Annotated in this window: 49 protein-coding genes (2 of these 49 cut by a window edge); 30 read left to right on the top strand and 19 right to left on the bottom strand. The window is 59.5% G+C overall.

The annotated features are described in order from the left end of the window. The 11 genes from QSV77_RS22005 to QSV77_RS21955 form a co-directional block, all read left to right on the top strand. Positions 1–285 carry the final stretch of an ABC transporter substrate-binding protein gene (locus tag QSV77_RS22005; protein ID WP_142842433.1) on the top strand. 924 nt of this gene lie to the left of the window's left edge, so 285 of the gene's 1,209 nt are visible here — the last part of the coding sequence; the start codon falls outside the window, past its left edge; its stop codon occupies positions 283–285. A 29-nt stretch (positions 286–314) separates the two neighbouring features. After that, a complete protein-coding gene (locus QSV77_RS22000) occupies positions 315–1,100 on the top strand; it encodes an ABC transporter ATP-binding protein (RefSeq protein ID WP_302735058.1) in 786 nt (261 codons plus the stop codon). Between the two features lies 1 nt (position 1,101). Further along, on the top strand, positions 1,102–1,803 hold the full coding sequence (locus tag QSV77_RS21995) for an ABC transporter ATP-binding protein (RefSeq protein ID WP_302735057.1): 702 nt from the start codon (positions 1,102–1,104) through the stop codon (positions 1,801–1,803). 2 nt (positions 1,804–1,805) lie between these two features. Then, positions 1,806–2,693, top strand: a complete 888-nt coding sequence (locus QSV77_RS21990) for a branched-chain amino acid ABC transporter permease (RefSeq protein WP_269701716.1) — start codon at positions 1,806–1,808, stop codon at positions 2,691–2,693. A 1-nt stretch (position 2,694) separates the two neighbouring features. Next, a complete protein-coding gene (locus QSV77_RS21985; RefSeq protein ID WP_302735056.1) occupies positions 2,695–3,699 on the top strand; it encodes a branched-chain amino acid ABC transporter permease in 1,005 nt (334 codons plus the stop codon). A 74-nt stretch (positions 3,700–3,773) separates the two neighbouring features. Next, a complete protein-coding gene (locus tag QSV77_RS21980) occupies positions 3,774–5,369 on the top strand; it encodes a GMC family oxidoreductase (RefSeq protein ID WP_302735055.1) in 1,596 nt (531 codons plus the stop codon). 13 nt (positions 5,370–5,382) lie between these two features. Next, positions 5,383–6,267, top strand: a complete 885-nt coding sequence (gene mmsB, locus QSV77_RS21975) for a 3-hydroxyisobutyrate dehydrogenase (RefSeq protein ID WP_302735054.1) — start codon at positions 5,383–5,385, stop codon at positions 6,265–6,267. Then, positions 6,264–8,219: an acetoacetate--CoA ligase gene (locus tag QSV77_RS21970; protein WP_302735053.1), complete on the top strand. Its 1,956-nt coding sequence runs from the start codon at positions 6,264–6,266 to the stop codon at positions 8,217–8,219. Before mmsB ends, QSV77_RS21970 begins: the two co-directional genes overlap by 4 nt. Positions 8,220–8,223: 4 nt before the next feature. Then, a complete protein-coding gene (locus QSV77_RS21965) occupies positions 8,224–9,009 on the top strand; it encodes a 3-hydroxybutyrate dehydrogenase (RefSeq protein ID WP_302735052.1) in 786 nt (261 codons plus the stop codon). Positions 9,010–9,623: 614 nt separating this feature from the next. Continuing rightward, positions 9,624–9,965 (top strand): hypothetical protein, encoded by a 342-nt coding sequence (locus tag QSV77_RS21960; RefSeq protein WP_302735051.1) that lies wholly within the window; start codon positions 9,624–9,626, stop codon positions 9,963–9,965. Positions 9,966–10,069: 104 nt separating this feature from the next. Beyond that, positions 10,070–12,406 carry a glucose/quinate/shikimate family membrane-bound PQQ-dependent dehydrogenase gene (locus tag QSV77_RS21955; RefSeq protein ID WP_302735050.1) on the top strand — a complete coding sequence of 779 codons (2,337 nt, stop codon included), beginning with the start codon at positions 10,070–10,072 and terminating at the stop codon, positions 12,404–12,406. A gap of 77 nt (positions 12,407–12,483) precedes the next feature. On the opposite strand, the gene QSV77_RS21950 is transcribed toward QSV77_RS21955, so the two are convergent. After that, the gene (locus tag QSV77_RS21950) at positions 12,484–12,984 is read right to left on the bottom strand and encodes a ferritin-like domain-containing protein (protein ID WP_142842422.1); all 501 of its coding nucleotides are present in this window, start codon (positions 12,982–12,984) and stop codon (positions 12,484–12,486) included. 174 nt (positions 12,985–13,158) lie between these two features. Here QSV77_RS21950 and QSV77_RS21945 point away from each other — a divergent pair, with 174 nt between their 5' ends. Then, positions 13,159–13,644 carry an MgtC/SapB family protein gene (locus tag QSV77_RS21945; RefSeq protein ID WP_149901167.1) on the top strand — a complete coding sequence of 162 codons (486 nt, stop codon included), beginning with the start codon at positions 13,159–13,161 and terminating at the stop codon, positions 13,642–13,644. Between the two features lie 7 nt (positions 13,645–13,651). Here QSV77_RS21945 and QSV77_RS21940 read toward each other — a convergent pair whose 3' ends face one another. The 6 genes from QSV77_RS21940 to QSV77_RS21915 are packed head-to-tail and all read right to left on the bottom strand — an operon-like array spanning position 13,652 to position 17,525. Further along, positions 13,652–14,878 carry an FAD-binding oxidoreductase gene (locus QSV77_RS21940; protein WP_302735049.1) on the bottom strand — a complete coding sequence of 409 codons (1,227 nt, stop codon included), beginning with the start codon at positions 14,876–14,878 and terminating at the stop codon, positions 13,652–13,654. A gap of 19 nt (positions 14,879–14,897) precedes the next feature. Beyond that, on the bottom strand, positions 14,898–15,308 hold the full coding sequence (locus QSV77_RS21935) for a TIGR02588 family protein (protein WP_302735048.1): 411 nt from the start codon (positions 15,306–15,308) through the stop codon (positions 14,898–14,900). Between the two features lie 7 nt (positions 15,309–15,315). Further along, positions 15,316–16,176, bottom strand: coding sequence for a TIGR02587 family membrane protein (locus QSV77_RS21930; protein ID WP_302735047.1), 861 nt, complete (start codon positions 16,174–16,176; stop codon positions 15,316–15,318). Between the two features lie 52 nt (positions 16,177–16,228). Next, entirely contained in the window at positions 16,229–16,669 is a 441-nt protein-coding gene (locus QSV77_RS21925) for a PPC domain-containing DNA-binding protein (RefSeq protein WP_302735046.1), read from the bottom strand. A gap of 55 nt (positions 16,670–16,724) precedes the next feature. Then, positions 16,725–17,285 (bottom strand): type 1 glutamine amidotransferase domain-containing protein, encoded by a 561-nt coding sequence (locus QSV77_RS21920; RefSeq protein WP_302735045.1) that lies wholly within the window; start codon positions 17,283–17,285, stop codon positions 16,725–16,727. A gap of 18 nt (positions 17,286–17,303) precedes the next feature. Beyond that, the gene (locus QSV77_RS21915; protein ID WP_142842415.1) at positions 17,304–17,525 is read right to left on the bottom strand and encodes a hypothetical protein; all 222 of its coding nucleotides are present in this window, start codon (positions 17,523–17,525) and stop codon (positions 17,304–17,306) included. Positions 17,526–17,815: 290 nt separating this feature from the next. Between QSV77_RS21915 and QSV77_RS21910 the strand changes: the two genes are divergently transcribed. The 3 genes from QSV77_RS21910 to QSV77_RS21900 are packed head-to-tail and all read left to right on the top strand — an operon-like array spanning position 17,816 to position 21,577. After that, entirely contained in the window at positions 17,816–18,646 is an 831-nt protein-coding gene (locus tag QSV77_RS21910) for an N-formylglutamate amidohydrolase (protein WP_302735044.1), read from the top strand. After that, positions 18,643–20,520: a flavohemoglobin expression-modulating QEGLA motif protein gene (locus tag QSV77_RS21905; protein WP_302735043.1), complete on the top strand. Its 1,878-nt coding sequence runs from the start codon at positions 18,643–18,645 to the stop codon at positions 20,518–20,520. Before QSV77_RS21910 ends, QSV77_RS21905 begins: the two co-directional genes overlap by 4 nt. A gap of 10 nt (positions 20,521–20,530) precedes the next feature. Then, the gene (locus QSV77_RS21900) at positions 20,531–21,577 is read left to right on the top strand and encodes a glutathione synthase (protein ID WP_269701745.1); all 1,047 of its coding nucleotides are present in this window, start codon (positions 20,531–20,533) and stop codon (positions 21,575–21,577) included. A 1-nt stretch (position 21,578) separates the two neighbouring features. Here QSV77_RS21900 and QSV77_RS21895 read toward each other — a convergent pair whose 3' ends face one another. Both QSV77_RS21895 and QSV77_RS21890 read right to left on the bottom strand, forming a co-directional pair. Then, positions 21,579–22,601, bottom strand: a complete 1,023-nt coding sequence (locus QSV77_RS21895) for an NAD-dependent epimerase (RefSeq protein WP_302735042.1) — start codon at positions 22,599–22,601, stop codon at positions 21,579–21,581. 86 nt (positions 22,602–22,687) lie between these two features. Further along, a complete protein-coding gene (locus tag QSV77_RS21890) occupies positions 22,688–24,019 on the bottom strand; it encodes a UDP-glucose/GDP-mannose dehydrogenase family protein (protein WP_080828280.1) in 1,332 nt (443 codons plus the stop codon). A 382-nt stretch (positions 24,020–24,401) separates the two neighbouring features. Between QSV77_RS21890 and QSV77_RS21885 the strand changes: the two genes are divergently transcribed. Both QSV77_RS21885 and QSV77_RS21880 read left to right on the top strand, forming a co-directional pair. Then, complete coding sequence (locus QSV77_RS21885; RefSeq protein ID WP_142842410.1) at positions 24,402–25,289, top strand: DMT family transporter; 888 nt, start codon at positions 24,402–24,404, stop codon at positions 25,287–25,289. A 105-nt stretch (positions 25,290–25,394) separates the two neighbouring features. Continuing rightward, the gene (locus tag QSV77_RS21880; protein ID WP_302735041.1) at positions 25,395–26,375 is read left to right on the top strand and encodes a glutathione S-transferase family protein; all 981 of its coding nucleotides are present in this window, start codon (positions 25,395–25,397) and stop codon (positions 26,373–26,375) included. A gap of 12 nt (positions 26,376–26,387) precedes the next feature. Here the strand turns inward: QSV77_RS21880 and QSV77_RS21875 are convergent, their stop codons facing one another. Next, positions 26,388–27,290 (bottom strand): LysR substrate-binding domain-containing protein, encoded by a 903-nt coding sequence (locus tag QSV77_RS21875; protein WP_142842408.1) that lies wholly within the window; start codon positions 27,288–27,290, stop codon positions 26,388–26,390. A gap of 202 nt (positions 27,291–27,492) precedes the next feature. On the opposite strand from QSV77_RS21875, the gene QSV77_RS21870 reads away from it, so the two are divergent. After that, a complete protein-coding gene (locus QSV77_RS21870; protein WP_142842407.1) occupies positions 27,493–29,022 on the top strand; it encodes an aldehyde dehydrogenase family protein in 1,530 nt (509 codons plus the stop codon). A 102-nt stretch (positions 29,023–29,124) separates the two neighbouring features. Here the strand turns inward: QSV77_RS21870 and putA are convergent, their stop codons facing one another. Next, positions 29,125–32,799 (bottom strand): trifunctional transcriptional regulator/proline dehydrogenase/L-glutamate gamma-semialdehyde dehydrogenase, encoded by a 3,675-nt coding sequence (gene putA / locus QSV77_RS21865; protein WP_302735040.1) that lies wholly within the window; start codon positions 32,797–32,799, stop codon positions 29,125–29,127. A 175-nt stretch (positions 32,800–32,974) separates the two neighbouring features. On the opposite strand from putA, the gene QSV77_RS21860 reads away from it, so the two are divergent. Further along, positions 32,975–33,445 (top strand): Lrp/AsnC ligand binding domain-containing protein, encoded by a 471-nt coding sequence (locus QSV77_RS21860; RefSeq protein ID WP_142842404.1) that lies wholly within the window; start codon positions 32,975–32,977, stop codon positions 33,443–33,445. A gap of 248 nt (positions 33,446–33,693) precedes the next feature. Here QSV77_RS21860 and QSV77_RS21855 read toward each other — a convergent pair whose 3' ends face one another. After that, on the bottom strand, positions 33,694–34,260 hold the full coding sequence (locus QSV77_RS21855; RefSeq protein WP_142842403.1) for a sigma-70 family RNA polymerase sigma factor: 567 nt from the start codon (positions 34,258–34,260) through the stop codon (positions 33,694–33,696). Next, positions 34,260–34,466, bottom strand: coding sequence for a NepR family anti-sigma factor (locus QSV77_RS21850; protein WP_142842402.1), 207 nt, complete (start codon positions 34,464–34,466; stop codon positions 34,260–34,262). Before QSV77_RS21850 ends, QSV77_RS21855 begins: the two co-directional genes overlap by 1 nt. 138 nt (positions 34,467–34,604) lie before the next feature. Between QSV77_RS21850 and QSV77_RS21845 the strand changes: the two genes are divergently transcribed. Together QSV77_RS21845 and QSV77_RS21840 are read left to right on the top strand one after the other, a co-directional pair. Continuing rightward, positions 34,605–35,399 (top strand): response regulator, encoded by a 795-nt coding sequence (locus tag QSV77_RS21845; protein WP_142842401.1) that lies wholly within the window; start codon positions 34,605–34,607, stop codon positions 35,397–35,399. A 101-nt stretch (positions 35,400–35,500) separates the two neighbouring features. Beyond that, entirely contained in the window at positions 35,501–36,484 is a 984-nt protein-coding gene (locus QSV77_RS21840; RefSeq protein ID WP_142842400.1) for a sensor histidine kinase, read from the top strand. 260 nt (positions 36,485–36,744) lie between these two features. On the opposite strand, the gene QSV77_RS21835 is transcribed toward QSV77_RS21840, so the two are convergent. Then, positions 36,745–38,463, bottom strand: coding sequence for a sensor histidine kinase (locus tag QSV77_RS21835; RefSeq protein ID WP_302735039.1), 1,719 nt, complete (start codon positions 38,461–38,463; stop codon positions 36,745–36,747). Between the two features lie 238 nt (positions 38,464–38,701). Here QSV77_RS21835 and QSV77_RS21830 point away from each other — a divergent pair, with 238 nt between their 5' ends. After that, positions 38,702–39,274, top strand: coding sequence for a PRC-barrel domain-containing protein (locus tag QSV77_RS21830; protein WP_302735038.1), 573 nt, complete (start codon positions 38,702–38,704; stop codon positions 39,272–39,274). Positions 39,275–39,377: 103 nt separating this feature from the next. On the opposite strand, the gene galE is transcribed toward QSV77_RS21830, so the two are convergent. From galE to QSV77_RS21815, 3 genes are all read right to left on the bottom strand, one after another. Continuing rightward, a complete protein-coding gene (galE, locus tag QSV77_RS21825; RefSeq protein ID WP_302735037.1) occupies positions 39,378–40,361 on the bottom strand; it encodes a UDP-glucose 4-epimerase GalE in 984 nt (327 codons plus the stop codon). A gap of 193 nt (positions 40,362–40,554) precedes the next feature. Beyond that, positions 40,555–40,989 carry a hypothetical protein gene (locus QSV77_RS21820; RefSeq protein ID WP_003498528.1) on the bottom strand — a complete coding sequence of 145 codons (435 nt, stop codon included), beginning with the start codon at positions 40,987–40,989 and terminating at the stop codon, positions 40,555–40,557. A 9-nt stretch (positions 40,990–40,998) separates the two neighbouring features. After that, positions 40,999–41,343, bottom strand: coding sequence for a YqjD family protein (locus QSV77_RS21815; RefSeq protein ID WP_142842396.1), 345 nt, complete (start codon positions 41,341–41,343; stop codon positions 40,999–41,001). A gap of 301 nt (positions 41,344–41,644) precedes the next feature. On the opposite strand from QSV77_RS21815, the gene nspC reads away from it, so the two are divergent. Beyond that, positions 41,645–42,742 carry a carboxynorspermidine decarboxylase gene (gene nspC, locus QSV77_RS21810; protein ID WP_302735036.1) on the top strand — a complete coding sequence of 366 codons (1,098 nt, stop codon included), beginning with the start codon at positions 41,645–41,647 and terminating at the stop codon, positions 42,740–42,742. A 59-nt stretch (positions 42,743–42,801) separates the two neighbouring features. After that, positions 42,802–44,040 (top strand): saccharopine dehydrogenase family protein, encoded by a 1,239-nt coding sequence (locus QSV77_RS21805; RefSeq protein ID WP_302735035.1) that lies wholly within the window; start codon positions 42,802–42,804, stop codon positions 44,038–44,040. Positions 44,041–44,318: 278 nt separating this feature from the next. Here QSV77_RS21805 and QSV77_RS21800 read toward each other — a convergent pair whose 3' ends face one another. Continuing rightward, positions 44,319–46,166 carry a DEAD/DEAH box helicase gene (locus QSV77_RS21800; protein ID WP_142842394.1) on the bottom strand — a complete coding sequence of 616 codons (1,848 nt, stop codon included), beginning with the start codon at positions 46,164–46,166 and terminating at the stop codon, positions 44,319–44,321. 390 nt (positions 46,167–46,556) lie between these two features. Here QSV77_RS21800 and QSV77_RS21795 point away from each other — a divergent pair, with 390 nt between their 5' ends. The 6 genes from QSV77_RS21795 to clpB all read left to right on the top strand — a co-directional run bounded on the left by QSV77_RS21795 (position 46,557) and on the right by clpB (position 56,467). Next, positions 46,557–47,834 carry an aspartate kinase gene (locus tag QSV77_RS21795; protein ID WP_046802096.1) on the top strand — a complete coding sequence of 426 codons (1,278 nt, stop codon included), beginning with the start codon at positions 46,557–46,559 and terminating at the stop codon, positions 47,832–47,834. Between the two features lie 176 nt (positions 47,835–48,010). Then, positions 48,011–50,278, top strand: coding sequence for a phosphoenolpyruvate--protein phosphotransferase (ptsP, locus tag QSV77_RS21790; RefSeq protein ID WP_142842393.1), 2,268 nt, complete (start codon positions 48,011–48,013; stop codon positions 50,276–50,278). Between the two features lie 28 nt (positions 50,279–50,306). Further along, the gene (prfA, locus tag QSV77_RS21785; RefSeq protein WP_137087474.1) at positions 50,307–51,389 is read left to right on the top strand and encodes a peptide chain release factor 1; all 1,083 of its coding nucleotides are present in this window, start codon (positions 50,307–50,309) and stop codon (positions 51,387–51,389) included. After that, positions 51,386–52,252 carry a peptide chain release factor N(5)-glutamine methyltransferase gene (gene prmC, locus QSV77_RS21780; protein ID WP_302735034.1) on the top strand — a complete coding sequence of 289 codons (867 nt, stop codon included), beginning with the start codon at positions 51,386–51,388 and terminating at the stop codon, positions 52,250–52,252. The genes prfA and prmC overlap by 4 nt, the downstream gene beginning before the upstream one ends. Before the next feature lie 394 nt (positions 52,253–52,646). After that, the gene (locus tag QSV77_RS21775; RefSeq protein ID WP_302735033.1) at positions 52,647–53,450 is read left to right on the top strand and encodes a DUF4167 domain-containing protein; all 804 of its coding nucleotides are present in this window, start codon (positions 52,647–52,649) and stop codon (positions 53,448–53,450) included. Positions 53,451–53,842: 392 nt separating this feature from the next. Then, on the top strand, positions 53,843–56,467 hold the full coding sequence (gene clpB / locus QSV77_RS21770) for an ATP-dependent chaperone ClpB (RefSeq protein WP_302735032.1): 2,625 nt from the start codon (positions 53,843–53,845) through the stop codon (positions 56,465–56,467). A gap of 69 nt (positions 56,468–56,536) precedes the next feature. Here the strand turns inward: clpB and QSV77_RS21765 are convergent, their stop codons facing one another. Continuing rightward, a protein-coding gene (locus QSV77_RS21765; protein ID WP_302735031.1) for a M23 family metallopeptidase crosses the window boundary here: on the bottom strand, positions 56,537–57,671 show its 3' portion. It continues 812 nt past the right edge of the window; 1,135 of the gene's 1,947 nt are visible here — the last part of the coding sequence; the start codon falls outside the window, past its right edge; the stop codon is at positions 56,537–56,539.

Raw genomic sequence — 57,671 nt, 5'->3', positions numbered from 1 at the left:
TATTCCGCCGTGCTGCACTACCTGAAGGCCATTGAAAAGGCCGGCACTGATGATGCCGATGCTGTCGCCAAGGCCATGAAGGAAATGCCCGTCAACGACGTCTTCTCCAAGGACGGCCATGTGGCCGCCAATGGCCGCATGATCCACGACATGTATCTCATGGAAGTGAAGAAGCCGGATGAGAGCAAGCAGCCGTGGGATTATTACAAGGTGCTCGCCACCATCCCCGGCAAGGAAGCCTTCATGGACCCTGCAAAAAGCGGTTGCCCGCTGGTGACGCAATAAAAGACTGACGCAATAAAGGGGAAAGTTTCATGATGATCGCTCCCGCCCCCGCCGGGCAGGCCGAACCTCGCGTCGTTCTTTCGGCGCGTGGTCTCAGCAAAACCTTCGGCGCATTCGCAGCCGTGAAAAACGTCGATCTCGACGTCCACCATGCCCGCGTTCATGCGCTGATCGGCCCAAACGGCGCCGGCAAGACTACGGTCTTTAATCTGTTGACCAAGTTTCTCCAGCCGACGGGCGGAGCGATCACTTTCATGGGAACGGATATAACAAGGACGCCACCGGACAAGGTGGCGCGTCTCGGCCTCGTCAGGTCTTTCCAGATATCGGCGGTGTTTCCGCATCTGACGGTTCTGGAAAATGTGCGGGTTGCGTTGCAGCGTCCGAATGGCCTTGCAACGCAGTTCTGGCTGCCGCTCTACTCGCTCGACAGGCTGAATGCCCGCGCCGAGGAACTGATCGCAACGGTTGGCCTGACACGGGAAAAACATGCGCTTGCGGCCGATCTTTCTTACGGCCGCAAGCGGGTTCTCGAAATCGCCACCACGCTGGCGCTCGATCCGAAGGTTCTGCTGCTGGACGAGCCGATGGCCGGCATGGGTGGGGAAGATGTCTCCCACGTCGCCGAGCTTATCCGCGAGGTGGCAAAGACACGTGCGGTGCTGATGGTCGAACATAATCTGAAAGTCGTTGCCGATATCTGCCATCACGTCACGGTGCTGCAGCGCGGTGAAATTCTGGCGGAGGGCGATTATGCCGCCGTTTCCGCCGATCCGCGTGTGCGCACGGCCTATATGGGCACGGAGGAGGCTTGATATGGCGGCAATGCTCGAAGTCTCCAACCTGAGATCCTGGTATGGCGAAAGCCAAGCCCTGCACGGCGTCGATCTGACGGTCGGCGAGGGCGAAACCATCACCATTCTCGGCCGCAACGGTGTGGGCAAAACCACGACGCTGCGCACCATCATGGGCATCATCCGCAACCGCAAGGGTGTCATCAAGCTCGGCGGCAAGGATATGATGCCGGTGCCGCTGCATCGCACGGCAAAATACGGCATCGGTTTCGTGCCGGAAGAACGCGGCATCTTCGCGACGCTGAGTGTCGAGGAAAACCTGAAGCTGCCGCCCGTTGTCGCAGCCGGCGGCATGACGCTCGATGAAATCTATGAACTGTTCCCCAATCTCCATGAGCGCCGCATGAGCCCCGGCACCAAGCTTTCCGGCGGCGAGCAGCAGATGCTGGCCATGGCGCGCATCCTGCGCACCGGCGTGAAGGTGCTGCTGCTTGATGAACCGACGGAGGGGCTTGCACCCGTCATCGTGCAGCGCATCGGTGAAGTGCTGCAAAAGCTGAAGAGCCGCGGCATGACCGTGGTTCTGGTGGAGCAGAATTTCCGTTTCGCAAGCCGCATTGCCGACCGCTTCTACCTGATGGATCATGGCCAGATGGTCAGCAATTTTCCGGTGGGCGAGCTTTCTGGCCGCATGGGCGAACTCAATAAAGTGCTGGGGGTTTAACAATGACGATGATCTTCGGCATTCCAATTCAGGCCCTGCTCGGGCAATTGCTGATCGGCCTTATCAACGGCTCGTTTTATGCGCTGCTGTCGCTCGGCCTGGCCGTCATTTTCGGCCTGCTGCGCGTCATCAATTTCGCCCATGGGGCGCAATATATGCTCGGCGCTTTCGTCGCCTTTCTCGGCCTGCAATATTTCGGCATCAATTTCTGGGCAGCGCTGGTGGTGACACCGCTCGTCGTTGCGCTTTTCGGTGCGATCGTCGAACGCCTTCTGCTGTCGCGGCTTTATGATCTTGATCCGCTTTACGGGCTGCTTTTCACCTTCGGCCTGGCGCTTGTGGTGGAAGGCACGTTCCGCTGGCTTTACGGCGCTGCCGGCCAGCCCTATTCGGTGCCGCGTGAGCTTGCCGGCGGCACCAATCTCGGCTTCATGTTCCTGCCGAATTATCGCGCCTTCGTTGTCGTCATTTCGCTGGTTGCCTGCCTTGCCACCTGGGCGCTGATCGAAAAGACGCGGCTTGGTTCCTATCTGCGGGCGGCGACGGAAAACCCGACGCTGGTGCAGGCTTTCGGCATCAACGTGCCGGTGCTCCTGACGCTGACCTACGCATTGGGTGCCGGCCTTGCAGGCTTCACCGGCGTGCTGGCGGCGCCCATCTATCAGGTCTCGCCGCTGATGGGCACCAACCTCATCATCGTCGTCTTCGCCGTGGTCGTCGTCGGCGGCATGGGGTCGATCATGGGGGCCATCGTCACCGGTTACATGCTCGGCATCGCCGAGGGGCTGACCAAGGTGTTTTACCCTGAAGCCTCCAACATCGTCATCTTCGTCATCATGGCCTTTGTGCTGCTCATCCGCCCCGCCGGACTTTTCGGAAAGGACGCCTGATATGTCCAAAGCCACCCATACCACCGCCGGTGCGATGCCGCAGACGGAAGTTTCGACGACTGCCGGAACCATCAAGACCGTGCTCATTCTGGCGGGGCTTACCGTCCTCATCGCCGCGCCGATGTTCGTTTACCCGATCTTTCTGATGAAGCTCCTGTGCTTTGCGCTGTTTGCCTGCGCCTTCAATCTGCTGATCGGTTACACGGGACTGCTGTCCTTCGGCCATGCGGCGTTTTTTGGCGGTGCGGCCTATTTCACCGCCTATTCGGTGAAGGAATGGGGCGTGACGCCGGAGATCGGTCTTGTGATCGGCATGGCGGGTGCTGCCCTTCTCGGCCTCGTCATCGGCTTTTTCGCCATCCGTCGTCAGGGCATCTATTTCGCCATGATCACGCTCGCGCTGTCGCAGATGTTTTATTTCTTCTGCCTTCAGGCGCCGTTTACCCATGGCGAGGACGGGTTGCAGGGCGTGCCGCGCGGCCATCTCTTCGGCCTTCTCGATCTCAACGCACCACTCAACATCTATTACACGGTGCTGGCGGCCTTTGTGCTTGCACTTCTGGTCATCTGGCGTTTCGTCAACTCGCCCTTCGGCATGATCCTGAAATCCATCCGCGAAAACGAGCAGCGCGCCATTTCGCTGGGCTACAGCGTGCAGCGTTACAAGCTCGGCGCCTTCGTCATGTCGGCGGCGCTTGCCGGGCTTGCGGGCGGCCTGAAGGCGCTGGTCTTCCAGTTCGCCACGCTAACCGATGTGACCTGGCAGATGTCCGGCGAAGTGATCCTGATGACGCTGCTCGGGGGCATCGGCACCATGATCGGCCCGATTTTTGGCGCGGGGCTGGTGGTCACCTTGCAGAACTATCTCGCGACATCGGATTTCCCGGTCACCATCATTACCGGCCTTGTGTTCATGGCCTGCGTTCTGGTGTTCCGGCGCGGTTTGATCGGTGAATTTTACGCGTCGCGGCTCGGGAGAAAACTCGGCTTCCAGCACCGCGGCTAGATATTTTTGCAAACACTGGAAAGGCCTCCCCCGCGTCCGGGACGACGCGGCAAGGGCGGCGTATGGAGAAGAGCATGGGCGAATATGACTATATCGTCATCGGAGCGGGGAGTGCCGGATGCGTTCTCGCCAACCGCCTTTCGAAAGACCCGAACAACCGCGTGCTGCTTCTGGAAGCGGGAGGCAACGACAATTACCACTGGATCCATATTCCGGTCGGTTATCTCTATTGCATCAACAACCCGCGCACCGACTGGTGTTTCAAGACGGCGGAAGAGCCAGGCCTTAACGGCCGCGCGCTGATCTATCCGCGCGGCAAGGTTCTGGGCGGCTGTTCCTCCATCAACGGCATGATCTACATGCGCGGCCAGGCGCGGGACTATGACGTCTGGCGACAGCTTGGCTGCGAGGGCTGGGGCTGGAACGATATCCTGCCCTATTTCCTGAAGTCGGAGGATTTTTATCGCGGCAAGAGCGACCTGCATTCCGCCGGCGGCGAATGGCGGGTGGAAAAGGCCCGGGTGCGCTGGGATGTACTGGATGCCTTCCAGAAGGCGGCGGGCGAGGCCGGCATTCCCGCGACTGACGATTTCAACCGGGGCGACAATGAGGGTGCCGGTTATTTCGATGTGAACCAGCGCTCTGGCTGGCGCTGGAACACGGCGAAAGCCTTCCTGAAACCGGCGCTTGGTCGTAAAAACCTGACGGTTTTAACCAAGGCCCACGTCAAGCGGCTTATCATCGAAGAAGGTCGGGTTACGGGCGTCGAGTTCCACCATGACGGCGTTCTGAAAAAGATGCGGGCGCGGCGCGAGACGGTGCTTTCCGCCGGCGCTATCGGCTCGCCGCATGTTCTGGAGCTTTCCGGTATCGGCCGTGGCGATGTGCTTCAGGCCGCCGGTATCGACACCGTGGCCGAGGTTCAGGGCGTGGGAGAAAACCTGCAGGACCATCTGCAATTGCGCATGGTCTATAAGGTTTCCGGCGTTTTGACGCTGAATGAAAGGGCTTCCACCCTGTTCGGCAAGGCGAGGATCGGCCTCGAATATGCGCTGACCCGCTCCGGGCCGATGTCGATGGCGCCGAGCCAGCTCGGCGTCTTCACCCGTTCTTCGCCGGAAAAGGAAACCGCCGATCTGGAATATCATGTCCAGCCGGTTTCGCTCGACAAGTTCGGTGATCCGGTTCACACTTTTCCTGCCATTACTGCAAGTGTCTGCAATCTGCGGCCGGAAAGCCGCGGCTCAGTGCATGTGAAAGGACCGGATTTCGCCATGCAGCCGGAAATCCGCCCGAACTATCTTTCCACGGAAGGCGACCGCCAGGTGGCCATCGATTCCATGCGGCTGACGCGCCGCATCGTCGCCCAGCCGGCCTTTGCCCGGTTCAAGCCACAGGAATACCGGCCTGGCCCCTCGTTTGAAAACGATAATGATCTCGCCAAGGCGGCGGGCGATATCGGCACCACGATTTTTCATCCCGTTGGCACGTTACGCATGGGGTCGGATGTCGAAAGCGTTGTCGATAACAGGCTGAAATTCCGCAGGCTTGCGGGGCTGCGTGTCGCGGATGCCTCCATCATGCCGCGGATCACATCCGGAAATACCAATTCGCCAACGATCATGATTGCCGAAAAGGCTGCCGACATGATCCTTGCGGATAATCGTTGAGAGGAACGCTCCCATGAAGACCGTCGCTTTTATCGGACTTGGACATATGGGCCTGCCGATGGCCGCCAATCTCGTCAAGGCGGGTTATACCGTGAAGGGTTTCGACCTTTCCGAAACCTGCCGTGCGGCGGCGAGGCAAGCCGGCATTCCCATTGCTGCGGATTCCGCCGAGGCGACGGCAACGGCTGATGTGATCATCACCATGCTGCCGAAGGGAGAACATGTGGTTTCGGTCTATGGTGATCTGGTACAAAAAGTCTCCGCCGGGACGCTCCTTATCGATTGCTCGACTGTGGATATGGAAAGCGCGCTGAAGGCGCATGAGCTGGCCGCTTCTGCCGGTTGCCCCTCCGTTGATGCGCCTGTCTCCGGCGGCACGGGTGGGGCTTCCGCCGGCACATTGACCTTCATGTGCGGCGGCGAGGCCGACGCCTTTTCGGCGGCAAAGCCGGTGCTGGAGGCAATGGGCAAAAAGATCGTCCATTGCGGCAAGGGTGGTAACGGCCAGGCGGCGAAGATCTGCAACAATATGATCCTCGGCATTTCCATGATCGCGGTCTCGGAAGCCTTCGTGCTTGGCGAAAAACTCGGTCTTTCGCATCAGGCGTTGTTCGATGTTGCCTCCACCTCTTCGGGGCAGTGCTGGTCGCTCACCACCTATTGCCCGGTGCCGGGGCCGGTGCCGACATCGCCCGCCAACAAGGATTACCAGCCCGGATTTGCGGCGGCCCTGATGCTCAAGGATCTGAAGCTCTCGCAAGAGGCCGCCAATGGAGCCGGAGCCTCCACCCCGCTTGGTGCTGCGGCATCGGCGCTTTACGAGAACTTCGTCGGCGAGGGCGGCGGCGGGCGTGATTTTTCCGCCATCGTCGAGATGCTGCGCGGGAGCGAAGCATGACGGACGCCGCGCCTTCCGATATTTTGTGGGTGCCGACGAGGGAAAGGCTCGAGCGCTCGGCGCTTTTTTCCTTCGCAGAGAAAACGGCAAAACCGCACGGGGTGGCCGCCGATGATTATGCCGGACTGCTGCGCTGGTCCATTGATGCACCGGACGCCTTTTACGATGCGCTGTGGGATGAACTCGGGATTATCGGTACGCGCGGCGAAACAGCGTTCAAGGCTGGTGCGACGATGCGTGAGGCCGAATTTTATCCGGGTGCGCGGCTCAACTATGCCGAAAACCTGCTGCGCGATGCCGACGAGCGGCTGGCGATCATCGCCCATCGGGATGACGGAACGCGGCGCGAAATAAGCCGAAGAGACCTTTACGACGATGTTTCCCGTCTGGTGCAGGCGCTCGCCCATGCGGGCGTGAGTGAAGGCGATCGCGTCGGAGCGATCGTTACCCATGATATCGAGGCGATCGTCAGCTATCTCGCAGTCAGCGCCATCGGTGCGATCTGGTCGTCCTGCTCGCCGGATTTCGGTCCGGCCGGCGCTTCAGACCGTCTGTCGCAGATCGACCCGAAAATCCTCATCGCCGTGCCGGAATATGGTTATGCCGGCAAACGCATCGATGTTGGCCCGACCATCCGTGCCGTGGCGGAAAGTGCGAGGCCTGAAAAGATCGTGCTCATCGGTGATGCGGTTCCTTCCGGCCTTGCCGATCTCGGCTGCGTGACGCTCCCGGATTTCGTCGGGCCATATAAAGCGGGGGAGATTGCCTTCAACCGTCTGCCCATCAAGGCGCCGCTGGCGATCCTTTATTCCTCCGGCACGACAGGCAAGCCGAAATGCATCACCCATTCCGGCGGCGGGCTGCTTCTTCAGCACATGAAGGAGCAGAAGCTGCAATGCGATATCCAAGAAGGGGAGCGCTTCTTTTATTTCACCACCTGCGGCTGGATGATGTGGAACTGGCAGGTCTCCGGTCTGGCGCTTGGCGCAACGCTCGTCACCTATGATGGCAATCCCGGTTACCCCAACCCTGCGCGGCTGATCGACCTCATCGACGCTGAGCGGATCGCCACCTTCGGCACCTCGGCCAAGTTCATCGATGCCTGCCTGAAGGCCGGACTGAAACCGCGTGAAAGCCACGACCTGTCCTCGCTGAGAACGATCCTTTCCACCGGCTCGCCGCTCATCCCGCAATCCTTTGATTATATCTACCGCGACTGGAAGGCGGATGTGCATCTCGCCTCCATTTCCGGGGGTACTGACATCTGCGCCTGTTTCCTCGGCGGCAATCCGCTGCAGCCGGTTCATCGCGGTGAATTGCAGGGCGCGATGCTCGGCATGGATATCGATACGCTTGACGATGAAGGTCGTTCCGTTCGCGGCGTTGCCGGTGAGCTGGTCTGCCGCAATGCGCATCTCTCCATGCCGGTCAAATTCTGGGGCGATGAGGATGGCTCGCGGTATCAGGCTGCCTATTTCGACCGTTTCCCCGGCATCTGGGCGCATGGCGATTTCGCCGAACTGCGCCCATCCGGCGGATATGTCATCCATGGCCGTTCGGACACGACGCTTAATCCCGGCGGGGTCCGCATCGGTACGGCCGAGATCTACCGGCAGGTGGAAACCGTGCCTGAAGTCGAGGAAGCCATTGCCGTCGGGCAGGATATCGACGGCGACCAGCGGGTCATCCTCTTCCTGCGCATGAAGGGTGGTGCGGCCCTGACGGAAGAGCTGGAAAAGACCATCCGCAGTCGCATTCGCTCGGGCGCCACGCCGCGGCATGTGCCGGCAAGGATCATTGCCGTCAGCGCCATTCCCCGCACCCGTTCCGGCAAGATTTCCGAAATCGCGGTGCGCGACACCATCCATGGCCGGCCGGTGAAGAATGCCGATGCGCTCGCCAACCCGGAATCGCTCGAGCTTTTCCGCAACCTGCCGCAGCTGAAGGACTAGGCCGATGGAGGACCAACCGAAAACCGTGCTCGTCACCGGTTCCACCAGCGGCATCGGGCTCGCCATCGCCAAACGTTTCGCCGAGGCGGGCTATCTGGTCGCGGTGCATGGCATAGAGACGACGGAAGAGGCAACGCAGGCCCTGGAGATGGTTGCGAAGGTGGCACGGCACAGGCCTGTGTATTTTTCGGCCAACCTCGCAAACTACGACGAAAGCGCCCATCTGCCGGAAACCGTCATCGCCGAATTCGGCCACATCGATGTGCTGGTCAACAATGCCGGTATCCAGAAGGTCGCGCCAATCGACGAGTTCGATTTTGCCGATTTTTCCCGCATCGTCGCCATTTCGCTCGACAGTGCCTTTCACACCATCCACGCAGCCCTGCCGGGCATGAAGGAGAGGGGCTGGGGCCGCATCGTCAACATCGCCTCCGCCCACGGCCTGCGCGCCTCGCCCTTCAAGGGGCCCTATGTCGCGACCAAACATGCGGTGGTGGGGCTGACGAAAAGCGTGGCGCTGGAAGTCGCCGAACGCGGCATCACCTGTAATGCAATCTGCCCCGGTTATGTCTGGACGCCGCTTGTGGCTGCGCAGGTCGCGGATCAGGCGCGCGTGCATGGCATGAGCGAGGAGGATGTGGTGAAAAAGGTGATGCTTGCGCCGCAGCCGACCCGGCAATTTGTGCAACCGGAAGAAGTGGCGGAAATGGCGCTTTATCTTGCCGGCGACATGGCACGTTCGATCACGGGAACGACTATTTCCATCGACGGCGGCTGGACCGCGAAGTAGTTTCTGCCGACATGCCCTGAGAAGCCGCCTCGCTTCCTCCCGGCATCATTCTGCGATTTTCCACTTTATAGCTGTGTGAGGCGCTGAAACGCGACGATACAGGCCGCCGAACTGACACTTTGTGGCGTATTATTAGCACAATCTGACTATTCTCTGTGGTTGTAACGCAATAGGGGGTGCACATTACCGGCGAACATGCCACAGTGAGGGCATTGTTTTTAATTGATCTATTTTTCTGATAGTTATGATGTTGAGAATTTTTACTTTTCTGGAGATTCTGCCGGTATGGCGCAGCCGTCGCCTTGAGGCAAAAAAATATCGGGCTGCCGGCGGTCATTCCGAATTTGGTGGGGTGCGACCGCCTGCGCGGTTGAACCAGACCCTAGACACTGCGAGCGCTGGAACCGTTCCGGACAAGCCGGGCGAAACGGTGGATGCCCGGCGGACAACCTCCTGGCTGGGGCTCAGGCAAAGCTTCAGTGCAATCGAGACGGCCGCCGCTCCGGATCTCGATATGCCTTGTCCAGCCGAGTGTAACTGAAGGCTCTCTCTTCTCTCTGGAACCAAACCGTGACCCTGCGGATTAAATTCACAGGTTACAGGGAGTAAAAGATATGGCCAGAGAAAATGCCAGCTATCTCCACGGTCGGGACGCTCCGAAAACGGAGACCGCAACCCAGGCGCGGCAGGGGTCCAGAGGACGGCCGGTTCTTGTCATACTGATTGTCAGTGTTCTTCTCGCGTTGGTCGTCTGGGCGGTTGTGGAATATTCGGTTTTTGAGCCGGATGAAAACCGTCCGCAAAGCACGCAGACCGAGACGGCACCTGTGCAGCAGCAGCCTTCCGGCTCCGGCAGCTTCGACAACAACCCTGCAAATGGCGGTGCTGCGCCGCCCGCTTCGACGGATACGAATCCGACGCGTCAGGACTCGACGGGAGCGCCGCAAAACCCCTGACGACCATGACGTGAAATTTTTCACGACAAATGAATAGTTTGTGTGGAACCAGATTGGCCCCGATTTCATTTCACCCAAAGTGACAGGAATCGGGGGTTTCATTCATGGCAGTCACCGTCACTGCAGTTATTCTCACGCTGATCGGCCTTGCGCTGTTTGGTTTCGGCTCCCAGCTGGTGATGCTGGGCGGCAGTTTTTATTATGTCCTTTCCGGGCTGGCTTTTCTGTTGACGGCTATTTTGCTGTTTCAGCGCAATCGCGCGGCACTCCACTTCTATGCCGTCTTCATTGTCGCGACGCTTGCCTGGGCCGTCTGGGAAGTCGGTTTCGACTGGTGGCAGCTCGGCCCACGTGGCGGTATCATCATTCTCATCGGCGTTTGGATGCTGGTGCCCTGGGTCAGAAAGCCGCTTGGTTTTTCAAGCCCGACCGGGCTCAGCTACGGCCCCAATGCCTGGCCGCTTGTGTTATCGGTTCTCGCTTCCATGGCTGTGGCCGGATACTCGATGGCGCAGGATCCGCACGACCAGGCAGGTTCCCTGCCTCAGGAAATTGCGTTGGCGACGCCTGATTTGGGCGGCAACGTGCCGGATGCGGACTGGCATCAATATGGCCGCACGCCCTATGGCCAGCGTTACTCACCGCTGACCCAGGTGAATGTCGACAATGTCTCGCAGCTGAAGGAAGCCTGGCGTTACCAGACGGGCGACGTGAAGCTACCCGACGATGTCGGCGAAACCACCTATCAGGTGACGCCGCTCAAGGTCGGCAACACGCTTTATATCTGCACGCCGCATAACTGGGCGATTGCCATCGATGCGGCAACCGGCAAGGAAAAGTGGAAATACGACCCGAATGTCGGTCTCAATCCGGACCGCCAGCACCAGACGTGCCGCGGCGTTTCCTATTATGCCGAGCCGAATGCGGCTCAAGGCACGGCATGCGCAGAGCGCGTCTACCTGCCGACGTCGGATGCGCGGCTGATCGCGCTTGATGCTGCGACCGGTCAGGTCTGCACCTCCTTTGCCGATCAGGGTGTTCTGCATCTCGAAAAGGGCATGAAGTACAATCCTGCCGGTTATTATTATTCGACCTCGCCGCCCGTCATCGCAGCGGGCAAGATCATCATCGGCGGTGCGGTGAACGACAATTACTCCACGCAGGAACAGTCCGGCGTCATCCGTGCTTTCGATGTGAACAGCGGTGCCCTGATCTGGAACTGGGATTCCGGCAATCCGGAAAAGACCGAGCCGATTGCGGCGGGCGAGACCTATACCACCAATTCGCCGAACAGCTGGTCGGTGCTGAGCTATGACGAAGGCCTCGGCCTGGTTTATGTCCCGCTCGGCAATCAGGTGCCGGACCAGCTTGGCATGGGCCGCAGCGAGAATGTGGAGAAATATTCCTCCTCCATTGTCGCGCTCGATATCAACACCGGCAAGGACCGCTGGGTTCGCCAGACGGTCCATCACGATTTGTGGGACATGGACGTTCCGGCGCAACCGGTGCTGCTCGACATCACCAAGGACGGCCAGAACGTGCCGGCCCTTGTCGGACCCACCAAGCAGGGCGACATCTACGTTCTCGATCGGCGCACCGGCGAGCCGCTTCTGCCGATTACGGAAGAGCCGGCGCCGGGCGGAGCGATCCCTGAAGACTTCACCTCCCCGACGCAGCCGACGACGGCCCTGTCTTTCAAGCCGGAGCCGCTAAAGGAAAAGGACATGTGGGGCGTCTCCATGTTCGACCAGCTCGCCTGCCGCATCCGCTTCCATCAGCTGGACTATAAGGGCCGTTATACGCCGCCGTCGCTTAACGGCTCGATCATCTATCCGGGCAATTTCGGCACCTTCAACTGGGGCAGCGTGGCGGTCGATCCGGAACGTCAGGTCATGTTCGGCATGCCGACATATCTTGCCTTCACCTCCCAGCTGGTACCGCGCGCCGACATTCCCCCGAAGGGACAGGATGAGAAGGGCAGCGAGCAGGGCCTGAACCGCAATGATGGCGCACCCTATGGCGTGTTCATGGGGCCGTTCCTCGGACCGTTGCAAATCCCCTGCCAGGCACCGCCATGGGGTTATGTCGCGGGAGCCGATCTGCGCACCGGCGATATCGCCTACAAGCACAAGAATGGCACGGTTTATGACATGACGCCGCTGCCGCTGCCCTTCAAGGTGGGCGTGCCCGGCATTGGCGGGCCGATGATCACCAAGGGCGGCGTGGCCTTCCTCGGTGCCGCTGTCGATAACTTTCTGCGCGCTTACGACCTCACCACCGGCAAACAGCTGTGGGAAGCGCGTCTGCCGGCCGGTGGTCAGGCAACGCCCATGACCTATGCGCTGGAAGGCGGCAAGCAATATGTCGTGATGGTTGCGGGTGGCCATGGTTCCGTCGGCACCAAGCCGGGCGACTATGTGATCGCTTATACGCTGCCGTAAAACGCGACAGCTTCAGGTAAATAAAAAACCGGAATGGGAGACCATTCCGGTTTTTGCTTGTGCGGTCGAAGCGGTGATCATGCCGCCTTTTTCTGAGCCGCAGCATTGATCGAGGTCTTGGCGAGCGAGGTCAGCGCATCGTCGGTCTTGGTTTCTTCCTTGAGCGTGGCATCCAGCAGTGAAACCGCCTTGGTGTGGCCAAGCTTTTCCGCCCAGGCTTTCAGCGTGCCGTAACGGGCGATTTCATAATGCTCGACGGCCTGGGCCGACGAAATGAGACCGGCATCGAGCGCCGCAGTGCCCTTGAACTCATCAATGATCTCTTCGCCCTCGGCGATAATGCCCTGAATGGCTTCGCAGGTCTTGCCCTGTGCCCGCTTGCCGATGACTTCGAACACTTCCTGCAGGCGCTCCACGTGCCCCTGCGTCTCTTCCTTGTGTTTTTCAAACGCCTGTTTTAGCTTCGGGTCTGTCGCTGCCCGGGCCATTTTCGGCAGGGCTTTGAGGATCTGTCTTTCGGCGTAATAAATATCCTTCAGCGTGTCGTAAAACAGGTCGTCGAGTTTCTTCTCGGCCATTGTTCCTTCTCCCATGGTATGAAAATGCAGGATGTGCGCCCATGCGCACGGGAGGCAAACCTTTCGCCGCCCCTATGGTTCCGGCTCCGTTGCGCGCAACGTTTATATTGCCGCGCGGAACCAACCGGCCTTCCCGAACTTACTGGTGATGAAATTTCGGGAGGAGACACGACAGTGCCCCAGAGCCTTGCAGAAGAATTTTCCATGAATGTTTCCATGCCTTTCGAGGTGCTGCTGGTGCGCGTGTTTGGCGCGGTCATTCTGTGCGGCCTGATCGGTCTGGAACGGGAATTTCACAAGAATACCGCCGGTCTGCGCACCAACATGCTGATCGGCCTTGCTGCCGTCACCTTCTGTGTCATCACCATCCACATGATGGAGACGATGGCGGAAGGTCATGAGGCGGCGCGGCTCGATCCCATCCGGCTGGTGGAGGCCGTGACGGCCGGCATCGCCTTTCTCGCGGCGGGTGTGGTCGTTTATACCAAGGGTGATGTCAAAGGCCTGACGACGGGGGCGAGCATGTGGCTTTCGGCCGCGATCGGCCTCTCCGCCGGGCTCGGCATGTGGCCGCTCGCGCTGTTAGCCTCCGGCGTCGGCATCATCGTTCTCTGGACACTTCGCCGCATGCAGGTGGCCGCCGGTATCAAGGAAGACTGACCGGGCATCAACCGAAGCGGAAAAGATCGGCGTCTGGGTCCTTGCCGCCATTAACGGCGGCGGCGACGATCTCGGCGGCGATCTGGCTGAAGGTGATGCCGTTGCCGCCAAAACCCATGACGGCATAGATATTCTTCATGCCGGGAACTGCGCCGATCAGCGGCAGGCCCGTGGTGGTGGTGCCAAACGCCGCTGCCCAGCGATATTCCGGTTCGCCGATATCGACGCCGAGCAGTTTTTCGATCTTGCTACGGATAATCTTCGTTTTAGAGGCCAGCTTGCGCTCCGACTGGAAGGAGGTAGGGTTTTCCTCATCTTCGCCGCCGGCAATCATGCGTCCGTTTCGATCGGTGCGCAGATAAAGATAGGGGTCGGAAGCCTCCCAGACGATGTGGTTCTCCAGCCAGTCCGGCAGCTCAAGTCCTTCCCTGCTCGCCAGGGCCCAGGTGGAAATGATCTGGTGTTGCGGGCTTTCGAGCATTTTCAGGAATTGATATCCGGTGCAGAAGACGACATTGCGGGCGGACAGGATTTTGCCCTCAGCCGTCGCAAGGACCACCTCGTCACCGAGATTTCTAAGATCGGTGATTTCAAGCTGTGAGACAATTTCACCGCCTGCACCCGCCGTGTGGCGCAACAGGCCGGCTGTCAGCTGCGCGGGGTTGGCGGAAGCCGAGATATCGCTGAGAATGGCAGCGGTCCGCTCCAGGCCATATTGTTCTTTCAGTTCCGCAGCGCTGAGGAACCTGGCCTCGATGCCGGCCTCCCCGCGCGCAGCTGCTTCCGCCTTCAGCGCACGCGACCCCATTTCATCTCCGGCAAGGTAAAGTGCCTGCTTGCGCGCCATGCTGCAGGAGATGCCGAGCGACGTGACGATTTCTTCGAGACGCAAGACGGCGCGGGCCGAGCGCTGCCATGCCCTGTCGGCGGCATCCTTGCCGATCATCTTCCTCAGTTCCGTCAGCGGCGTGTCGATCTCGTGCTGGATCATCGCGGTGCTGGCCACGCTGCTGCCCATCACCGGTTCTCTCTTGTCGATGATCAGCATGGATTGCCCCGGGCGATGCAGCGCGTGCGACACCAGCGCGCCGCTTATGCCAGCACCGACGACGATCGTGTCATAACGGTCGGCTTTTGGCGTCGTTCCGCTGCGGATGCCGATGCGTGGGCTATCGGCCCAGAGCGGCTTTGAATCCCTGAGATCGCGTTCTTTCGTCAGTTTGGATGTCGGCATGAAATAGTCCTGAAAGGTCTCATGGCTCGGTATAGCCGGAGACGTTGAGATTGAGTGTTCCGCGGCGGGGATCGTTGCGGAAGAAAAGCGTGCCGGCGTCCTTTGATTCCGAGGCGACATAATCGAATGTCACATCAGCGCTTTCCTGCATCGTGCCGTCTTGCTGCAGCTCGCCGCGCACCTGCACCTGCGCTGCCGTCGTCATCGAGAGATTGTGGATATCGAACTTCACGCGGTATGGACCGGACTGCCCCTCCACGCTGGTGACGGCTATTTCGAAACGGGCATCCTCCGGCTGGTAACGATAGATATCGTAGGCGATCCAGCCGAGCATGGCCGCGACGAGAAGCGTGCAGATCGCGCCTGTCACCCATTCTACCCAGTGGGGATCGGAACTTTCGGTGTGTTTGTTACCCTTCGATGTGGTCATCTTGTCCTCACAGGATCAATCGGGCGGAGGCCGCGCCGATCGAAGCGGGAACGCCCAGAATGACGGCGGCACTCATGATCTGCGACAGCGACGTATGGTCGAGACGCTCGAAGGTCCAGAGCGTGTAGATGCTGATGGCGATGGCGATGACATAGCCCGGCAGGGTAAAACGGATGAAGGACTGCCACCAATGCTGCCCCTCATGCAGCTGGTGAGAGCCCTTGAAATGAAGCGCATAGACAAAGCCGTGCATGATGGCGATCGACAGCAGGCAAAGCGCCAGAATGTGATAGGGCGTCACCTTGTAGGCGATCAGGATCATTTCTTCCGTCGGCGCGACATTGAGGTTGAGAAAGAGCGCGCCGACCATCATCATGAACAGTTCGTGCAGATAACCGGTCTTGCCGGAATATTCGCCTTCCTCTTCGTCCTGCGCATCCGAATGCTGGCCGAGCTGACTGCGGCCGAGCAACGCGCCGATGCTCGCCGGCACGGATTGCAGCGCAATCTTGGTGATGATGGTGGAGACGGTCATCTGGTCGTTCAGGATACCGAACAGCAGCAGCACAGCGGCGCTTACGGCTATGCCGAGCCCATAGGCCGTGATCGCGTCACGCAGCGCCTGGCCCCAGGAATGAATATTCTCAAAGCCGATGCGGCGAGCGAGAAGCAGCAGCAGCGGCAGGTTGAGGATGCAGAGTAGCAGCAGCCGCCACGGATTGATGTAAAGACCGAGAAACCACATTTCCATGGTCATCAGCATCGGCAGGGCAAACAGCAGGGCACCCGCCGTGCCGCGTGCCAGACCGGTCAGAAACTGTCTGACCTCATCGTCACCGGTGTCTTTTCGATTGATTGCTGCCGCCATGCCGCCCCTCACATGGGGGAATAACGCAATGGTGTTTTTCCAGTTCCGCCGTTTATTTGGCGGGATCGATAAGGGCGATACCGAATTCCGGGCGATAGCTGCGCCGCAATTCCGCGGGTGTTTCGCGGATGACCACTTCAAGCGTTGGTCGCACCACGCCCTTCAAAAAATGGCCGCCTTTTGTAGACCCGTCGGCAAAACCCAGAACCACATGCAGATGCGGATTGGGGTCATCGTTTTCATCAAGGGTAATGTCACCGAGCAGGCTCAGAACCTCGCTCTGCTGGGTGACCGGTATTTCCTTGTACTCCCGCGTCGAAAGATCGAAAAAGGCGAGGGTTGCCGTTGAAAAGGCACCGATGGCCGTCACCGAAGCGGCGTTGATGTTCTCCGTGCCCGCAAAACGGCGGATGGCCTCGAAGGCTTCTTCCTCCGGCTCGATGACGAGAATGAAAGTGCGCTCCGCGCCGCTCGCCAGCAATCTGCTTTTCATGGGTCTCTCCCAATAAAAGTGCCGCCGGAAACCGGCGGCACAGGTTGTTTGGTCCTCAGGCGGCGCGGCGCTCGTGGCGACCTTTCTCAACCTCTTCGACGATTTTCGCAACGAAGGCATCGAGGTCCTCGGGACTGCGGGAGGTGATCATGCCCTTGTCCGTCACCACCTTTTCGTCCTTCCAGTTGGCGCCGGCATTTTTCAGGTCTGTCTTGATCGACCAGTAAGAGGTGGCGTCACGACCGCGCAGGGCGTCCGCCTCCACCAGCAGCCAGGGCGCATGGCAGATGGCAGCCACCACCTTGCCGGATTTGACGAAATCGCGCACCACGCGCATCGCATCCTCATCATGGCGCAGAATATCCGGGTTGATCTGGCCGCCCGGAAGAACCAGCGCGTCAAAATCATCCGATTTGACGGTCTTGGCGGAAAGATCCACCGCGATGCTGTCGCCCCAGTTCTTTTCATCCCAGCTCTTGATTTCGCCCGTTTTGATCGAAGCGATCTTTACATCGGCACCTCTGGCCTTCAGCTGGTCGTAGGGCACCCTGAGTTCCGAGCGCTCATAGCCGTCGGTTGCGAGAATGACGATTTTTGCAGCGTTGATTGAAGTCATGTCTGTCTCCTTCTGTGTTCAGTCGTCCTTGTCCGAATTCACCGAGGGCAGGAAAAATTCCACGTCCTTGCGGCGTTCGGCCTCGAGATTTTCGATGTGCGTTTGCCAGAATGTCTCAGCGTCTGCCGGTTCCTGATCCCATTGGCGCACGAAGGTCTTGTTATCGTCGATCATCACCTGACGTGTGCCGCCAAGTCGCAGATATTCTTCCGCAAGTTTGCGCGTTTCGGTCTTTTCCATGTCGCAGCTCCTTGTGCGCGGAAAGTGGGGACGGAGGGGCGCCGGATGGGTAAGAAGCTCGACTGCCGCTTCGTTGGCCAACGGGAGAAAACGGAAAAATCCCGATGTTCTTCGGCACCATCACGTCCGTTTGACACGGCGGCCCTCCTGCCAGAACAACGTGAGCTTTCCGGTATGGTTCCGTAGTTTTTCGGGCGGTGTCCGTGCAGGGGGCAAATGTATCGTGCGCAATTTTTCCCGGAACAAACGGGCAAGTCGCGTTGTTTTACACCCGATGCAGGGGAGGCAGCATGGCAGCCAGACACAGCGACGGCGAACATTACGGTCACAACCAAAACAAGGGTTTCTGGTCGATCGACTTCGGCAATTCCCCCGTTGTCGGCACAGCCATTCATGACGGCCATTTCATTCGCCCGGAAGTGGCGGGGCTCATGGCTCTTTCACCTGAGCAGAGGCTGCGCGAGGAAGACCCCTTCACCGGCGAGATGATTTCGGGGCTGACAAATCGTCTCGTTGTTCATCATTCTCGCTTCGAAATCGATCTCAACCGCGCTGCCGATCAGGCGATTTACCTGAAGCCCGAGCAATCCTGGGGGCTTGAAGTCTGGAACGAGCAGCCGGCAGAACAAGCGCTCCGGCAATCGCTCGATTTCCACGCCGATTATTATGCGATGCTGGAGGCGGTTCTGTCGACGGTGGAGCGACGGCATGGTGCTTTCGTGGTTCTGGACGTGCACAGCTATAATCATCGCCGGCAGGGCGCTGCCGCGCCTGCGACGGCGCAGGCGGAAGCGCCCGATATCAATATCGGTACATTTTCCATGGATCGCAACCGCTGGAGCGATGTGGTCAGTGCTGTCGGTCATCATTTCGCCTCAGCGACCATCGGTGGTCGACGCCTTGATGTTCGCGAAAACGTGGCGTTTCAGGGCAAAGGGGAACAGACCCGCTTTATCCACGAACGCTTTGCCGAAAACGGCTGCGCGATCGCGATCGAGTTCAAGAAATTCTTCATGGATGAGTGGACGGGAAGACCGGACACACGGGTGATATCGGATATCCGTGATATGATCGCTGCCCTTCAGCCGGTTCTCGAAAAATGCCTGGGGTCGCGGCGATGAGCGTTTCTTCCGCCCGCAGCGAGCCTTTTCCCATCGTCGACTTGGTGGATGATGTCGTCGCCTGCCTGGAGGGCGGCAAGGCTATCCGCCGGGATGTCGGAAAAAACGGCAGGCTGCACATCGACCGGCCGCTGCCATTCCTCTGCCTGCATCTGACGGGAGGTACGAAAGATCTTGCCGCGCGCGATATTGCCGCCGCCCATGCATCCTATCTCATCGCTTCCACCATTCAGGAGGCCGCGCCGCTGATCGAGGCTGTGGGCGCCGCCATGCTGCAGCGTTTCGGCGCCTTCATAGTCCTCGATATCGGTGAACTGGAACACGATATTCTACTGGCCGACGACTCCCCCTTTCTGCCGCATTATGAGGTTTCCGTTTCAGCGACTTCAGAACCGGAAACGCAGAAAGCCCGCCGGGTCTTCATCAAGGCCGTCTGTGATGCCGAAGTGCGGTTTCGCACGCCGCGTATCACCCGGCCGGAGCCGGAAGCCGATCCGATCCTCAGGTTTCAGAATACCGGTCTGGATTTTCCCTGCATCAGCGTGCGCTTCGCGCCGATCTATCGACAGCCGGAATCCGGTGCCGATTATCCCGGCCTGCGCGAAACGATGATTGCCGATCTTTTCGATGCGGGTTTGCAGGCCTTCTCGTCATTTTCCGCCGGTATGGATGCGCTGAAGGTCACCAGCCACCGGGCGCTTGGCCGCAAGGCCTTTGTCGATGCCGTCCGGCGTGCCGACCGCTCGGTGGATGAGATCGTTTCATCCTTCGATTTTCTTCTGTCGGTTACGCCGATCAATGCCCGCCGGGCCTTTGAGGAGTTTCGCGATGGCAGCTTTCAGTTTGCGCCACGCCTGCTTTACCGGCCGCTCGGCGTTGATGTCGAGGAGCAGAAACGCAAGCTCTATTCCGTCGTTTTCGATCATCTGGAAGACCCGGTGCTCTATCACCTCTACCGGGAGAAACAGCAGGAGATCGACCTGCAACTGACGATGCTTGCGAACCTGCATCATCGCACCTTCACCGATTTTTCACGCGCCCTCTATGGCGCCGTCGAACCCGCTCTTCTGACGCTGGCGCTTCGTGTGCTTGAGGATTGCCCACGCGCCCAGGAAAGCGGCGAAATCGCCATGGTGGACTGTTACGCGGTCGCCAGAAAATCGCGCGAGATGGTCGAGACCTATCTGGCGGAAGAGCCGGAATTCAAGGCTCGCGTCGAAATCCGCGACGACCTGCCGCCCGGCCTGATGGTGACGGGCGAGAAGCTCTTGATTTCCCGCCACACCGTCATGGAACAGCGCCGTGTCGAAGCACTGCTGTCGCATGAGATCGGCGTGCATCTTCTTACCTATTTCAACGGTTCGTTTCAGGGCCTGCGGCTCTTCCGCACCGGCCTTTCCGGTTACGAGGGCGTGCAGGAAGGGCTGGCGGTGCTGGCGGAACATCTGGCCGGTGGCATGACGCGTGAGCGCCTGCGGCTGATTGCCGGCCGCGTCGTCGGCTGCGCCACCATGCTTGATGGCGCGACATTCGTTGAGACCTTCCGCATCATGACCCGTGATCACGGTTTCGACGAGGCAGGCGCCTTCAATATGGTGCTGCGCATCTATCGCGGCGGCGGCCTGTCGAAGGACGCCATTTATCTGCGCGGGCTGGCCGAGGTGCTGGAGCATCTGCGCAGGGGCGGGGCGCTTGATCCATTCTGGATGGGCAAGATCGCCGCTCAACATTTCCCGGTCATGCAGGAACTGGCCCTGCGCGGCCTTTTGCGTCCGCCGGGTGTCAGACCCGCATTTCTGCTGCCCGCCAAGGCCAATGAACGGCTGGAAAAAATACGGGCGGGATTATCCATTGCCGAACTGGCAACATTATAGGAGGGGCTTCATGCGTATCGCATTTTTCGTCAATTCAATCGAAACCGAGGGACCGAATTACGCCACCGGCCTGCTGGCCATGGCGGCGCTCAATCGCGGCCATGAGGTAGTCTACCTGACGCCCGGCGACTTCACTTTGCGCTCGGATGACAGCCTGACCATCCATGCCACCGTGCTGCCGAAGGCGAAAATCAAAAAGGGCGAGACGTTCCACACCACGCTTCAGGATAAGGCGCTGGAGCGGCGGACCATGGATATCGAGGAAATCGATGCACTGATGCTGCGCAACGACCCGTCGCTCGACCAGACGACGCGGCCGTGGGCGGTGCATGCCGGCATCCTGTTCGGGCGGCTTGCCGAACAGCGCGGCGTCGTGGTTCTGAACGATCCGGAAGGTCTGGCGCTCGCCCAGAACAAGCTCTATTTCCAGAGCTTTCCGGAAATCGTCCGGCCGACCACGATCATTTCGCGCAATGTCGATGAGATCCGCGCCTTTGCCGATGCGCATCCCAAGGGCGTCATCGTCAAGCCGCTGCAGGGTTCGGGCGGCAAGAACGTCTTCAAGATCGGTTCCAGCAAGGAAGCCAATCTCAACCAGATTTTCGAGGCGGTGAGCCTCGAGGGTTATCTGATCGCGCAGGCCTATCTGCCGGCCGCCAAGGACGGGGACATCCGCTTCTTCATGATGAATGGCCGACCGCTGATGCGGGACGGCAAATATGCCGCACTCCGCCGTGTGCCGGCGAAAGGCGATCTGCGCTCGAACATCCACGCCCAGGGCACGGCGGAAGCCGTGAAGGTGACGGACGACATCGTGGCACTTGCCGAAATGATGCGGCCGAAGCTCGTGGAGGACGGCATGTTTCTGGTCGGGCTCGATATCGTCGGTGACAAGATACTGGAAGTGAATGTGTTTTCGCCCGGTGGCTTGTCGAATATCCTCGAACTCACCAATGTCGATTTCAGTGATACGATCATCGACGCGGTGGAAACCAAAGTCTCCATGCAGGCCGCATCGGGTGGGGCCCTCTCCAACCGGTTGCTCGCAACGCTCTGAACTACTCCCGCAGTTCGGCTGATTGCATTTTCCGATACCAGGCGACGAGGGCCTTGATGCCCTCTTCGACCGGGGTCTGCGGCACATAACCGGTCAGCGCCCTCAGAAGATCGGGTGAGGCAAAGGTGCGCGGAACGTCGCCCTGCTGCATCGGCAGCATGTTGCGGATTGCCGGCTTGCCGACTGCCTTTTCGATCGTTTCGACGAAATGCATCAGCTCCACCGGCTGGCCGCCGCCAATATTGACGACGCGGAAGGGCGCGTGGTGCGAGAGCGTGTCGATGACACCATCCTGTGTAACCCGGTTTTCTTCCGACGGGATGATCTGGCTCAGCCGGACGATGCCTTCGACCAGATCGTCGATATAGGTGAAGTCGCGGCTCATATTGCCCTGGCCATAAATGTCGATTGGCCGGCCGTTGGAGACGGCGTCGACGAATTTGATCGGCGCCATGTCCGGCCGTCCCCACGGCCCGTAGACCGTGAAGAAGCGGAAGGCGGTGGTGGGCAATTTGTGCAGATGGGCATAGCTGTGCGCCATCAGCTCCATCGATTTTTTGGTGGCGGCATAAAGCGTCATCGGCTCGTCGGCCTTGTCGCTTTCCGCAAAGGGGATTTTTTCGTTGGCGCCGTAGATGGAGGAGGTCGATGCCAGCATCAGGTGTTTGACATCAAGGCTTCTCGCGAGCTCCAGCATGTTGAACGAGCCGATGAGATTGGAATCGATATAGGCGCGCGGATTTTCAAGGCTGTAACGAACACCGGCCTGGGCGGCGAGATGGATGATGATCTCAGGTTCTGCGGCCTCCGCCGCCCGCTTCAGCGCATCGGTATCTTCGAGCATACCGATTTCGGCCCGGAAGCCGTTGGAGCGGGAAAGGATGGCGTGGCGTTTTTCTTTCAGGCTGACATCGTAATATTTCGTCATGCCGTCGAAGCCGGTCACGAAGTGTCCGGCATCCAGCAGCCGCTTTGCGACGTAAAAGCCGATGAAGCCTGCCGTGCCGGTAACCAGATAACGCATGATGACTATATCCCGAATCTGTTGGTGCGTTTGCGGTTAAACCGAAGCGCGAGAATTGTTTCAGTGAAATTCCAGACGACGAAGCGCTAGAGTTCCTTGCCGGCGGTATCCTCATGCGGGCGGCCGACGGCGGCATAGATGAAACCATGCGCGGCAACTTCATCGGTGCGGTAAATATTACGCAGGTCCACCAGAACAGGGCTTTTCATGATCGCCTTCAGGCGCGGCAGATCAAGCGCGCGGAACTGGTTCCATTCCGTCACGATCACCACGGCATCGGCATCTTGCGCTGCCTCGTAGGGGCCCGTTGCGTATTCGATATCCTCCATCAGATGGCGGGCATTCGCCATGCCTTCGGGATCGTAACCGACCACTTTTGCCCCACCGTCCTGCAGGGTCTGGATGATGGCGATCGCCGGGCTGTCGCGCATGTCGTCGGTATTGGGCTTGAAGGTGAGGCCAAGCACGGCGATCTTCTTGCCACGCACGTCGCCGCCCACGGCATTGATGACCTTGCGGCCCATGGCGCGCTTGCGATTGTCGTTGATGGCGATGGTGGTTTCGATCAGCCGCACCGGCGCGTCATAATCCTGCGCGGTCTTGGCAAGCGCCAGCGTATCCTTTGGGAAACAGGATCCACCATAACCGGGGCCCGCATGCAGGAACTTCGAGCCGATGCGGCCATCGAGACCGATGCCGCGCGACACGTCCTGTACATTGGCGCCGACTTTTTCGCAGAGGTCCGCCATTTCGTTGATGAAGGTGATCTTCATCGCCAGAAAGGCGTTGGCGGCATATTTGATCAGTTCCGACGCGCGCCGCGTGGTGAAGAGCAGCGGCGACTGGTTGAGGTAGAGCGGACGGTAAACTTCGGTCATGACAGGGCGGGCCCGCTCGTCCGAAAGGCCGACGACGATACGGTCCGGCCGCTTGAAATCCTCGATGGCTGCCCCTTCGCGCAGGAATTCCGGGTTGGACACCACGGCGAAATCGGCGGAGGGATTTTCCTCGCGAATGATGCGCTCCACCTCATCGCCGGTGCCGACCGGAACGGTCGATTTGGTGACGATGACGGTGAAACCGTCCAGCGCATGGGCGATCTCTTTTGCCGCCGCATAGACATAACCGAGATCCGCATGGCCATCGCCGCGCCGCGAGGGTGTGCCGACCGCGATGAAGACGACCTCGGCATTGGCGACGGCAGCGGAAAGATCGGTGGTGAAACTCAACCGGCCGGCCCTGGCGTTATTGGCGACGATCGTCTCCAGACCCGGTTCGAAGATCGGAATATGGCCGTTTTTCAGGGCCTCGATCTTCTCCGGCATCTTGTCGACGCAGACCACATCGTGGCCGAAATCTGCAAAACACGCGCCGGACACGAGGCCGACATAACCCGAACCGATCATCACTATCCGCATTCTTTTTCCTTTCGGTTAGCGAGGCCATGTTAACGCGGCAATACCAGCCGGGGAAATCGGCGGGCGAAAATTACACGATAATATTTAGCCGCCTTCACGCCCGTCGCCAAGCGCCACGATGAACACCGGCTAACCTCTTTCCATGACGGTGATGTGATGGCGGTGGCGGGACAAATTTGCCGCACCTTGCAGCCATTTGCACCGGCCGGGTCCAATCGGGCAATTTTGCGTCTTTTGCGGCTTGCACTCATAGGTAGCCGGGTCTAGCCATAGGGCTGAGGATCAAATCTGCCAGACTGTCTGTCCCACAAAGGGGCGTCCGGGTCGCGTTTAACGCGACCGGGAGAAGCTTTGCGTTGCGGTCGGTGTTCGGGGAAGTCAAATGCAAAAGGGTTTTCTGCTCGGTCTGTTCGCTTATGCGACCTTTTCCATGGGCGATGCCACCATCAAGTCGCTTGGATCGCAGATCAGCGTTTTCGAAATCGGCTTCTTCAGCATTCTCTTCTCCGGCATCTTCATCTTCTTCAGCAAGCCGCGTGAGGAAAGGTGGCGTGAATTCTGGCGGATGAGCCGGCCATTCGCCGTGCATGGCCGCGCGATTTCCGGCCTCTTCGCCGGCATTTTCGGCATCTATGCCTTCACCACCATTCCGCTGGCGGAAGCCTATGCGCTGATCTTCCTGTCGCCGCTTTTCGTCACCGTGCTTTCCGCCGTGGTGCTGAAGGAGAATATCGGCCCATGGCGCTGGGCGGCGGTTCTGGCCGGCATCGTCGGCGTCATCCTCGTGGTGCGGCCGGGCTTCAAGTCGCTCGAACTCGGGCATTTTGCCGCCATCGGCGTGGCGTTCCTGGCGGCGATGACCATCGTGCTGCTGCGCTCGCTGGCGGGAAAGGAAAAGCGCACCTCGATCATGGGTGTGCTGTTGATTTACGGCCTGACTTTTAATGGGATCGCGTCCATTCCCGATTTCGTCATGCCCAACCTGCACCAGCTTCTGGCCTTCGCTTTCATCGGCCTTTGCACGGCGACGGGACAGATCACCCTTCTGGTCGCGACCCGCATCGCGCCGGCAAGCCAGATCGCGCCATCGCATTATTCGCAAATCCTCTGGGCGGTGGCGATCGGCATGACCTTCTTTCACGAATATCCTGACGCCGTTGCGGTGCTGGGTCTAGCGGTCATCGCTGGATCGGGACTTCTGACGATGATCCGCGAAAAGGTAAGGCTCGGCACCGTGCGCTGGAACCCGTTTTTCCGCAATCGCCTGTGAACCCTTCTGCCGATCGGAAACAGTGCGTCAACCGAAGCGTGGCTTGTGGCGAGGTGGCGACCCGGCCCATAAGGCTTTCATCTTTAGATGAACAGGGAGCCGCAAATGCTCGTGGATGGAAAATGGACCGCCGAATGGCATCCGGTGCAGGCAACCGACAAGAAGGGTGGCTTTGTTCGCCAAACCTCCGGTTTCCGCAACTGGGTAACGCCTGATGGCTCGGCGGGACCAACGGGCGAGGGCGGTTTTGCGGCTGAGGCCGGTCGCTACCACCTCTATGTCGCGCTGATCTGCCCATGGGCATCGCGAACGCTGATCGGCCGCAAGCTGAAGAAGCTCGAAGAGGTGATTTCCGTTTCCGTGGTCGAGCCGGCGCTTTCGGACGAAGGCTGGAAATTCGGCGACTATCCGGGTTCGGATCGGGACGTGCTGAATGGTTTCACCCACGTGCATGAGGCCTATACCAGCGCCGACCCGCATTATACCGGTCGTGCCACCGTCCCGGTGCTTTGGGACAGGAAGACGAAAACCGTCGTCAACAATGAATCTGCCGATATTCTGCGCATGCTGAATTCCGGTTTCGGTGATCTCGCCGATAATGCGATCGACCTTTATCCGGCGGCGCTGCGCGACGGGATCGACGCTCTCAACGAGCATATCTATCCGCGTCTCAACAACGGCGTTTACAGAACCGGGTTTGCCACCACGCAGGTGGCTTATGAGGAAGCCTTTGCCGAGGTTTTCGAAACGCTCGATGAGCTTGAGACACGGCTGGCGACGGGCGGACCTTTCCTCTTCGGTGATCTTCTGACCGAAACGGATGTCCGGCTTTTTGTGACGCTGGTTCGTTTTGACGCCGCCTATTACGGCCTGTTCAAATGCAATCTTCGCCGCATTGCCGATTATCCCGCGCTGCAGGCCTATATGATGCGGATGCTGAACGTTCCCGGCGTGCGCGACACGGTCAATATCGACCATATCAAGCGCGGTTATTATTCCATCAAGGCGCTCAACCCGACCCGGATCGTGCCGGTCGGCCCCGATCTTCCTGGGCTTGATGAGGTCTCCCTCTGGTCCTCGAAGTGACGGGATAACGGACTAGACAGGCTTGCCGACCTGCTCGAGCAGCCAGGCCTGAAATGCGCGGGCGAGCGCATTGTCCTGCCGCCCTTCCGGCAGGGCGACGTAATAGCTCTTGTCCGTCTGCAAAGGGATGTCGAAGACGATTTCGAGGCGGCCGGAGGCAAGTTCCGCCTCGATGAGATATTTCGGCAGAAGGGCAAAACCGATACCGCTTGCGGCAGCTTCGATGATCATCGAGAACTGGTCGAAACGGCTGCCGTGATAGGCGTTTCCCGCCGTCACCCCGTTCATCTCCAGCCATTCCGTCCATAGTTTGGGCCGCGTCGTCACATGCAATAATGGGTGTTCGGCCAAATCCTGCGCCCGGTTCACTTTGGCGCGGCCAAGCAGGGCGGGACTGGCGACGGGCACGATCACCTCGTTGCATAAAAACGTGCAGGTGCCATGCGCCCAGACCGGTTGGCCATAATGAATGGCGAGATCGAAACCTTCCTCGTCGAAATCGAACGGATGCGAGCGCGAGCCGATCGTGATCGCCATATCCGGATTGGCATCGATGAAGCGGGAGAGGCGCGGCATAAGCCAGCGGGAGCCAAAGGTCGGTAACGTTGCGACGGAAAGCGATGCGTGCGATGTTCCGGCCGAAACCGCACGCACCATCAGCTGTTCGGATTGCTGCAACAGGCGCCGCACATCGGGCAGGAATTTACGCCCCGCTTCCGAAAGCACGACCCGCCTGCGGATGCGCTCGAAAAGCTGCATTCCCGTCTGCGCTTCCAGTTCGCCGATCTGCCGGCTCACCGCGCTCTGCGTGAGGTTGAGTTCTTCCGCCGCGCGGGTAAAATTGCCGTGCCTTGCCGCGCATTCAAACGCCTGCAGGGTGACGATATCTGGGACCAGTCTTCTGCGCGGATCCATTCCATTCTCGCATCAACTTACCCGCTTTCCTCATTGGAAAAGGGTTGTTATGCCCATATATGATTACGGGAAAGAATGGAATGGTGTTTTGCCGGCTTGGCGGCACCGTTGACAAATTCGGGGAAAGAAGAGCGACGGGAGTTGAAAGCGCCGTATCAAAAACGGCCTTTCCTCCCCTTTCAGCCAAAAAGGATAATTGGACATGGATGCGACCACGAAGCTTGACGTGAAACAGGAAGCCGCCGCCCTTCTCGACAGAATGGGTGTTGCGCGCGATCTTTATACCGGCGGCAACATGGCGTCCTTCAGCCCGGTGACGGGTGAACAGGTCGCAAACCTGAAGACCGTTTCGGTCGAGGGCGTGGCAGCCGTGGTCGACAAGGCTGATGCCGCCTTCAAGCAATGGCGCAATGTGCCGGCGCCCCGTCGTGGCGAGCTGATCCGGTTGCTCGGCGAAGAGCTGCGCGCCTTCAAGGCTGATCTCGGCCGTCTCGTGTCGCTGGAAGCGGGCAAGATCCCGTCCGAAGGTCTTGGCGAAGTGCAGGAAATGATCGATATCTGCGATTTCGCCGTCGGTCTTTCCCGCCAGCTTTATGGCCTCACAATCGCCACCGAACGTCCCGGCCACCGCATGATGGAGACCTGGCATCCGCTCGGTGTCGTCGGCGTCATCTCGGCCTTCAATTTCCCCGTCGCCGTCTGGTCGTGGAATGCCGCACTCGCCATCGTCTGCGGCAATTCGGTGGTCTGGAAGCCTTCGGAAAAGACGCCGCTGACGGCGCTGGCCGTTCAGGGCATCTTCGAACGGGCCGCCGCCCGCTTCGGCGATGCGCCGGAAGGTCTTTCGCAGCTGCTGATCGGAGATCGTGCCGTGGGTGAAGCATTGGTGGATAACCCCAAGGTGCCGCTGGTTTCGGCCACCGGCTCCACCCGCATGGGCCGTGATGTCGGCCCGCGCCTGGCAAAGCGTTTTGCCCGCGCCATTCTGGAACTCGGCGGCAACAATGCCGGTATCGTCTGCCCGTCCGCCGATCTCGACATGGCGCTGCGCGCCATCGCCTTCGGTGCCATGGGTACGGCCGGCCAGCGCTGCACCACGCTTCGCCGTCTCTTCGTGCATGACAGCGTTTACGACCAGCTCGTGCCGCGCCTGAAAAAGGCCTATGCCTCCGTCTCCGTCGGCAACCCGTTGGAAACTTCGGCACTCGTCGGCCCGCTGGTCGACAAGGCAGCGTTTGACGGCATGCAGAAGGCGCTCGAGGCGGCGAAAGCCCATGACGGCGTGGTGAATGGCGGTGGACGCGTGGATACCGGGGCGGCGGATGCCTATTATGTGAAGCCCGCGCTCGTCGAAATGCCTGAACAGGTTGGCCCGGTGCTGGAAGAGACCTTCGCGCCTATCCTCTATGTCATGAAATACAGCGATCTTGATCAGGCGATCGACGCGCATAATGCTGTCGCCGCCGGTCTGTCCTCGTCGATCTTCACCCGCGACATTCAGGAATCGGAACGTTTCCTGTCGTCGGAAGGCTCGGATTGCGGCATCGCCAACGTCAATATCGGCACCTCGGGCGCAGAAATCGGTGGCGCTTTCGGGGGCGAGAAGGAAACCGGCGGCGGCCGTGAATCCGGTTCGGATGCGTGGAAAGCCTATATGCGCCGCGCCACCAACACGGTCAATTATTCCAAGTCGCTGCCGCTGGCGCAGGGTGTGTCCTTCGACATCGAATGACATCTGTGACCTGTCGCTCATCCGGAGCGACAATGATCTGTGGTATTGCTTTTATCGGCGCGGATTTTTCCGCGCCGATTTTGTTTTGGGCAATCGTGCCGTTCAGCCGATGCTCATCAGGCTGGCATTGCCGCCGGCCGCCGTGGTGTTGACGCTGACGGAGACTTCTTCGACCAGCCAGTCGAGATTATAGGGCTGACTTTCACCGGAAAGCGCTTCCGTGGTCGCGGCCTGCACGAGAACCAGCGGGCCGGGCAGGGTGGCGATCTTTTTGTTGGTCGCCACGATACGCTCCGCATCACCCTCGACCAAGGCGCCAGCAAAAGGACCGGATTTTGCCCAGTCATCCGCCCAGACGATGCGCGAGGTGACGGTTGCCGGCAGCCCGTAGATCGATTTTTCGAGGCCAGAGGCATTGTCGATGACGGCCGTGTTTCCGGTGGCAAGTGCTGCCGCTAGCTGGCGGTAAAGCCCCTGTTCGGTTGCCGGAACCAGCAGGATGCTGCCGCGCGGATGAAGCGCATAGACGTTTCGTTCGCCGACGGGGCCTGCCAGCTCGGTTTCGAAGCCGAGGCCGGAAAGCGCCGCCGCCTGCCGTGCTGCTTCGGCCGCAACGGTTTCGCCGTTTTCATCCAGCCAGCGGGCAAGATCAACGGCGGCCTGATCCTGCTGGCTTGCAACCCGGTCGATCTTCGGCGCAGTCTGCGTCATGCGGCCGAGATAGAGCGGGCCACCGGCCTTGGGGCCGGTGCCGGAAAGACCGCGCCCGCCAAAGGGCTGCACGCCCACCACCGCGCCGATGATGTTGCGGTTCACATAAAGATTGCCGGCCGCGACGCGCGACAGCACATGCTGGATCGTATCATCGAGGCGTGTATGCAGGCCGAAGGTCAGGCCGTAACCGGTGGCGTTGATCTCGTCGATCAGCCGGTCGAGATTATCCCGCTTGAAGCGGATCACATGCAGCACCGGGCCGAATACTTCCCGTTTCAGATCAGCGAGCGATTTCATCTCGATGATGGTCGGCGGCACGAAAGTGCCCTTGCCGGTTTCACCCGCAAGCGTGATCTGTTCGATACGGTGGCCGAGCGCCCGCATGCCGTCAACATGCTTCTCAATAATGCCCTTGGCCTCAGCGGTGATGACGGGGCCGACATCGACGGAAAGCCGGTCGGTGCGGCCGATGCGCAATTCATGCAGCGCACCTTTGAGCATGGTGAGCGTGCGATCCGCCACATCTTCCTGCAGGCAGAGAATGCGCAGCGCCGAGCAGCGCTGGCCGGCGCTGTCGAAGGCTGATGCGATGACATCGGCGACAACCTGTTCGGCGAGTGCGGAGGAATCGACGATCATGGCATTCTGGCCGCCGGTTTCGGCAATCAGCGGAACCGGCTGGCCGTTCGTCAGAACCCGGCCGGCCAGCTGGCCCTGAATGAGCCGCGCCACTTCCGTCGAACCGGTGAACATCACACCCGCCGTCAGCGGTGAGCCGACAAGTGCCGCGCCCGTCTTGCCGTCGCCCGGCATAAGCTGCACGGCATCCTGCGGAACACCGGCTTCATGCAGCAGGCGTACGCCCTGCGCCGCGATCAGCGGCGTTTCTTCCGCCGGCTTTGCCAGAACCGGATTGCCGGCAACCAGTGCCGCCGCCACCTGACCGATGAAGATGGCGAGCGGGAAGTTCCACGGGCTGATGCAGACGACCGGGCCAAGCGGTGTTTCGCCAGCCTTGAAATTCTTGCGGGCTTCCGCTGCGTAATAACGCAGGAAGTCGATCGCCTCGCGCACTTCGGCAATGGCGTTGGGCATGGATTTTCCCGCCTCGCGCATGATGAGGCCCAGCAGATCTGGCATCTCGGCCTGCATTGCGTTGGCGGCGCGCTCCAGGCAGGCGGCACGCTCTTCAACCGGGGTGGAGGGCCAAATGGAGGCCGCCGCCCGCTGCATCGCCGCTTCGGCATCGGCTTCGGTCGGTTCGGTCACATGGCCGACAATATCCGTGTGGTCGCCGGGGTTGAGCACCGGCCGTGTCTGGCCGCTTGCCTGCGGCGCTGCGGCTTTCCACTCGGTTGCCGCAGCTGCCTTCAAGGTGCTGTCGAGTGCGGAGAGCGTTGTTTCACTGGACAGATCAAGGCCGGCGGAATTCTTCCGGTCCGGGCCGAAAAGACCTTCGGGCGCGGCGATACGGTCGTGCCGTGCGCCGGGAATGGCATAAGCCTTGACCACCGTGACCGGGTCTTCCAGCAGGGAATCGACCGGAACGGCGGGATCGGCGATGCGGTTGACGAAGGAGGAGTTCGCGCCGTTTTCCAGGAGACGGCGAACCAGATAGGCAAGCAGCGTCTCATGGGTGCCGACCGGGGCGTAGAAGCGGCAGGGGCGGTCGAGCTTTTTCTTGCCGACGACCTCGCTGTAAAGCGGTTCGCCCATGCCGTGCAGGCACTGGAACTCATAATCGCCAAGTTTGAATTCGGGGCCGGCCAGGTGATAGATCGTCGCCATGGACTGCGCATTGTGGGTCGCAAATTGCGGGAAGATCACGTCGCGAGCGTTGAGCAGCTTGCGGGCGCAGGCAATGTAGGAGACGTCGGTGTGCACCTTGCGGGTGAATACCGGAAAGTCCTCCAGCCCATCCACCTGCGCGCGTTTGATTTCCGCATCCCAATAAGCGCCCTTGACGAGGCGCACCATGATACGGCGGCCCGAACGGCGGGCGAGATCGATGATGTAATCCAGAACGAAGGGGCAGCGGCGGCCATAGGCCTGCACCACAAAACCGAGGCCGTTCCAGCCGGCAAGGTCCCTGTCGAGCGCCAGTTCTTCGAGAAGGTCAAGCGACAGTTCCAGCCGGTCTGCTTCTTCCGCGTCGATATTGAGGCCGATATCGTATTTCTTGCTGAGCAGCATCAGCGATTTGACGCGCGGCAGAAGCTCGGCCATCACCCGCTCGGCCTGCGCGCGGGCGTAACGCGGATGCAGCGCCGAAAGCTTGATGGAGATGCCTGGACCGCCATAGATGCCGCGGCCGGCAGAGGCCTTGCCAATGGCGTGGATGGCGTTTTCATAATCCTTGTAATAACGCTCCGCGTCCCTGGCGGTGGTCGCGGCTTCGCCCAGCATGTCGTAGGAATACTGGAAGCCCTGCTCCTCCAGCGGCTTGGAGCGTTTGATGGCTTCGCCGATCGTTTCGCCGGTCACGAATTGTTCGCCCATCATGCGCATCGCCATATCGACGCCGCGGCGGATGACGGGTTCGCCGGCCCGCGCGATCAGCTTGGTCAAGGCCGCCGAAAGGCCGCTGTCATTGACGGTCGAGGTCAGTTTGCCGGTGATGACGAGACCCCAGGTGGCGGCGTTGACGAAAAGCGAGCGCCCGCCGCCAATATGGGACTTCCAGTCGCCGCGCGCGATCTTGTCGCGGATCAGCGCATCACGGGTGGCGGTGTCGGGAATGCGCAGCAGCGCTTCGGCAAGGCACATCAGCGCCACGCCTTCATGGCTGGAGAGCGAATATTCCTGCACCAGTCCTTCGACGCCGGTGCCCCTGGTCTTGGCGCGCAGCGCCTCGATCAGCTTGCCGGCGGTGGTGCGGATGGCTTTGGTCTGCTCCTCTGTCACCGTTGCCGCCTCAATCAATGGGGCCAGGCATTCTTCCTCGGGGCGGCGATAGGCGGCGGTGATCGCCTTGCGCAGCCGGCTTTGCTCACGCACCGGCGGCGCGAAATTCTGGAAAATACCGTTCATTGCTACACCGGCGTTGCTTGCACCATCGGCCATTCTGAAAATCCTGAAAAAGCTGTTGAAGAAAGGCCGTCGGCGGCAGCGTGTCCTCCGCCCGCCGCTTTTCATCCTGCCGTTGACAATACCATCACCGGGAAAATTGCTATGGCCTTATTTTTGGAATAAAACAGGCCATATGAACTTTTGTTTTCTTCGATTGGCGTGAAATAACATGGCAAATAGTCATAAAACAGACGATCTGGACCACTTCGATCTCAAGATCCTCGAGGCCTTGAGCGAAGACGGCCGCATGTCGGTGCTACAGCTGTCGAAAAGGGTGGGCCTTTCCAAGACGCCGTGCCAGACGCGGCTGAAGCGGTTGGTAGATGAGGGTTACATTCTGGGCTTCCGGGCGGTGCTCAATCCGCACAAACTCGGCGTCGATCACATCGCTTTTGCCGAAGTCAAACTTTCCGATACACGGGAAAAGGCACTGGAGGAATTCAACACGGCGGTTCGCAAGATCAAGGAAGTCGAGGAATGCCACATGATTGCCGGCGCCTTCGATTATCTTTTAAAGGTACGCACCAGCGACATCCGCAAATATCGGCGGGTGCTGGGGGAGAAAATCTCGAGCCTGCCATCGGTCGCCAATACTTCGACCTTCGTGGTCATGCAGTCGGTCAAGGAAACCGGCATCTGAAGGGGTAACACGGAGACAGTGGCAGGCGCGCGCTCGCCGGATCATCCGCACACCGTCACCCCGGGCTGGATCCGGGGTCCAGCGCGATCAAGTCCTTGATCGCGAAAGACTCCTCTCACGGCGCAGACGCGCCGTGGCTGGATGCCGGATCAAGTCCGGCATGACGGAGGAGAGGTTTGCGGCCTTTGTCATCGTTTTAACGGGCAGACGCACGCCTGCCCGTTCGCCACTGTCCGAATTCAGCGCTCTCAGCGCGCCGTGGCAGCGGCGGTAACCGCGCTCATCTGCGCATCCGGACCGAACTCATTTTCGTTTTCGATACCCAGAAGCTCCTGCAGCCGCAGTCTTGCGCGGCTGACACGGCTCTTGATCGTGCCGACAGGGCAACCGCAAATCTCGGCGGCTTCCTCATAGGCAAAACCCGAGGCGCCGATCAGCAGGATCGCTTCACGCTGGTCATCAGGCAGTTTTGCGAGTGCTGAGCGGAAATCCTGAAGGTCGACCGAACCGTGCTGCTCGGGCGGCACCGAAAGGCGCGAGGTATAGACCCCGTCCGTATCCTGCACCTCACGGCCGGATTTGCGGATCTGGCTGTAAAACTCGTTGCGCAGGATCGTCACCAGCCATGCCCGCATGTTGGTGCCGGGTTGGTAGCTGTCCTGCTTCGCCCAGGCCTTCATGATCGTGTCCTGCACGAGGTCGTCGGCACGGTCTCTCGAGCGGATGAGCGAAATGGCGAAGGCGCGCAGGTTCGGCAGCGCCGCCAGCATTTCCCGCTTGAAATTGTATTCTGTCTGCTCCGGCTCTTTCGCCATCATTCCTCCGAAGCCTTTATTTTGGCTTTGCTTTCGGCTTCATCGAGTTTTTCGAGAAGATCGAGGAATTTGTCAGGGATGCCTTCATCCTGAACGGCATCGTAAAGCTCCCTGAGCTTGCGGGAAATCACCGCCCGCCCGGAATGTGGAACCTGAGGGGCGGCCGAATTGTCCGGCGAATCTTGGTCCGATTGAAACATGCTCATAACGTCGGGTATTCCTTTTGTGTCGTGGCAAATAATGCATGGTGAAAAAAATAGTTCCGGCCCTCGGGAACTTTTTTTGCGATACGCACGTTGCTATCTTGGGTTTGCGTTGCAAACCGCATGAAAGGGGAGAATTCCATGTCAGTTTCTACACGCATCGCACCGCACCTGCCATATCTGCGCAGGTTTGCGCGTGCCGTTTGCGGCTCACAATCCACGGGCGATGCCTATGTTGCGGCAACACTCGAAGCTCTGATCGCCGATATCAGCATCTTCCCGCAGACAAGCAGCGATCGCGTTTCGCTCTATCAATTGTTCGTATCGATCTTTAGTTCCGTCACGATCAATATTAAGGCGGATGAAAACCTGTCGGGATGGGAAAAGCGCGCTTCTGCGAACCTTTCCGCCGTCCCGCCGCTTGCCCGTCAGGCCTTCCTGCTGACGACGGTCGAAGAGTTCACGCCTTCGGAAGCCGCAGAGGTTCTGAAAGTGTCGGAAGACCAGGTCGGCAGGCTGATCGACGAGGCGGCTTCCGAAATCGCCCGTCAGGTCGCAACCGATATCATGATCATCGAGGACGAACCTCTGATCGCCATGGATATCGAACAGATGGTCACGGATCTCGGTCACCGCGTCACGGGTATTGCCCGCACGCATACCGAGGCCCTCGACCTTTTCCATCGCACGCAGCCGAAAATGATCCTTGCCGATATTCAGCTTGCAGACGGCAGTTCCGGTCTGGATGCGATGAAGGACATCCTGCAGATGACCACCCTCCCGGTGATCTTCATCACGGCTTTCCCCGAGCGTCTTTTGACGGGCGAGCGGCCTGAGCCGACCTTCCTTGTGACGAAACCTTTCAACCCGGACATGGTGAAAGCGCTTATCAGCCAGGCCCTGTTTTTCAACGAAAGCTCTCGCGTCGCGGCGTGAAATTTGCCGAAACCGCAGACGAGCCGGGAACCAGTGTGGTGCCCGGGCGTTGGCGGTTACGGTCGTGGGGTTGACCCGCGGCTTTCTGCAAGGAGACGAATTTGCATCGGCTGGCATGGCATAACGCGGAGAGGGACGAGAGCGAGCTTCACGATTCGCTCGTTCTCGCCTTGCTCGATTCGGGTGAGACGGTCATGCTGCAGGACTGGAAGCGCGAATATATATTCGTGGCCAATCTGCCGGATGTCTGGAAATTGCCGGCGGATTCTCACCCGACGGATGAAAATCTGTTCGGGAATGACCTGTCCACCCGGCTGGCCGAGCTGAAAAAGGACATGGTGACGGCTGGCAGCCGGGGTATGCTGGAGGTTAATGCCGGCCAGAACCGGGTCTTCCAGTTTCAGGTCCATTCCACCTTCAACCAGTCGAACCAGATGGTGATGAAGACCACCATCCGCGAGGTGACGGCGGAACGGCGGCGCGAGCAGCTGTTGCGCTCCTTGCTGCGCGAGGTCAGCCACCGTTCCAAGAACCTGCTGGCGATCATCCAGAGCCTTGCGGGCCAGACAGCCCGTTTCAGCCTCACCAAGGATGATTTTCTGCGCAAGTTCCGTGGGCGGCTGCACGCGCTGGCCCAGAGCCAGGATCTCATCACGGATTCGGACTGGCGGGGCGCGCGTATATTCGAGCTTCTCCGCCAGCAATTTGATCTCTATGTGCCGGAATATCCGAACCTCATCCACATGGAGGGGGAAAACCTGCTGCTTAACCCGAACGGGGCGCTTTACATCGGGCTGGCCTTCCACGAACTGGTCGTCAACACGGTGAGCCATAGCGGCAATCTTGCCTATCATCCGCCTATATCCCTGCAGTGTCGCCAGGACGGTGATTTTTATATCGTCGAATGGAACGAGCCGATGATGCCTTCGAAAGAGCCGGCAGAGGCAAGGCGCGGCAGTTTCGGCAGCGTCGTGCTCGAAAAGGTCGTTCCTTCCGCTCTTGGAGGAAGCGCCGAATACCAGCTGACGCCGGAGCGCATCGTTTACCGGTTGAAGTTCCCCTCGGGCGACAGCACCGATTCCTGAGAGTTATCGAACCGCAGGTTAGACCGAAAGGCTGTTTCATTTTGTGAAGGCGAAATAAAAAAGCACGGCCCATAGGAGAGCCGTGCTATTTTTATGACGGGTTTTCAGGGGCGAAACCCGTTTATAGTCAGCCAAGCTTCAGGCGGGGACGGGGGAATTGCTTGGCTGCAGTACTAATGCATGCAACCGCATTCGGTTCCCGGAAAATGCATTTTTTTAGCAATCGGCAGATTTACGGCCATTCTCACCGTCGATGCGGTTCAGTGTGCCGGGTCCGGCCGCTTCGGCGTGAAATACCGTATCGGCGCTTCCAGAGACCATTCGAAGCCGGTTTGCCGGTACTCCGTCGTCACATGGCCGCCAAATGCGCCTTCCGCATGTCGTTTGATGACGGTGGTGCCGAAACCCTTGCGGCTCGGCTCCTTGGCCGGTGGCCCGCCCGTCTCTGTCCAGAGCAGATGAAGCATTTGCCTACCGTCTTTTTCGAGCGGCTTCCAGCTGACGGTGATTTTCCCGAGCGGCGCCGAAAGCGCACCATATTTAATGGAATTGGTGGTCAGCTCATGCACCACAAGCCCGAAATTCTGCGCCGCCTCCGGCGACAGCATGAAATCGTCGCCCGCCAGCACCACACGTTCCGATACGGTGCCGAAAACTTCGAGGTGGGTCTCGATCAGCTTGCGGATCGGCAGCCCCTGCCACTGAACTTCCGCGAGCGCCCGGATCGACATGCCGAGACCACGCAGGCGGTGGTCGACCTCCTTCTGGAACTCCGGAATGCTTTTATTCTCCCGGCCCAATTGTCGTATCATCGCCTGAACCAGCGTCAGAATATTCTTGGAGCGGTGAACCAGTTCGTGCAGCAGCAATTGCAGCCGCTCTTCCGATTGGCTTCTGTCGAAGGAAGCGTTGGAGAGCGCGATGGCGACCTGATTGGCTTCCTTTATCTTGGTATCGACGGGCGCGACGATCTCGCCTTCGCCAATACGCTCCGCCATATGGGTCAGATCGCGAATGGAGCTGCGCAATTGCCGGCCGACCAGATAGGCGCCGCCGATGGCGATCAGCACCAGCACAAGGCTGCCGATCATCATCTGCCGCCAAGTGTCGATCAGTGCCGCCTGGCTTGCGGCCAGCGGTCCCCACATCACCGTCTTCCATTGCCAGCCCGGCAATTGGGCATAGGCGTAGAGATTGCCCTTGCCGTCGAAGAAATTCCCACTGAAGGCCTGCATTTCCGACAATATTTCGGGGGTGACAAAGGGTTTTCCGACTTCGGCCTCATCCTGGGCGCTGGAAACGACAACCCGGTTGGTGCCGTCGATGATGGCGACCGCCCAGTTGCGCGGCAGGTTTTCCGTGGGAATAAGCCGGCCAAGATCGCTGGCATTCTGCGTCAGGATCAGGGCGTCCCCGGCAAGGCCCAGCTCCGGGTCAAGAGGCAGGGTGACGTTGAATACCCACTCATGGCTGGTGGCGCCGAAAAACAGATCCGAGACGGTGATGCGGCGGGATTCGATCGCCTTGGCCAGATTTGCCTCGGCCGGCACCTTGCCGAGAGGCTGGCCATAGGGCACCCGGGTGTTGAGACGCTGCTGACCATCCTTGGCGGCGAGCAGGGCGTAGAGGCCCTCCTTCTTCAGGCTTTCGGCAACGCGCCCCTGAAACGCTGCGAGATTGCCACTCTCAAGCTCGGGAAACTGCGACAGCAGATTGAGCGACGTGGCGATTTCCTGCAGGCGGCGGTCGATGTTGCGGCTGACGACCCGGACATCCTCGATGGTTTCCCTTTGCAGGTCGTCGCGTTTTTCGGCTTCGAGGCGCAACATCAGGTAGCCGACAAAAAGGATGAGCGGCAGGGTGATGACGGTTGCCATCACCACCAGATAGGTGCCGATGGAGGCGGTCGGGAAAAAATTCGCGCTGCGCCGACGTAAAGCCGAGATCATCTCTTTCAGTCTGTCGCCGGGTTGAGGCATACAAAAAACTCCGGCAGTTATGGCATTGTTACGGCAGGAATAATACCGCGCTGTCCCCCTTTAGCAATGCCTGATTTTTACCCTCGGTTGTCGTGACATCCGGCAAATGCACCGTCTTGCACGAAAAAAACGGAACTATTTCAACGACCAGCCCGTTTGCAAGACGAACCGGCCAGCGAGCGGAAGCGAAATTCATCACCGCCCGGCCAGTTGAGAACGATGAAAGGAAGGTACGAAAATGGCAAAGAAACTTACAATACTCGTCACCGCCGCCCTGATGGGCACGACGGCTTTCGCGCCGCTTGCCATCGCTCAGGGCACCCAGCCCGCACCGGCAAATCCGAGCGCGCAGACCGAGCCGGCAACACCGCCTGCCACCCCGATGACGCCTGCGGCTCCTGCGGCCAATGACAGCGCGGCCACAACCACTGGCGGTGCTTATATAACCGAGCAGGGCGAAACGCAGATCAGCGCCAATGACTATATTGGCAAGTCGGTCTACACCGCAGCCGATGAGAGCATCGGTAACGTCACCAATCTCATCATGGAAGAAGATGGTGGCCTGGTAGCAGCCGTGATTGGCGTTGGCGGTTTCCTCGGCATCGGCGCGAAGGACGTAGCGGTGCCCATGGACAAGGTAACGATGACGCGCAATGCGCAGGACGGCACCATCCGTCTGACGACGACCGAAACGGCGGAAACGCTGAAGGCGGCGCCCGAGTTCAAGACGCTGGAACAGAAGACCAGCGAAAAGAATGCGGCAACCCCGGCGGCACCTGACAGTACAACCACCTCCGCCACCAAGCCTTAATCCCATACCTGGGAGGCAGGAGCGGGCACTGGCGTCAATCCGCCGTCCCGCGAGAGACACCGGCCACTGGCCGGTGTCTTTTTTGTTTCGGCCTATGGGCCGCTCAATCCCCGGCGTTGCGGGAAGAATGCCATGCCCAAGCGGATTTGATGATGTCCGAGAGGGAATAACGCGGTTCCCAGCCGAGAACTTCTTTGGCCTTGTCGTTATTGGCCACGAGTGTGGTGGAATCGCCGTCGCGCCGGCCGGTATATTCGACCGGGAAGGGGCGGCCCGAGACCTCGGAAATTGCCGCCAGCAATTCCTTCACCGTGGTGCCGGTGCCGGTGCCGAGGTTGAGTTCGACGGTTTCGCCACCCGCCAGCAGATAATCCACCGCCCGCACATGGGCATCGGCGAGATCGAGGATGTGAATGTAATCGCGCACGCAGGTGCCGTCGCGGGTGTCGTAATCCGTGCCGAACACCTTGAAGCCCTGACGCCGTCCAAGTGCGGCCTCGATGGCGAGCGGGATGGCGTGGGTTTCCGGCTTGTGCCACTCGCCGATACGGCCCTCGAAATCCGCGCCAGCAGCATTGAAATAACGCAGCATGACCGAGCGCAGCCCCTTATAGATGCTGTAGTCCTTCAGCGCCTGTTCCACCACCCATTTGGTGCGGCCATAGGGGTTGATCGGTGCCTGCCGGTGCGTCTCGTCGATCGGCACCTGTTCCGGCAGTCCATAGGTGGCGCAGGTGGAAGAGAAAACAAAGGCGGTGACACCGGCATCAATCGCAGCGGACAGAAGGTTGAGCGAGCCGATGACGTTATTATCGTAAAAGGCGACGGGCTGCTTCACGGATTCGCCGACTTCGATCAACGCCGCGAAATGCAGAACGGCTTCCGGCTGGTGCTTGGCAAAGACTTCATCCAGTCGCGCCCGGTCGCGAATATCGCCCTGTTCGAAGGGTCCCCAGCGGACGAATTCCTCATGTCCATTGGACAGGTTGTCGAAAACAACCGGTTCATATCCTCGCTCAGACAGGAGAAGGCAGGTATGCGAACCGATGTAACCGGCACCGCCAACGACAAGGACTTTCTTCTTCATCAAACGCCTTTCAATAAATACGGACGCGCCGAGACTGTATGTCACTTTGTTCAAATAAGGGCGGCATGGCGCGGGACGCCATTTGCCAGTCTATCCATTGCGCGTAACATAAAAAAAACTGCGCATCCATCATCTGGATGCACAGCTTTTATGAGGGTCTGCGGAAGTGCATAAAACGCGCCCGAAGGCGTGTTTATTTCTTTTTCCTCGTATTGGCTCTCGTCGCCAGGAAACCGGCGGCCATGGCAACAGCGAGCGTCGCATAGGGCCGCGCCTGGATCGCCAGCGTCAACAGTGACTGCAAGGCGAGGGGGGCTGCCGTCAGCGGAGCAGCCGTCAAGGGAGCAACCGGCCGTGCGGCATAGGCTCTGGGCCTTTTTACGATTGCCAGCGCCACCAGCATGATGACGCCGAGCAGAAACGCGGTGCCCGCGACGACGAGCGCGGCGGGACCCGCGCCGACATGCCGGGCAAGATAGATCGACCCTGCAACCACGGCGGCGACGAAGGCGATCAGGAAAAAGACACCGGTCAGCACCCACAGGATGATGGTGGCGCGCAGACGCCGCGTCACCACGCGTCCTTCGCGCTGGGTGTCTCCCAGATAGACCAGCAATGCCTCAAGCATGATGCGGCCTTATCGACGTGTAAGGAGAGCGAGCACGAAGCCGACGCCAACGGCGATGCCGAGGGACTGGAGTGGGTTTCTCTGGACCTGATCGGTCAGATTGTCGTTCAGCGACGAAATTTCGCTTCGGACGCTGTCGGCCATTTCGCCGGAGGCGGTGAGCGCGTCATCAGCCACGCGGGCGGCCTGCGCCTTCAGCTCATGCGACGCACCGACGCCCAGCGCCTTAACGCTCTTGGCAAGATTTGCCAGATCTTCGCGAAGCTGGGCGAGCTGAGCCGCAACGTCGGCGGCATCACCATTTTCGAGGGATTGCTGGATCTTGTCATTAACGCTGCTACGCACGCTTGCCATAGGTGAAGTCCTTCCTGGAACATCGTTGATGGAAATCGCGGCGGGCCAACCCGACTGCCGCTACAGGCTATTTCTGTCGCTCGAAAACTTCCGTTCCGGTGACCGAAACACCTGCCTGTCCGCCATTCAAACGCGCCGATGCAGGCTTGGTTCCGCAACGTGATGTGTTTTCTTCGCAGGCATTTCCGGTTAGGGGCAATTTTCTGGGAATTCGGTGCCGGACATTTGTTTTCCTGTCACAAGCATCATATAAGGCCCATCATCGAGACGTACCTTGACTTCAATCAATATGTGAAACGACATGCTTCAAACGCCTTATTACCTCATCGACAAGACAAAACTTCTTCGCAACATGGAGAAGATTGCTTATGTGCGGGAAAAATCCGGCGCCAAGGCGCTCCTGGCATTGAAGTGCTTCGCCACATGGTCGGTGTTCGATTTCATGTCGCAATATATGGACGGCACCACCTCGTCTTCGCTTTACGAGGTGCGTCTCGGCCGCGAGAAATTCGGTGGCGAAACCCACGCCTATTCCGTCGCCTATGCCGATTACGAAATCGATGAGGTGATTGCGAATGCCGACAAGATCATCTTCAATTCCATCGGCCAGCTGGAGCGTTTCGCCGATAAGGCCGCCAGCATAACACGTGGCCTGCGTCTCAATCCGCAGGTCAGCTCTTCCAGTTTCGATCTTGCCGACCCCGCGCGCCCGTTCAGCCGTCTTGGTGAATGGGACGTCGCCAAGGTCGACAAGGTCATGGACCGCATTTCCGGTTTCATGATCCACAACAATTGCGAAAATGGCGATTTCTCGCTGTTTGACCGGATGTTGACGCAGATCGAAGAGAAATTCGGATCGCTGCTGTCACGTGCCGAATGGGTGAGCCTCGGCGGCGGCATTCATTTCACCGGTGACAATTATCCGCTCGACCAGTTCTGCGATCGTCTGCGGGCTTTCTCGGAAAAATATGGCGTGCAGGTCTATCTGGAGCCCGGCGAAGCCTCGATCACCAAAAGCACCACACTTGAGGTGACGGTTCTCGACACGCTGTTCAACGGCAAGAACCTCGCCATTGTCGACAGTTCCATCGAAGCCCACATGCTCGATCTGCTGATCTACCGCGAAACCGCGAAGGTTTCGCCGAACGAGGGCGAGCATCCCTACATGGTCTGCGGCAAGTCCTGCCTGGCGGGCGATATTTTCGGTGATTTCCGCTTCGACAAGGAGCTGAAGGTCGGTGACCGCATCTCCTTCCAGGACGCGGCCGGTTACACCATGGTCAAGAAGAACTGGTTCAACGGCGTGAAGATGCCGGCGATCGCCATCAAGGAACTGGACGGCACGGTCCGCGCCGTTCGTGAATTCGACTTTGCCGATTTCGAGCAAAGCCTGTCTTAAACCCTGTTTCAACATCCAACGAAGCTCATCCCTGCGGGGAAAAGGAGGCATCACCTGAAATGAAGAAGAACGTTCTGATCATCGGCGCCGGTGGCGTAGCACAGGTCGTGGCGCATAAATGCGCCCAGAACAGCGATGTATTGGGAGACATTCATATTGCGTCACGGACTTTGGAAAAGTGCCGCAAGATTGTCGAGTCCGTACGCGAAAAGAAGAGCCTCAAGACAGATGTGAAACTTGAGGCCCATGCGCTTGACGCTATGGATATCGAGGCGACGAAAGCCTTGATCAAACAGACCGGCGTGGAAATCGTCATCAATGTCGGTTCGTCTTTCGTTAACATGTCCGTTCTTCGTGCCTGCATGGACGCAGGTGTTGCCTATATGGACACGGCGATCCATGAGGATCCGACCAAGATTTGCGAAGCGCCGCCTTGGTATGGAAACTACGAGTGGAAGCGCGCCGCTGAGTGCAAGGAAAAGGGCGTCACCGCCATTCTCGGCGTCGGTTTCGACCCCGGCGTGGTCAATGCCTATGCCCGCCTTGCCAAGGACGAATATTTCGACAAGGTCACCTCGGTCGATATCGTCGATATCAATGCTGGCAGCCATGGCCGGTGGTTCTCGACCAATTTCGATCCGGAAATCAACTTCCGCGAATTCACCGGCGTCGTTTATTCCTGGCAGAAGGGTGAGTGGCAAACGAACCAGATGTTTGAAGTCGGTCAGGAGTTCGATCTGCCTGTCGTCGGCAAGCAGAAGGCCTACATGACCGGCCATGACGAAGTGCATTCGCTGTCCAAAAACATGGACGGTGCCGATGTGCGCTTCTGGATGGGCTTCGGCGATCACTACATCAACGTCTTCACCGTGCTGAAGAACCTTGGCCTGCTTTCGGAAAAGCCGGTCAAGACGGCTGAGGGTCTGGAAGTTGTGCCGCTGAAGGTCGTCAAGGCCGTGCTGCCCGATCCGTCTTCGCTGGCGCCTGACTATGTCGGCAAGACCTGCATCGGCGATATCGTCAAGGGCATCAAGGATGGCAAGGAGCGCGAAGTCTTCATCTACAACGTGGCCGACCACAAGGACGCCTATGAAGAAGTCGGTTCGCAGGGCATTTCCTACACCGCCGGCGTTCCCCCGGTCGCCGCTGCCATGCTCATCGCCACCGGCGAATGGGACGTGAAGCAGATGGCCAATGTGGAAGAATTGCCGCCGAAGCCGTTCCTGAAAATTCTGAACAAGATTGGCCTGCCTAACCGCATCAAGGATGAAAACGGCGATCGCGCGCTGGAATTCTGAGCGCAGACGTTTTGAGAAATTGAGACAAAATAAAAGCCCCGCGAAAGCGGGGCTTTTTGTTGCTGACCAGTTTTTCGACCGAACAGTTTGGCGAAGTCGTAGCATCCTCACCGTCACCGCGGATTTAATCCGGGGTCCAGCACGATCAAGTCCTTGATCGCGAGACAATCTTTTCGCGATGCAGACGCACCGGGGCTGGATGCCGGCTCAAGGCCGGCATGACGGCAGAAATCTTGCCGGCGATCCAGAGTCTCGCCTGAACGGGACCGGAGTAACCCTCAGCCCTTCGTTGGCTTCGGTCCACGCTTCTCGAACGGCTTGTCCTTTTTGCCTTCGTATTTCGGCTTGTCGCCGAAGGGCTTTTTCTTTTTCCAGGGCTTGTCTTCGCCCTTGCGGTCATCGCGCGGCGCGCTTGCATTGTCCGATTTGGTGAATTTCCGCTGGGCCTTTGCCGGCCTTGTATCTTCACGGGCACTGCCGGTCATTTCCGGCTTGCCTTCCAGCGCCTTCAGGCGAATGCCCTTCTCCAGCATCATGTCCTTGCCGATGGCGGAGGTGAAACGGTCGACGGCATCGGCGGCCAGTTCCACGAAGGTCTCGGTTTGCTGCATGCGGATCGCGCCGATATCCTGACGGGTGATCTTGCCGAAACGGCACAGCATCGGGATGAGCCAGCGCGGCTCGGCGCTCTGCTTGCGGCCCACGGAAAGCGAGAACCACGCGCTGTCGGAGAAGTCGGAGCGCTCGCGGCGCGGTGCGTTGTTTTCGACTGTCTCAAAGCTGTCGCGGCGCGGCTTGCGGGTGTTATCCAGCGCGACTTCGAAAATATCTTCCGGTGCCGAGCGTCCGGCGTGATAAAGGCGCACGAAGGCGGCGGCGACTTTTTCCGCGCCATGCTGTTCGAGCAGCTTCGTCACGAAATCGCGTTCGTCCTCAGCCACGGCTTCGCTGAGTGTCGGATCTGCCAGAAGCCTTGCGCCGTCGCGCTCGACGATCTCTTCGACGGAGGGCGGGCGAACCCATGCGGGGCTGACCTTGGCGCCTTCAAGAAGGCGTTCGGCCTTGCGGCGCTGGCTCACGGGCACGATGATGGCGCTGACGCCCTTTTGACCAGCGCGGCCGGTACGGCCGGAACGGTGCAGAAGCGTTTCGGAATTGGTCGGCAGGTCGGCATGGATGACGAGTTCCAGACCCGGCAGGTCGATGCCGCGGGCGGCAACGTCGGTCGCCACGCAAACACGGGCGCGGCCATCACGCATGGCCTGCAGCGCGTGCGTGCGCTCGTTCTGCGTCAGTTCGCCGGAGAGGGCGACGACGGAGAAGCCGCGATTGTTCAACCGGGCCGTCAGGTGGTTGACGGCGGCGCGAGTGGAGCAGAAGACGATGGCGTTGCGGGCTTCGTAAAAGCGCAGCGCGTTGATGATGGCGTTCTCGCGATCGGACGGCGACACCAGAAGCGCGCGATATTCGATATCCACATGCTGCTTCTGTTCGGAAGCGGTGGCGATGCGCACTGCGTTCTTCTGGTAGCTTTCGGCCAGCTTGGCAATGCTGCGCGGGACGGTGGCCGAGAACATCAGCGTGCGGCGATCTTCGGGCGATTCTTCCAGAATGAATTCCAGATCCTCACGGAAGCCGAGGTCGAGCATCTCGTCGGCCTCATCCAGCACCACGGCGCGGATGGACGACAGATCGAGTGCGCCACGCTTGATATGGTCACAGAGACGGCCGGGTGTGCCAACGACGATATGGGCGCCGCGTTCCAGCGCCCGGCGCTCATTGCGGATATCCATGCCGCCGACACAGGATGCGATCGACACGCCGGCAAATTCATAAAGCCATTCAAGCTCGCGCTTGACCTGCATGGCCAGTTCGCGGGTTGGGGCAATGGCAAGAGCGAGCGGCGCGGAAGCCTGACCGAAGCGGGTATTTTCCGACAGCAGCGTGGTTGCGAGCGCGATGCCGAAGGCAACCGTCTTGCCGGAACCGGTCTGCGCGGAAACCAGCGCATCCTTATCGGCGAGTTCCGGCGCAAGCATGGCCTTCTGCACGGGGGTCAAGTCGTTGTAGCCGCGTTTTTCCAACGCCTGCGCGATCGCCGGGGCGATACCCTGGGTGTCTGTCATCTACCGTCTTTCGGATATGAAGCTGCCCGCATCCGCCCGAAACCAATAGGTCCTAAAGTCTCCGGGGCAGCCGATACAGGCCATTTCGGCCATCTGGCCGGTTGCATTGCCCGCGCTCATACTGCGAATAGGCCGGTTTGTACAGTGCACTGCGGTACGCTCTTTTACGGGTATTTTCTCCTGCCCTGTGTTCCAGCCCGCCATCGTCCTTCGCAAACGCCATTCAAAAGGCGTACCGCATGGTTCATAAACGGCATTGCGTGCCCCCCGCCTTTTCGCTAAGAGACCCGCAACTTGAGGCTCTTTGTCAGGAAGGGCCGACTGGGTTTGTTCTTGTCCACACCGGGTGAAAACCGGCTGGCGGAAAAAAGGGATGTACTGGTCAAGGCTATGGCTCGCATTGTCATGAAATTCGGCGGCACGTCCGTCGCGAACCTCGAACGCATTCACAATGTCGCAAGGCATGTGAAACGCGAAGTGGATGCCGGCCATGAAGTGGCCGTGGTCGTTTCCGCCATGTCCGGCAAAACCAACGAATTGGTGGACTGGGTGCAGAACGCCGCGAAGGTGACCGGCACCAACGCCGCCTCCTTCTATGATGCGCGCGAATATGACGCGGTTGTCGCATCCGGCGAGCAGGTGACGTCAGGTCTGCTGGCGATCACCCTGCAGTCCATGGGCATCAATGCACGCTCCTGGCAGGGCTGGCAGATCCCGATCCGCACCGACAATGCGCATGGCGCCGCCCGTATTTTGGAGATTGACGGGTCCGATATCGTCAAGCGCATGGGTGAGGGACAGGTTGCCGTCGTTGCCGGCTTCCAGGGCATCGGCCCGGATAATCGCATCGCGACGCTTGGTCGCGGCGGCTCTGACACGTCGGCTGTGGCCATTGCCGCCGCCGTCAAGGCGGATCGTTGTGACATCTATACCGATGTCGACGGCGTTTACACGACCGATCCGCGCATCGAGCCCAAGGCTCGGCGCATGAAGAAAATCGCTTTCGAGGAAATGCTCGAAATGGCGTCTCTTGGCGCGAAGGTTCTGCAGGTTCGCTCCGTCGAGCTTGCCATGGTACACAAGGTGCGCACCTTCGTTCGCTCCAGTTTCGAGGATCCCGATGCGCCGGGCATGGGCGACCTCATCAACCCGCCCGGTACTTTGATTTGTGACGAGGATGAAATCGTGGAACAGGAAGTCGTAACCGGCATCGCCTATGCCAAGGATGAAGCACAGATTTCGCTGCGCCGCGTGGCCGACCGTCCGGGCGTTTCCGCCGCGATCTTCGGTCCGCTGGCCGAAGCGCATATCAATGTCGACATGATCGTGCAGAACATCTCCGAAGATGGCTCGCGCACCGACATGACCTTCACCGTTCCCTCGGGCGACGTTGCCAAGGCGCTCAAGGTTCTCGACGACAACAAGGCCCAGATCGGCTTCGACGTTGCCCAGAACGAGACGGGTCTCGCCAAGGTGTCTGTCATCGGTATCGGCATGCGCAGCCATGCTGGCGTTGCAGCCAGCGCGTTCAAGGCACTTGCCGAGAAGAACATCAACATCAAGGCCATCACCACGTCAGAGATCAAGATTTCGATCCTGATCGACGGCGCCTATGCCGAACTTGCCGTTCGCACTTTGCATTCGGCTTACGGTCTCGATAAGAGCTAAATCCGAGACATCGGTTCCCGATGCTCCGATTCTTCGGAGTTGCGTTCTTCCGATGTGGCGTTTCTTGAAAGCGTGTCCCTTGCGGGACGCGCTTCTGGCGCTATAAATTTTTTAAATGACGTTTTGATTCTCGAATATTATGACATTCGGATCGGAAGCGTCGGGGAGCAAACGCGATGAGAGACCTTTCCGCAGGTCCGCGCGTCCTGCTCAAGCGGCTGCGCGAAATGATGGCGGAGCACCTTGAACCGCAGGATCGTCTGGACCAGATCGTCCGTCAGATTGCCAGCAACATGGTGGCGGAGGTTTGCTCGGTCTACGTGCTGCGTTCCGACAGCGTGCTGGAGCTTTACGCCACCGAAGGTCTTAACAAGGATGCCGTGCATCTTGCCCAGCTGAAAATGGGGCAAGGTCTTGTCGGCACCATTGCCGCTTCCGCTCAACCGCTCAATCTTTCCGATGCGCAGGCGCATCCCGCATTCCGCTATCTTCCTGAAACCGGTGAGGAAATTTACCATTCTTTCCTCGGCGTGCCGATTTTGCGCTCCGGTCGCACTCTTGGCGTTCTTGTGGTCCAGAACAAGGCCAGCCGAACATACCGGGAGGATGAAGTTGAAGCGCTTGAGACAACCGCGATGCTTATCGCTGAAATAGTGGCGAGCGGCGAGTTGAAAAAGATCACCCGCCCCGGTGTGGAGCTGGACCTGACGCGCGCCGTCACCATCGATGGCGATGGTTATGGCGAAGGCATCGGTCTTGGCCACGTCGTGCTGCACGATCCCCGCATTGTCGTCACCAACCTGCTGAACGAGGACGCGGATACGGAAATCCGCCGTCTTGCCGATGCCATTGGCTCGCTGCGCCTGTCGATCGATGACATGTTGCAGCGCCGCGACGTGCCGACCGAAGGTGAGCACCGCGAGGTTCTCGAGACCTATCGCATGTTCGCCCACGATCAGGGCTGGGTGCGGCGCATGGAAGAGGCGATCCGCAACGGCCTGACGGCGGAAGCGGCGGTCGAGAAAGTGCAGAGCGACACCAAGGCGCGCATGATGCGCCTGACCGATCCTTATCTGCGCGAGCGCATGCACGACTTCGATGATCTCGCCAACCGGCTGCTGCGTCAGCTGATCGGTTTTGGCGGTCGCGGACCCGAACAGGATTTCCCGCTCGACGCCATCGTTCTGGCACGCGCCATGGGCGCTGCCGAATTGCTGGATTACCCGCGTGAAAAACTGCGCGGTCTGGTGCTCGAAGACGGCGCGGTGACGAGCCACGTCGTTATCGTGGCGCGCGCCATGGGTATTCCGATCATCGGCCAGGCGGCCGGCATCGTCGCGCTGGCGGAAAACAACGATCCGATTATCATCGATGGTGATGACGGTCAGGTGCATCTGCGCCCGATGTCGGACCTGCAGCGTGCCTATGAAGAAAAAGTTCGCCTGCGTGCCAAACGGCAGGAGCAGTTCCGTGCGCTGCGCAATGTCGAGCCGATCACCAAGGATGGCCAGAAGGTCAATCTGAAGATGAATGCGGGCCTGCTGGTGGACCTGCCGCAGCTGGAGGAGTCCGGTGCCGACGGCATCGGCCTGTTCCGCACCGAGCTGCAATTCATGATCGCTTCCAACATGCCGAAGGGCGAGGAGCAGGAGGCTTTCTACCGCTCCGTTCTGCGGCAGGCCAAGGGCAAGAGCGTCACCTTCCGCACGCTTGACATCGGCGGCGACAAGGTCGTTTCTTATATGCGCGGCCAGGAAGAGGAAAATCCGGCGCTGGGCTGGCGCGCGATCCGCCTGTCGCTCGACCGTCCGGGCCTGATGCGCACGCAGATGCGCGCACTGCTGCGCGCCGCGTCCGGTGCGGAGCTGCGCATGATGTTGCCGATGGTGACGGAAGTGTCCGAAATCCGGGCGGCACGCGATCTTCTGCAGAAGGAAGTGCAGCATCTTTCGAAGTTCAGCCATGCGCTGCCGAAAAAGTTGCAATTCGGCGCGATGCTGGAAGTGCCATCGCTGATGTGGCAGCTCGACGAGCTGATGCAGGAGGTGGATTTCGTTTCCGTCGGTTCAAACGACCTGTTCCAGTTCTCCATGGCGGTCGATCGTGGCAATGCCCGGGTTTCGGATCGTTTCGACAATCTTGGCAAGCCATTCCTGCGCATTCTGCGTGATATCGTTCGCGCCGGCGAAAAGCACCACACATCAGTCACGCTGTGCGGCGAGATGGCGGGCAAGCCACTGACTGCCATGGCGCTGATCGGTCTCGGTTTCCGGTCGATTTCCATGTCGCCAACGGCAATCGGTCCGGTCAAGGCCATGCTGCTCGGGCTGGACGCGGCACGTCTTGCCGACGAGTTGAATGCCGCGCTTGATGATCATAATTCGCTGGAAAGCGGGCGCGAGGTGTTGTTACGCTTTGCTGCAGCGCATTCCATTCCCATTTAAAAGACTTATTTCATTATCGGAGTGACTGGTGGCGAAGCTTCCCGTCGAAAAAATGCGCGAGTTGGAAAGGCGTTTCGGAGAGATCGAGGCGCGGATGTCGGCTGGCCCGGCGGCAGATGTCTATGTGAAGCTGGCTTCGGAATATTCCGAACTGCAGCCGGTCGTGAACAAGATCCGCGATTACGAAAAGGCGATTGCCGAGGCTGCCGATCTCGAGGCGCTGCTCGCCGACAAGACGACCGACAGGGACATGCGCGATCTGGCGGAAATGGAGCTGCCGGAGGTCGAGGCCCGCATCGGTGAGCTTGAGAAGGACATGCAGGTCCTGCTGCTTCCCAAGGATGCGGCGGATGAAAAAAGCGCGATCCTTGAAATCCGTGCCGGCACAGGCGGCTCCGAAGCGGCCCTGTTTGCCGGCGATCTGTTCCGCATGTATGAGCGCTTCGCGTCGACCAAGGGCTGGAAAGTCGAAGTCCTTTCCGCCAGCGAAGGTGAAGCGGGCGGTTATAAGGAAATCATCGCCACGATCAGCGGGCGAGGGGTGTTCTCCAAGCTGAAGTTCGAATCCGGTGTACATCGCGTGCAGCGGGTGCCGGAAACGGAAGCGAGCGGCCGCATTCACACCTCCGCCGCCACCGTCGCGGTGCTGCCGGAAGCGGAGGACATCGACGTCGAAATCCGCCCGGAAGATATTCGCATCGATACAATGCGCGCCTCGGGTGCCGGCGGTCAACACGTCAACACCACCGATTCCGCCGTTCGTATCACCCATCTTCCGACGGGATTGATCGTCACCAGTTCGGAGAAATCCCAGCACCAGAATCGCGCCAAGGCCATGCAGGTTCTGCGTTCGCGTCTTTACGATATCGAGCGCCAGAAGGTGGATAACGAACGTTCGGCGGACCGCAAGAGCCAGGTCGGTTCGGGTGACCGGTCCGAGCGCATCCGCACCTATAACTTCCCGCAGGGGCGTGTCACCGATCACCGCATCAACCTCACTCTCTATAAACTCGACAGAATGATCGAAGGTGAGATTGATGAGCTCGTGGATGCGTTGATCGCCGATTATCAGGCCGGCCAGCTGGCACTGCTTGGCGAACAGCAGCTTTGAGCGGCGCTGGGGGGACCGTTTCGACCGAACTTGCCGCTGCCCGCAAACGGCTGCAGGCGGCCGGTGTTGCCGATCCGCTTCTCGATGCGCGCCTGCTGATCGGTGAGGTTGTCGCCTTTTCACTGACTGATTTCGTGATGAAGCCGGACCGGCCCCTTACGCAGGAGGAGCAGGCCCGCATCGCTTCCATGATCGAAAGGCGGGCCGGGGGAGAACCCGTCCACCGCATCCTCGGTCACCGGGAATTTCACGGCCTCGATCTTCTGTTGTCTAAGGATACGCTCGAACCCCGTCCGGACACGGAGGTTCTGGTCGATACGCTGTTGCCGGCGTTAAAGGAGGCGGTTTCCCACAAGGGCAGCGCCCGCATCCTGGATCTGGGCACGGGCACGGGGGCGATCTGTCTGGCGCTTTTGAAGGAATGCCCTGACGCGACGGGTATCGGCAGCGATATTTCCACTGGTGCCTTGGAGACCGCTGCGAAAAACGCGTCCAGAAACGGGCTCGAAACGCGTTTTGAGATCATGCAGAGCGACTGGTTCGAAAAAATCTCCGGCCGCTTTGACATAATTGTGTCGAATCCGCCTTATATAAGAAGCGATATCGTTACAACGCTCGACCGAGAGGTTCGTCATCATGATCCGATGGCGGCGCTGGACGGAGGTCAGGACGGCCTTGCACCGTACCGCCTTATTGCTGCCGACGCAGGCCGCTTTCTTGTGGAAAACGGGATCGTTGGTGTGGAGATCGGTTTCGATCAAAGGCTTGATGTTTCCGCGATATTTGCTTCTAACGGTTTCTCTCTTGTGGAGGCCGTGAAGGATTATGGCGGCAACGACAGAGTTTTGATCTTCCGGAGATAGTTCTTCGCGATATGGCGGCGGATTTTTGCAGAGATATTTTGCACAGCAAAAGAAAAGGCTTGGATTTCCGCAGGAAGCGGGATAGTTTGCGGCCACATGCAGGGTGGCTGAGGACGAACGCAGATTCGTCAGGGTATGGGTCAGTCCCGAAGCGGGTTCTTTTGAGAGCCCTGAAAGGCTGGGCGTTTCCGGCATGTGAATCAGTAAACTTTGTTCGCAGGCGGCTCGGTGCAGCATTTGCGCGACCGGTCGTCACACGCGAGGTCTTGTCCGGGGTTATCTTCGGCAGGACGCGTGACGGAACAATTTCAGGAAAAATTTCCAGCGGTTTTCCGTCCGGAATTGCATGAAAATAACCAGATTGTCAGCAAAACAGAATTCAGGTGAGCAATTGATGAGGCCAGGACAGCAAAACAAGCGCGGCCGGGGGCGTGGAAGCAACAATAATAACAACAATAACAATGGTGGCGGTAATAATAACTTCAACCGCAAGGGCGGCAATCCGCTCACCAGGACTTATGACAGTTCCGGCCCCGATGTTAAGATTCGTGGTACAGCCCAGCATATAGCGGAAAAATACGCTGCCCTTGCCCGGGACGCGCAGAGTTCTGGCGACCGTGTGATTGCGGAAAACTATCTGCAGCATGCCGAGCACTACAACCGCATCATTGCCACGGCTCAGGCCCAGATGCAGGAACGTTTCCAGCGCGACGATCGCGGTGAGTATAACGCCACCGAGACGGATGCCGACGATATGGATGGAAACGATGGCGACGACGGCGTCGTTGCATCGCAGCAGCATTCCGAACAGGTAGAGCGCGTCCAGCAGCCGGAGCGCCAGGAGCGCGCTGAGCGGAGCGAGCCACGCCAGGAACGTCGCGAACGTCCGGACCGTCGTGAACGGCAGGAACGTCAGCCGCGACAGCCGCAGGTCTCGGCCGAGCAGCAGCCACCGGTTTATGACGCCAGCCAGGCACCGCAGCCCGTCATCGAAGGTACGCCCATGGAAGTGGCCGTCGAGGAAGAGCAGCAGCAGGCGGAAGCACCCGCAACCGAACGTGCGCCAAAGACCCGCCGTGCCACGACCCCGCGCCCGCGTCGCCCGCGCCGTGCCGCTGCGGCGGAGGGTGCTGAAGGTGAAGACGCGCCCGCCGGTGAAGACGCAACACCGGCCACTCTTGAAAACGCTGCTGAATAAGCAGGGATTTCAGGCAGGCCGCGTCAAACACGCGGCCAACCACGTAATTGAAAAACTCCGGCTTGCCGGAGTTTTTTGTTTTTAGGGTTCAGATGGCAGGAGCCGATGGCAGGCAAAGAGGGTGGTTGCGCGCCGGCAAACTGACGTCTGTCAAAACAGGCGAAAATTTCCCGAATGGCGGTTTTGCGCCCCTTTAAACCGATGAAAATGCCTCCCATATTCGTGCAGGAAGGACGCAAGCCGCATTCGCCGGCAACCGTCCTTCGAGAGGCGGCGATCGTGAAATCCTTTAAACACGGCTGTCGTAGCGGGGCTTGCCTTTTGAGGGAGCCTCAACCCTAACACCCGGAGCCGTGCCGAAAGCGGGCGGGCCGGTCAATGGAGGTTCGACTATGAATATTGAAAAATACTCCGAACGCGTTCGCGGTTTTCTGCAATCGGCACAGACCTTTGCGCTTGCCGAAAATCATCAGCAGTTTTCTGCGGAACATGTTCTCAAGGTTTTGCTCGATGACGAGCAGGGCATGGCGGCATCGCTGATCGAGCGGGCTGGTGGCGACGCGAAAGAAGCGCGTCTTGCCAATGATGCCGCGTTGGCGAAATTGCCCAAGGTTTCCGGCGGCAATGGCGGCCTTTCGCTGACGGCGCCGCTTGCCAAGGTGTTTTCGACTGCTGAAGATCTTGCAAAGAAGGCAGGCGACAGCTTCGTTACCGTCGAGCGTCTTTTGCAGGCGTTGGCGATTGAAAGCTCTGCTTCCACTTCGGCTTCGATGAAGAAGGCAGGCGCAACGGCGCAGGCTCTCAACCAGGTCATCAACGACATCCGCAAGGGCCGCACGGCCGATAGCGCCAATGCCGAACAAGGTTTTGACGCGCTGAAGAAATACGCGCGCGATCTCACGGAAGAAGCCCGCGAGGGTAAACTCGACCCTGTCATCGGCCGCGACGACGAAATTCGCCGTACCATTCAGGTCCTTTCGCGCCGCACCAAGAACAACCCCGTGCTGATCGGTGAACCGGGCGTCGGTAAAACGGCGATTGCCGAAGGGCTTGCGCTGCGCATCGTCAATGGTGACGTGCCGGAAAGCCTCAAGGACAAGAAGCTGATGGCGCTCGATATGGGCGCGCTGATCGCCGGTGCGAAATATCGCGGTGAATTCGAGGAGCGCCTGAAGGCCGTACTCAATGAGGTGCAGGCCGAAAATGGCGGCATCATCCTGTTCATCGACGAGATGCATACGCTGGTCGGTGCCGGCAAGGCCGATGGCGCGATGGATGCGTCCAACCTGCTGAAGCCCGCGCTTGCCCGTGGTGAACTGCACTGCGTTGGCGCCACCACGCTTGATGAATATCGCAAGCACGTGGAAAAGGACCCGGCCCTTGCCCGCCGTTTCCAGCCCGTGCTGGTGGATGAACCGACCGTGGAAGACACGATCTCGATCCTGCGTGGTCTGAAGGAAAAATACGAACAGCATCACAAGGTCCGCATCTCGGATTCGGCCCTGGTTGCGGCTGCAACGCTTTCCAACCGCTATATTACCGACCGGTTCCTGCCCGACAAGGCAATCGATCTGATGGACGAGGCCGCTTCGCGTCTTCGCATGCAGGTGGATTCCAAGCCGGAAGAACTGGACGAACTGGATCGTCGTATCATCCAGCTCAAGATCGAGCGCGAAGCCTTGAAGCAGGAGACGGACCAGTCCTCCGTCGATCGCCTTAAAAAGCTTGAAGACGAGTTGGCCGATACGGAAGAAAAGGCAGATGCCCTGACGGCACGCTGGCAGGCGGAAAAGCAGAAGCTCGGCCATGCCGCCGATTTGAAAAAGCGTCTGGACGAAGCCCGCAACGAACTGGCTATTGCCCAGCGCAACGGCCAGTTCCAGCGCGCCGGCGAGTTGACCTATGGCATTATTCCGGGCCTTGAAAAGGAACTGGCTGCGGCGGAAGCGCGTGACAGCAGCGGTGCCGGCTCGATGGTTCAGGAGGTGGTGACACCGGACAATATTGCCCATGTCGTTTCCCGCTGGACCGGCATTCCCGTCGACAAGATGCTGGAAGGTCAACGCGAAAAGCTGCTGCGCATGGAAGACGAACTTGCCAAGTCCGTTGTCGGGCAGGGCGAGGCCGTTCAGGCAGTTTCCAAGGCGGTTCGCCGTTCGCGTGCCGGCCTTCAGGATCCGAACCGCCCGATCGGCTCGTTCATCTTCCTCGGCCCGACCGGTGTGGGCAAGACCGAGCTGACGAAGTCGCTCGCCCGCTTCCTGTTCGACGACGAAACCGCGATGGTTCGCCTCGATATGTCGGAATATATGGAGAAACACTCCGTTGCCCGGCTCATCGGTGCGCCTCCCGGTTATGTCGGTTACGAAGAGGGTGGTGCCCTGACCGAAGCCGTTCGCCGCCGGCCTTATCAGGTCGTGCTGTTTGACGAGATCGAGAAAGCGCATCCGGACGTCTTCAATGTCCTGTTGCAGGTGCTGGATGATGGCCGCCTGACGGATGGCCAGGGCCGCACCGTCGATTTCAAGAACACCATCATCATCATGACCTCGAACCTCGGTTCGGAATTCATGACGCAGATGGGCGACAATGACGATGTGGGTTCGGTTCGCGAGTTGGTGATGGAGCGGGTCCGGTCGCATTTCCGGCCGGAGTTCCTCAACCGTATCGACGATATCATCCTGTTCCACCGCCTGCGGCGTGATGAAATGGGTGCAATCGTGGAAATTCAGTTGAAGCGGCTCGTCTCGCTGCTGGGTGATCGCAAGATCTCGCTCGAACTGGATGAGGATGCCCGCAGCTGGCTCGCCAACAAGGGCTATGATCCCGCTTACGGCGCACGTCCGCTGAAGCGGGTGATCCAGAAGTCGGTTCAGGACAGGCTTGCCGAAATGATCCTCGGCGGGGAAATCCCCGATGGTTCGCGGGTCAAGGTGACGTCCGGTACGGACCGGCTGCTGTTCAAGGTCAAGCCTCCGAAGGGCGAAGCCGAAACCGAAACGGCCGATGCGGCATAAAACGAAAGGGCTCCGGAAACGGAGCCCTTTTCATTTGATCTGCTTTTCGGACCGCAAAATGCCGGCGGATTACCGGCTCGCCACTTGGTTTGGCTTGTCTTCGATGTTGAGCAGGTTGTCGATGCGCTTTCTCTCATCGGAGAAACGTGCAAGCGCATCACCGGAAAGCGATTTGCCGCCCGGCAGGCGCACTTTCATCGCATCGACTTTCGTGCCGTTGACGATCAGTTCGTAATGCAGGTGGGCGCCGGTCGAAAGGCCGGTCGATCCGACATAACCGATGACCTGACCCTGCCGGACCTTGGCGCCCTCGGTGACGCCCTTGGCGATGGCGCTCTGGTGATTATAGGAAGAGACATAGCCATTGGCATGGCGCAGCAGGGTCTGGTTGCCGTAACCAGAGGCCCAGCCGGCCTTTTCGACAGTGCCGTTGCCAGTTGCGATGATCGGCGTGCCGCGGGCGGCGGCCCAGTCGGTGCCGGTATGCATGCGGCTGAATTTCAGAACCGGGTGACGGCGCATGCCGAAACCGGATGTCATGCGGCCGTTCGGAACGGGGTTACGCAACAGGAACTGCCGGATGCTTTTGCCGTTCTCGTCGAAATAATCGATGCTGTTGTCTTCAGGGTTCTGGAACCGGTAAAACCGCGTCTCGTTGTCGCCGAACTTGGCGTTGACGTAGAGCAGCTCCGACTTGTCGGTGGCCTTGCCATCGGCGTCTTCCACGGAGAAGAAGGCTTCCAGCGTATCCGCCGGCTTGAGCTGCGCCTGAAAATCGACGCTGCTGGCCAGAAGCTTGATGAGCTGGGAAACCATGCTCTGGTTCATGCCGTAAGCGAGAGCCGCGCGGTAGACACCGTCATAGACGCTGGGCAGGTCGCGGCCGGCCGCAGGCGCCGGCGTGCTGTCGAAGGCGGTCGCCACGGCGTCGAGTTTCGGCGGTTCGCTGGCCTTGATGAAATTCTTGCGGTCATCGACGGCCATGGTGACCATGTGACGGCCCTTGCGATAAAGGCTGACGCGCACGATGTCGCTTTTTTCGTCTTCCTGAATAATGCCGACGCGCAGCACATCACCGCTTTCGACATTGTTCGACTGGAGTTGCGGTGACAGCAGCCCGGCGATTTCCGATGATTGTACCTTGGAGTAACCCGCGCCGAACAAAGCAGCCTCGATGGTCTCGGTCTGGCGGGCAGGGATCACA

This window comes from Agrobacterium sp. V1 (assembly GCF_030518355.1).
GTDB classification, from domain to species: Bacteria; Pseudomonadota; Alphaproteobacteria; order Rhizobiales; family Rhizobiaceae; genus Agrobacterium; species Agrobacterium cucumeris.
The sequence above is the reverse complement of the archived record's forward strand: the minus strand, read 5'-3'. Positions and strand labels throughout refer to the sequence as shown.

Excerpts from the sequence above, each read along its gene's own strand:
- QSV77_RS22000 (WP_302735058.1), top strand. The coding sequence starts at position 315 with ATGATGATCGCTCCCGCCCCCGCCGGGCAGGCCGAACCTCGCGTCGTT.
- QSV77_RS21995 (WP_302735057.1), top strand. The coding sequence starts at position 1,102 with ATGGCGGCAATGCTCGAAGTCTCCAACCTGAGATCCTGGTATGGCGAA.
- QSV77_RS21990 (WP_269701716.1), top strand. The coding sequence starts at position 1,806 with ATGACGATGATCTTCGGCATTCCAATTCAGGCCCTGCTCGGGCAATTG.
- QSV77_RS21985 (WP_302735056.1), top strand. The coding sequence starts at position 2,695 with ATGTCCAAAGCCACCCATACCACCGCCGGTGCGATGCCGCAGACGGAA.
- QSV77_RS21980 (WP_302735055.1), top strand. The coding sequence starts at position 3,774 with ATGGGCGAATATGACTATATCGTCATCGGAGCGGGGAGTGCCGGATGC.
- mmsB (WP_302735054.1), top strand. The coding sequence starts at position 5,383 with ATGAAGACCGTCGCTTTTATCGGACTTGGACATATGGGCCTGCCGATG.
- QSV77_RS21970 (WP_302735053.1), top strand. The coding sequence starts at position 6,264 with ATGACGGACGCCGCGCCTTCCGATATTTTGTGGGTGCCGACGAGGGAA.
- QSV77_RS21965 (WP_302735052.1), top strand. The coding sequence starts at position 8,224 with ATGGAGGACCAACCGAAAACCGTGCTCGTCACCGGTTCCACCAGCGGC.
- QSV77_RS21960 (WP_302735051.1), top strand. The coding sequence starts at position 9,624 with ATGGCCAGAGAAAATGCCAGCTATCTCCACGGTCGGGACGCTCCGAAA.
- QSV77_RS21955 (WP_302735050.1), top strand. The coding sequence starts at position 10,070 with ATGGCAGTCACCGTCACTGCAGTTATTCTCACGCTGATCGGCCTTGCG.
- QSV77_RS21950 (WP_142842422.1), bottom strand. The coding sequence starts at position 12,984 with ATGGCCGAGAAGAAACTCGACGACCTGTTTTACGACACGCTGAAGGAT.
- QSV77_RS21940 (WP_302735049.1), bottom strand. The coding sequence starts at position 14,878 with ATGCCGACATCCAAACTGACGAAAGAACGCGATCTCAGGGATTCAAAG.
- QSV77_RS21935 (WP_302735048.1), bottom strand. The coding sequence starts at position 15,308 with ATGACCACATCGAAGGGTAACAAACACACCGAAAGTTCCGATCCCCAC.
- QSV77_RS21930 (WP_302735047.1), bottom strand. The coding sequence starts at position 16,176 with ATGGCGGCAGCAATCAATCGAAAAGACACCGGTGACGATGAGGTCAGA.
- QSV77_RS21925 (WP_302735046.1), bottom strand. The coding sequence starts at position 16,669 with ATGAAAAGCAGATTGCTGGCGAGCGGCGCGGAGCGCACTTTCATTCTC.
- QSV77_RS21920 (WP_302735045.1), bottom strand. The coding sequence starts at position 17,285 with ATGACTTCAATCAACGCTGCAAAAATCGTCATTCTCGCAACCGACGGC.
- QSV77_RS21915 (WP_142842415.1), bottom strand. The coding sequence starts at position 17,525 with ATGGAAAAGACCGAAACGCGCAAACTTGCGGAAGAATATCTGCGACTT.
- QSV77_RS21910 (WP_302735044.1), top strand. The coding sequence starts at position 17,816 with ATGGCAGCCAGACACAGCGACGGCGAACATTACGGTCACAACCAAAAC.
- QSV77_RS21905 (WP_302735043.1), top strand. The coding sequence starts at position 18,643 with ATGAGCGTTTCTTCCGCCCGCAGCGAGCCTTTTCCCATCGTCGACTTG.
- QSV77_RS21900 (WP_269701745.1), top strand. The coding sequence starts at position 20,531 with ATGCGTATCGCATTTTTCGTCAATTCAATCGAAACCGAGGGACCGAAT.
- QSV77_RS21895 (WP_302735042.1), bottom strand. The coding sequence starts at position 22,601 with ATGCGTTATCTGGTTACCGGCACGGCAGGCTTCATCGGCTTTTACGTC.
- QSV77_RS21890 (WP_080828280.1), bottom strand. The coding sequence starts at position 24,019 with ATGCGGATAGTGATGATCGGTTCGGGTTATGTCGGCCTCGTGTCCGGC.
- QSV77_RS21885 (WP_142842410.1), top strand. The coding sequence starts at position 24,402 with ATGCAAAAGGGTTTTCTGCTCGGTCTGTTCGCTTATGCGACCTTTTCC.
- QSV77_RS21880 (WP_302735041.1), top strand. The coding sequence starts at position 25,395 with ATGCTCGTGGATGGAAAATGGACCGCCGAATGGCATCCGGTGCAGGCA.
- QSV77_RS21875 (WP_142842408.1), bottom strand. The coding sequence starts at position 27,290 with ATGGATCCGCGCAGAAGACTGGTCCCAGATATCGTCACCCTGCAGGCG.
- QSV77_RS21870 (WP_142842407.1), top strand. The coding sequence starts at position 27,493 with ATGGATGCGACCACGAAGCTTGACGTGAAACAGGAAGCCGCCGCCCTT.
- putA (WP_302735040.1), bottom strand. The coding sequence starts at position 32,799 with ATGGCCGATGGTGCAAGCAACGCCGGTGTAGCAATGAACGGTATTTTC.
- QSV77_RS21860 (WP_142842404.1), top strand. The coding sequence starts at position 32,975 with ATGGCAAATAGTCATAAAACAGACGATCTGGACCACTTCGATCTCAAG.
- QSV77_RS21855 (WP_142842403.1), bottom strand. The coding sequence starts at position 34,260 with ATGGCGAAAGAGCCGGAGCAGACAGAATACAATTTCAAGCGGGAAATG.
- QSV77_RS21850 (WP_142842402.1), bottom strand. The coding sequence starts at position 34,466 with ATGAGCATGTTTCAATCGGACCAAGATTCGCCGGACAATTCGGCCGCC.
- QSV77_RS21845 (WP_142842401.1), top strand. The coding sequence starts at position 34,605 with ATGTCAGTTTCTACACGCATCGCACCGCACCTGCCATATCTGCGCAGG.
- QSV77_RS21835 (WP_302735039.1), bottom strand. The coding sequence starts at position 38,463 with ATGCCTCAACCCGGCGACAGACTGAAAGAGATGATCTCGGCTTTACGT.
- QSV77_RS21830 (WP_302735038.1), top strand. The coding sequence starts at position 38,702 with ATGGCAAAGAAACTTACAATACTCGTCACCGCCGCCCTGATGGGCACG.
- galE (WP_302735037.1), bottom strand. The coding sequence starts at position 40,361 with ATGAAGAAGAAAGTCCTTGTCGTTGGCGGTGCCGGTTACATCGGTTCG.
- QSV77_RS21820 (WP_003498528.1), bottom strand. The coding sequence starts at position 40,989 with ATGCTTGAGGCATTGCTGGTCTATCTGGGAGACACCCAGCGCGAAGGA.
- QSV77_RS21815 (WP_142842396.1), bottom strand. The coding sequence starts at position 41,343 with ATGGCAAGCGTGCGTAGCAGCGTTAATGACAAGATCCAGCAATCCCTC.
- nspC (WP_302735036.1), top strand. The coding sequence starts at position 41,645 with ATGCTTCAAACGCCTTATTACCTCATCGACAAGACAAAACTTCTTCGC.
- QSV77_RS21805 (WP_302735035.1), top strand. The coding sequence starts at position 42,802 with ATGAAGAAGAACGTTCTGATCATCGGCGCCGGTGGCGTAGCACAGGTC.
- QSV77_RS21800 (WP_142842394.1), bottom strand. The coding sequence starts at position 46,166 with ATGACAGACACCCAGGGTATCGCCCCGGCGATCGCGCAGGCGTTGGAA.
- QSV77_RS21795 (WP_046802096.1), top strand. The coding sequence starts at position 46,557 with ATGGCTCGCATTGTCATGAAATTCGGCGGCACGTCCGTCGCGAACCTC.
- ptsP (WP_142842393.1), top strand. The coding sequence starts at position 48,011 with ATGAGAGACCTTTCCGCAGGTCCGCGCGTCCTGCTCAAGCGGCTGCGC.
- QSV77_RS21775 (WP_302735033.1), top strand. The coding sequence starts at position 52,647 with ATGAGGCCAGGACAGCAAAACAAGCGCGGCCGGGGGCGTGGAAGCAAC.
- clpB (WP_302735032.1), top strand. The coding sequence starts at position 53,843 with ATGAATATTGAAAAATACTCCGAACGCGTTCGCGGTTTTCTGCAATCG.